We start from the raw sequence: 54,566 nt of genomic DNA on the forward strand, positions 1-54,566 counted from the left end.
GATGACCGAACATGCTGCTCACGGCCTTCTCGCCATCAGGCGCAGAACCGATCATGCGCTCCCCTCAGGACACCGGAATCCGCCCAGTGTCCCACCGGGGCCGCCGATTGCAAAGTAGTCAGCTAACGGGACATGAGTTCCCTCAGAGGACCATGTGGTCGAACTCCCCGTCCTTCGCTCCCTTGATGAACGCGTCGATCTCGGCGCGCGTGTAGAGCAGCGCCGGTCCGTCCGGGAACCGGGAGTTCCGTACGGCGATGGCGCCGTCGGGCAGCTCCGCCAGCTCGACACAGTTGCCGCTCGGGTTGCTGGCCCGGCTCTTGAGCCAGCTGACCTCCCGCAGCAGCGACGCCGACATTCCGTTGTAGGCCTGATACATCCTCGCCCCTCCTGGCCGCTCTCGAGAATGCCCGGTCGCACCTGATGGCGCCGGCCGGACGCCGCTCCCCCACCCGCTTGCACACTCAGATGCACGTGCATCTGAGTGTGCAAGCGTGCTTGCATATGCACGACTTGAGGAGCAAGATAGCGGAAGCGGCGCACCGGGCGCCTCGCGACGAACACGACTTCCCCCAGGGTTCGCCAATGACCAAGTCTCCGCTACGCGAGACCACCGGTATCCCCCTCGCGCACCGAGGGTGGGATGACTGGCTGACGCGTCTCGACAACGCTCCGCACCAGGTCCCCGACCGCCCCTGGGTGGCCGCCCGGAATCTGCCCGCGGAGGCCGAGTCGCCGAAGATCGCGCGGCATGTCACGAAGACGACACTGGCGGAGTGGAGTCTGGCCCGGTTCTACGACGACGCGTCCGTGGTCGTGTCCGAGCTCGTGACCAACGCGATCCGTCACGGCCTGCGCTGCGGAGTCGACGCCGAGGAGGCCCTCCGGCTCGTCCTCGTCCGGTACCGCTGCCACCTGGTGTGCATGGTCACCGACCCGGCGGACCGGGCCCCGAGCATGCGGGAGCCCGACTTCGTCGCCGAGACCGGGCGCGGCCTGCACATCATCGACGCCATCAGCAGGGCCTGGGGCTGGACTCCCCTGCTGGGCGGCGGCAAGGCCGTCTGGGCCGCGTTCTCCATCGCCTGACACCCGTACTCATTCCGGCCGCCCGGCGGCCGCATCGCTCAGTCGTCCTCCCACACGGGCCCGTCCTCCGGTCCGGCGATCCACTCGACGTGGCCGTCGGCGAGCGCCAGCAGCCGTTCGGTCCCGTCCCCGCACCGCAGGCGCACCGCGAAGCAGAGCAGGTCGAACTCCGGCGCCCCCTCCAGCGACAGGTGGAACAGCCGGTGCGTCCGTCCCACGGCCGCGATCGCCTCATCGAACCGAGCACGCCGGTCCTCCGCGACGTGCAGGCGCGTGGCGGCGTGGAACACGACCACCGGCGCACCCGCGGGCACGTCCGCGACGATCCGCGGCAGCACCTCCACGACATCGCCTGCGACCATCCGCGGCGGATCGGCGGCGACCACGCGCAGGGCCGCGTCCTGAAGATCCGCCTGCGCGCGGTTCTCCGGCCAGATCAGGGCGCGCAGCCAGAGCCGCTCGTCCGGGTCGGTGACGTCGACGGGGTGCAGGTCGACGCCGACGCGGTCGGCGATGGCCGGCAGCGGGTCGAGGTCCGGCGCGGGCCCGGCTCCGCGCCACCGGGTCCGGATCGCGACCGGTGAGGTGGGTCTGCCCCACGTACGGCCGCCGAGGTCATGGCGGTACTCGTCGAACCGCAGCAGCAGACCCGCGCTGCACCCCACCTCGATCAGCGTGACGGGCTCGCCGGTCCGGGGCCCTTCGGAGGGGCGACTCGTAGGGGCTGCGCCATCGATTCCCTCGCTCCGCTCGATCATGGGCCCTTCGGAGGGGCGACTCGTAGGGGCTGCGCCTTCGATTCCCTCGCTCCGCTCGATCACGCGGGCGACGGCGGCGAGGCCGAGCCGCAGGGCCGTCGCCCGTTTCACGACGTTCGTCTGGACGAGGCGGCCGCGCATGAGCGCGACGAGTTCCTCGCGCCGGCCGAGGCAGAAGTCGGTGAACGCCGGACCCGGATCGCGCTCCGGCGCACGCCCCGCACCGGTGGTGGGATACCAGGCGGCCAGTTCGTGCGAGGGGTCCCGCAGCAGCAGATAGTGCACCGCCGCGAACAGCAGGTTCGTCGGAAGCTGACCGGGGCGGGCCTCCGCCGCGATCGCCAGCAGCCGCTCGTCCGCCGCGACGACCGCGCCGAGGCGGCCGTAGAGCGGCGAGGTCGCGAACAGGCGTGGTGCGGCCGCGAAGAGCCGGGCCAGATCTTCGTAGGGCATACCGGGATGCTGGCCGCGTTCCCGGATACCGGTCAACATTGATTATCGTCAACTCCATGGCGCCGCCGATGTGATCATCCGCGACAATCGGGGGCATGCGATTCGGCATCCTGGGCCCGCTTCAGGTCCGTGCCTCCGACGGCGCCCCGGTCTCGGTCGGAGGGCCGCGCGTACGCTCCCTGCTGGCCCTGCTCCTCCTCGACGCGGGCCGCGTGGTGACCGCCGAACGCCTGATCGACGGTCTGTACGGCGAAGAGCCCCCGGCCGGCACGGCGAACGCCCTGCAGTCCCAGGTGTCCCGGCTGCGGCGCGGTCTCGGCGCCGCCGACGGGTCCCGTGACCTGGTGGAGTTCCATCCCGCCGGATACCGTCTCGCGGTCGACCCCGACCAGGTGGACGCCCTCCGCTTCGAACGGCTGGCGCGGGACGGCCGGCGCGCCCTGGCGGACGGCGATCCGGGCCGCGCCGCCGCCCTGCTGCGCGCGGGCCTCGACCTGTGGCGCGGACCGGCGCTCGCCGACGTGACCGCCGCGCCGTTCGCCGAGGCACAGGTCGCCCGGCTCGAAGAACTCCGGCTGGAGGCGTTCGAGGACTACGCCGAGGCGCGGCTGATGCTGGGCGACCACCGTGACCTGGTGATCGAGCTCCGGGAGCAGGTCGCCGCCCATCCCCTGCGGGAGCGCCTGCGCGGCCTGCTCATGCGCGCCCTGTACGGCGCCGGCCGGCAGGCCGAGGCCCTCGCGGTGTTCGAGGACGCCCGGCACACGCTCGCCGACCAGCTCGGCGCCGACCCATCGCCGGAGCTCGTCCAGGTCCACCTCGCCGTCCTCCGGGCCGACCCGTCCCTGACGGCTGCCTCGTCCCTGACGGCCGCCCCGTCCCTGACGGCCGGCCGGCCACGAGAACGACCGTCGGCCCCGGCGACCCGCGGCGCGCTGGCCGCCCAGCTCACCAGCTTCGTCGGGCGCCGGGAGGAGCTGGCCCGCGTCGGCGGCCTGCTCGCCGCCGAGCGCCTCGTCACGCTGGTCGGTCCGGGCGGGACCGGTAAGACCCGCCTGGCGGTCGAGGCAGGCGGCCGGGCGCCGGGCGAGGTCCGGTTCGTGGACCTCTCGGCGGTCAAGCGCCGCCCTGAGGACGGCGCGGGCCCGGATGACACGGTGGCTCAGACGGTCATCGACGCGCTGGGCGTACGGGAGGCGGGCCTGATGGCCACTTCCCTCGGCCCGCGGCCCGACCCGGCGGGACGGCTCGTCGAGTCCCTCGCCGACCGTGACCTCCTGCTCATCCTGGACAACTGCGAGCACGTGATCGACGAGGCGGCCGGGCTCGTGCACCGGCTGCTCGGCGCCTGCCCCGGCCTGCGGGTGCTGGCGACCAGCCGGGAGGCCCTCGGCATCACCGGCGAGGCGCTGTGCCCGCTGGCGCCGCTCGCCGCGCCTCCGCCCGGCGCGGATCCGGCCGACGCGCTCGCCTATCCCGCCGTACGGCTGTTCGCCGATCGGGCGGCCGCCGTACGACCCGGTCTCGAGCTGGACGCCCCCACCGTCGCCGTCATGGCGCGCGTCTGCGACGCGCTCGACGGGCTGCCGCTCGCGATCGAGCTGGCCGCCGCCCGGCTGCGTACGCTCACCGTCGAGGAGGTCGCCGCCCGCCTCGGAGCGGCCGAGGGCACCGAGGATTCCGGGGCGGCCCCGTACGACCGGTTCCGGCTGCTGTCGCGGGGCGACCGGACCAAGGCGCCCCGCCACCGCACCCTGCGCGCCGTGGTGCAGTGGAGCTGGGACCTGCTCGACGCGGACGAACGCCTGGTCGCCCGGCGGCTGACCGTGTTCGCGGGCGGCGCCACGCCGACGGCGGCGGCGCGGATCTGCGGGCTCGCCGAGGACGAGGTCGACGACCTGCTCACCGACCTCGCCGACAAGTCCCTCGTCGAGGGCGACGGCGGCCGGTACCGCATGCTCGACACCATCCGTGAGTTCTGCGCCGAGCGGCTGGCCGAGGCCGGCGAGGCCGAACACGTCCGCGCGGCGCACGCCGCGTACTTCCTGGAGCTGGCGGAGACGGCCGAACCCCACCTGCGCCGGGCCGAGCAGCTTGAGTGGCTGGCCCGGTTGAACGCCGAGCGCGGCAACCTGCTGGCCGCGCTCCGCCTCCTGATGCACACCGATCACGCCAGGGCGCTGCGGATGCTGGCGGCGATGGCGGCCTACTGGTGGCTGCGCGGGCTGCGCAGCGAGGGCGGGTCGACGGCCACCGAGCTGCTCGCCCTGATGGGCGACCAGCCGCCGGCCGAGGCGGGCGAGGAGTACGCGCTGTGCGTCATGCTCGCCCTGCACGGCGGCGGCGACGATCCGGCCCTGGACGGCTACCGGCGGCGGATCGACTCGATCATGGCGGACCTGGGCTCTGACCGGCCGGCGCTCCGGCCGATGTCGACTCTCCTGTGGGCGATCAGCGGCGGACCCTCCGCGGCCAACATCGAGTTGCAGGAGGCGCGGATGGGCCGGGATCCGTGGTCCCGCGCCCTACGCCACTTCGGTTACGCGTACCGCCAGATCCTCGCCGGCGACCTCACCGGCGCGGAACACGAGTTCGCGCGGGGCGAAGCGGGATTCCGCGCGTTCGGTGACCGCTGGGGCCTGTCGGCGATGCTGGGGGAACGCGCGCGTCTCGCCGTGTGGCGCGGCGACTGGGAGGCGGCGCAGGCCCTGCTCGACGAGGCGTACGAGCACATCCGGCGGCTCGACTCGGCCGAGGACATGGCGGACTGCCTGCAGTTGCGCGCCGAGATGCTGATCCGCCGCGGTGAGCTCGACGCCGCCCGGGAGAACTACGAGCGCGCCCATGCCCTCTCGCGCCGGTCGGGCGGGGCCGAGACGATCGCGGACACCCTGATCGGCCTGGGCGAGGTCGCCCGGCTCCGCGGCGATCCGGCGGAGGCACGTCGTCACTTCGAGGCCGCGCTGGACAGATGCACGGCGGAGGGGTTCATCGTCCGCTACAGCAGGGCGCTGGCGCTGATCGGCCTCGGCCGGATCGCCGAGGCCGCGGGCGACGCCGTCGAGGCCGAGGCCCGGTTCCGTCAGGCGCTCGCCGCCGGCCTCCCGCAGGGCGACTTCCGGATCCTGTCCCACGGCGCCGAGGCCCTGGCCGGGTCGGCGGCGCTCCGGGGCGACGGCGAGCGGGCCGCCCTCCTCCTCGGCCTCGGAAGCGCGCTGCGCGGCCTCTCCCTGGCGGGGGATCCGGACGTCGCCCGCGTCACCGCCCGGGCGCGCGAGCTCATCGGCGCGGAGGCGTTCGACACCGCCCGCGCACGCGGCGCGGCCATGTCGCGGGAGGAGGCCGTCGCGCTGCTCACCGCCGCGGCCGGCGACGCGTGACCGTCGGCCGGTCCGACCCGCCGCGCTTCTCGGCCAGGGTCACAGCCGCCCTGCGTTCATCCACTGAGCGCCGGCAAGGCTCTGCCCGATGGTGAACGCCCCCGAACTGCGCGCGGGGGCGATCGGAGCATGCGCGGAAAATATCGAAGGCTCGACCACCCGAGGGTGGTCGAGCCTTCGACCTGTGTAGTCCCGACCGGATTTGAACCGGCGTTACCGCCTTGAGAGGGCGGCGTCCTAGGCCACTAGACGACGGGACCTTGTGTTTTCGCCTGCTCGGTCTCCCGTGCGGGCGACGCCCAGCTTAGCGGACGTTCCCCCCTTGTACGAACCGGGTTTTGGCGAGCCCGGGCCCTACATGAGAAGCGGGTCGCTTCCGGTGCCACCCGGAGGGACCCTGTCGGCCTGCCAGGTCCGGACCGGTCCGTCCCCGCCTGCCGACATCCGTAACTCTACCGGGGGATCACTTCGACGCCAAACCAGACGGACGGGCTCAGCCTCCGTTGGCGGGACTGCTCGGCATAGCCCGGCGCGCTCTTCCGGCCTAGCTGCCAGTGCTGGTGCTGCTCGACAGCGAGATTCCACACATATCGGGCGTGCGAGCAGTGGTCCAGCAGCGCCTGCTCTTGAGCGGGCGTGGGCGCAAGCCGGAACCGCATGCCCGCACCCTAACCATCACCATCGACATCCCGAGGAGGGAACGGCGTTTCCTCCTGGTCTGAAGACCGGGGTCTCCACGCCATGCGGCTGATGAACAGGTCCACGTCGCGCATCAGCTCGCTGAAGACCACGGGCGGTACCTCGTCCAGAGTCGCCTCGCGCCACTCGCCGCCCGCACGGCGCTCGAACCGGACCTGGTCGGTGGCGGCCAGGTCCTCATACTGCGCGGGGTCGGCGTACTCCAGGAACAGGCGCCCCCGCCAGCCTCGGCCGGGGAGCACGCGCGTCGCCTCCCCTTCGTACCCGCCGTCCCAGGGGCCGAGCATGGCCGGCTCCCAGCCGCGGCCCTTCATCAGCGCGTACAACTGGCGGAAGCGCAGGATGTGCGCGGCGAACCGGTTGGAATAGCCCCGGGTCTCCCGCTCCGCCGGAGTGAGCAGGTAGATCTCCCGGAACGCCTGCTTGAACGGCTGCCGGATCCGCCGCTCGCTCAGGTGGTCGCGCCAGGCGCGGATCTCCTCGGGAGTGGCGCGGATGGGGTGCCACAGCCGGATGGCGGCGTCCTCGTCCACCACGGCCCATGGCTCCCCGGCGGCGTCGAGGAAGCGCCGGCCGCCCTCGACCGGCAGACCGGCGCGCCACTGCCCGGGAGCGACCTCGACCTCCCAGAGCAGGCGTTCGATGAGGGGGCGGCCGATCGGGTGCCCCGCCTGCTCCGCCCGCCACCGGCCGTACGCCTGCCCGGCCTCGGCGAGCAGCGCGGCCTCCAGGGCCCGGGTGAGCGTCGTGAGGTGGGCGCGGGTCCGTTTGACGAGCTCCCGCAGCTCCTTGAGCCGCTCGGGGTGGTCACGCCGGACCGCGGCGGGCACCCCGCGCAGTTCACGCCCGTCGTGGTGGTGCCAGGTCAGCGCCACGTCCTCGCCGACCGTGATCCGCGCCTCGTACTCGCCGACCGCACCGCGGTGCACGCCGTCCGAGCCGAAGCCGAGGTCGGGCAGCCGGAAGGCGACCTCGGCGCGCTCGCTCAGCGCGGCGTCGACGCGTTTCAGGTTGCGGTCGAGCTGCTTGGGCACCCCGGCGTGGCGGACGACGCCGCGGACGGCGCGCAGCGCGGCCGCCGCCTCGGGCGTCGGGAACTCCTGCGCCGACCGGGCCAGCTCGAACAGCAGCGCCTGCGACGGGAGGGTGCGGGCCGGCGTGGGCGCCACCGCGATCGCCGGCAGGAGCCGGTCGAGCAGCTCCGGCAGCCAGGGCTCGTCGCGCAGGAGGGCGACCCGGCACGCCCGGCCGAGCACCGCGACCTCCTCCGTGGTGAACGCCTTGTCGGCGATGTAGGGAAGCTCCCCCGCCTGGATCGCGGCGGCCCGGGCGGCGGCGGCCTCCAGCGCGGTCCGCGCGAACCCGGCGTACGGCGAGTCCGCCAGCCGCTCCCAGTGGTCCAGAGTCGGGCGGGAGTCGTACCTCTGGTCCCGGATCCGGCCCAGTGCCTGGCCCGTCCCGTCGTCGAGCCTCCCGGCCAGCGCCTGCTCCGCCGCGACGATCCGCGGGGTCGCGGCCGGTCGCTCACCGCCGGCCGGCTCGGCTGCGGGATCTTCCAGGGGGGTGGGGAGGACGGATCTGAGCGTTTCCGGCGACATGGGCTGATCCTGGCACTCGGCAACGACAGAATCGCGCCCGCGCGTACGGGCCAAGCGACCCGGCCCGTACGCGCCACGGGAGGCCGTTCGCAAGGCCGGACGGCCGGAGAAGTCGCGAATAACCGTCCTGACCGAAATGGCGACAGGTCGACGGCCGGTCCTCCCGAAGTCCGGCCTTCCGGAAGGGTCAGGAACGGCTGACCGAACGGCGATTCGTCATTGACCACCGGAAACTTCGCCGGTCAGGCGAGCGTCTCCCCTATGTCCCCGCGAAACGGCGGGGGAACCACCATGGGGAGGTGGATCGCATGACCGAACAGGCATCGGCGTCATGGCCGGTCCTACGACAGGGGAGCACGGGTCCGGACGTGACGGCGCTGCAGTATCTGCTGCGCGGCGCCCGCGACCAGTGGCGCACGCTCGCGGCCGACGGGGTGTTCGGACCGGCCACGGACAGCGTCGTACGGGGCTTCCAGAGCATCGCGGGGCTGACCGTCGACGGGGTCGTCGGCGCGGCGACCTGGCAGCGGCTGACCGACGGAACGACGATCGGCTCGACCGTCCGCGAGGGCGACCGGAACGAGTACGTCAAGGCGGCCCAGACGGAACTGCTCAAGCACGGCGACCTGAAGTCCGCCGCCCAGGTCGACGGGGTCTTCGGGCCCGACACCGACACCGCCACCCGACGCTTCCAGGAGCGGGTGTCGCCGCCGGTCGACGGGGTCGTCGGCCCGGCCACCTGGAGACAGCTCATCTCCCGCGCCGGAAGGTGATCCTTCGCGGCCCGTCAGGCGGCTGACCGGAATTCGCGGCAGACGGCCGACCGGCCGCGGAACGGCCGCACGACCAGGGGGTCGTGCGGCCGTTCCCGGCCGCGGCGCCGGGCCGCCCGTTCTCTCAGGGGGTCGAGGCGGCTCGGGCCGCGGAGTCGGTCACGTACACGCAGGTCGCGCCGTAGGACTCCATCAGCTTCGCCTGCCGGGCGAGTTCGGCCGGTTCGGCCATGTGCGACATCATCAGGAAGCCCGCCACGTCCATGCCCATCTCGCGCGCGGCCGCGATGTGCTGCGCGGAGATGTCGGCCTCGGTGCAGTGGGTGGCGACGCGCACCGAGCGGATGCCGAGGGAGTGCGCCTGCTGTACTAGCCGGTACTAGCCCGACGCCGCCGGAGCGTTCTACGGCGGGGTCGGCACCAGCACCGGCGACGCCGTTCGCTGGGGCGTCGAGCTCGGCGCCGTCCTGCGGAACATGGGCGCCTTCCTCGGCCACGGCCTCGTCGTGCCCGGCCACGGCACCCGCCTCAACCCGGTCCTGCCGTTCCTCGGCGCGCTGCTCGTCGGCGGCCACGGACGGCGCTTCGTGGACGAACAGGCTCAGGGCTACTCCAAGCTCGGCCGGATCATCGCCGCCCAGCCCGGCGGCCGGGCCGTGCTCACATCTGGGACGAGCGGATGCACGAGGCGGCGATGCGCTCGGAGCTGATGCGCGAGTCCGCCGCCGCCGGGGCGTTCCGCCCCTTCGCCACCGAACAGGAGCTGGCCGAGGCGTACCGGCTGCCGCAGCGGGAACTGGCCACGACTCTGGCCGCCTTCCGGGCCCGCGACGTGACGGATGACCCGGCCGGCGTCGACCACGGCCCGCTGCGCTTCCCCCTGTACGCCGGACAGGTGGCCAGTGGGGTGCTCACCACCCAGGGCGGTCTGCTGGTCGACACCACCGGCCGCGTCCAGCACCGGTCCGGCCGGGCCGTCCCCGGCCTGTACGCCGGCGGCGGCTCGGCCTGCGGAATCTCCGGCGCCTCATCGGAGGGCTACATGTCCGGAAACGGCCTCCTGGCCGCTCTGGGGTTCGGCTGGCTCATCGGAGACCACCTGGCGGCCGGAGCGACCTGAGGGGCGGTCATGAGGACGGCTCGCGCAGGGCGCCGCCGATGACCGTGGTCACGACCTTCTCGACGGTCTCAGGCTCCGGCGGGACGCCCTTCCGGTCGGCGAACAGCAGGTGGCCGGCCCCGATCAGGGTGGGCGCGAGCGCGTCCACCTCGGCGTCGGCCGCGACGCGGCCCAGCTCCCGCTCAGCGGCGAGATACGCGGCGATCATGGTGGCGGCGTCCGTCAGGATCGGCACGCCGACCGGCCAGGTCTCGCGCAGCCGGGCGCGCAGCTCGTCGCGGAACGTGATGAGGGCGACGATGGCCACGGCGACCGACTCGAACAGCCCCGTCAGCGCGCCGGTGAGGTTGCCGACGACGGCGCCGGTCCCGGCCGAGTCGCGCAGGGCGGCCGCCTGACCGGCCATCCGGTCGGCGCGGTCCAGCACGAGTTCGGCGAGGAACGCGTCGAAGTCGGCGAAGTGGCGGTGCAGGACGCCCTTGGCGCAGCCAGCCTCGATGGTGACGGCCCGGCTGGTCAGCGCGCTCGGCCCGTCCCGCAACAGGATTCGCTCGGCGGCGTCGAACAGCTGCTCCCGAACGTCGCGGAGGGCCACACCTGTCGGCATCGCGCATCCCGCCTTTCCCGGACGACTTGACGAGTGGGCAAGCGCCCACTCATAGTGGGCACATGCCCACTCTACCTTCCGACCGCGCTCCCGGTCCCGCGCGCCAGCCCCATCACGCCCGAGAGATCGCGGAGTCCTTCGGCGTGGACGCCGAACGTTACGACCGGACCAGGCCCCGCTATCCCGCCGCCCTGGTGGAGCGGATCGTGGCCGCCGCTCCCGGGCGCGACGTCCTCGACGTCGGCTGCGGCACCGGCACGGCGGCCCGGCAGTTCCAGGCGGCCGGCTGCACGGTCCTGGGCGTCGAGCCCGACGCGCGGATGGCCGAGTTCGCGCGGCGCGGCGGGGTCGAGGCCGAGGTCGCGACGATCGAGACCTGGGACCCCGCCGGGCGGCGTTTCGACGCGGTCGTCGCCGCGACCGCCTGGCACTGGATCGACCCGGTCGCGGGGGCGGCCAAGGCGGCGCAGGCGCTGCGTCCCGGTGGAGTGCTGGCGGCGTTCTGGCACGCGTTCCAGCCCCCGGCCGAGGTGCTGGAGGCCTTCGCCACGGTCTACCGGCGGGTGGCGCCCGACTCCCCCTTCAGAGTGCCGACGACCGGATCGGCCATGGACGCCTACCAGATGATGATCGACAAGGCCGCCGACGGGATCCGCGAGGTCGGCGGGTTCGGCGACCCGGAGCAGTGGCGTTTCGACTGGGAGCACTACTACACACGGGACGAGTGGCTGGACCAGATCCCCACCCAGGGGTCCATGACCCGGCTCCCGCCGGAGAAGGTGGCGGAGGTGCTGGAGAGCGTCGGAGCCGCCATCGACGCGCTCGGCGGCGGCTTCACGATGCCGTACTCCACGATGGCGGTCGTCGCGACGCGAACCGACGACGCCGCCTGACCCGGCCGCGGCGCTTCGACACCGCGCCGACCGCCTACGCGGCGGGGTGCGGGCGGTTGTCCGTGATCCAGGCGTCGATCTGCTCCCACCAGTCGAACAGCCACCGTTCCCGGTCGTCCTCGGGGATCTCCTCGCGTGGAACCCGCCACCACCGCGCGCGCAGCGGCCGGTCCAACGGGATCCGGCCCCAGACGTCCCCGACGGTCAGGAGGTCGTCGGCACCCGTGTGGGCGACGAAGACGACGTCGGCGTCCGGCGCGGCGTCGATCGCCGCGAGCGAGCCGGCCGGGCGCGGTGGCAGGACGTTGGCCATCTTCCGGGCGCGTACGGCCGCGTCCGGACGGCCCTGCCGCCGCAGCCGGCGGATCGCGCGCACCCGGCGGCGCGGCGTGAAGTTGCCGCCCTCGGGGAAGATGAGCAGCGCGTCGGCGGGGCCGATCCCGGCCGCCAGGCGGCCGACGTCGTCGACCACCCGCTCGCGCGGCGCGGAGCCGTCCGGCACGAACACGTTCGGCAGCCGGTTGAGCAGCACGTCGACCGAGGGATCGAGTTGCAGGGCGGCCTTCATGACGATCCGCGGCCGCCGCCCGTACACGTTGAGCAGGTAGTGCACGATGAGGAAGGAGTCCCCCGGCCCGCCGTGCCGGCTGAGCACGATCACGGGCCGCCCGGAGACCGCGTCGATCGGTTCCTGGACCTCGACCACGAGTCCGAGCATGCGGGCCGCGACGTCGTACATGCGGGTGAGGAACCAGCCGCACAGCGCGTAGTGCCGCGCGCGGACCGTCTCGGGCGACCCGCCGGCCACCCACAGGCCCAGGCACGCCGTGAGCACGACGCACTCGAGGACGAGCCAGCAGACCGCGATGACCGCGATCCGCAGGAACCGGTGACGGCGGCGCGCGGCCACCGCCCCGACGAGCAGCAGCAACGGAACCGCCGCCACCGCCACCGCCGCCACCGCGAACAGCAGCGGGATGAAGAGCAGACGCCTGACGAACCGCGAGGGGAGCACGGGAGGTCAGCTATCCGACAGATCCGACAGGTACTCGCGGCTCGCCGCGTACGCCCGCTCGATGTGCGCCTCGACCCGTGAAGAGTCGCGGTAGCGCAACTGGGACAGGCCCGCGGCCTGGCCGGTCGACCCGGTGGGCAGGACGTGAACGGTGACGTCATCGGGCAGTTCGGCCATCTCCTCGGCGAACCGGTGCCGCCGGGCGATCTCGAAGGCGACCAGCCCGACCTGCCAGGGCCTGGTCGGCGCGGTGAGGGGGGTCTCGATCCGGCCGACCTGCAGGACGTACACCGTCCGGGCCCCCTCCCGCAGGGCACGGCCGATGGGGATGCTGTGCACCAGGCCGCCGTCGTAGTAGTGCTCGTCGCCGATGCGGACAGGCGGCAGGACGCCGGGGACCGCGCACGAGGCCAGCACGGCCGGAACGAGCGGACCGCTGGTGAACCACCGCGCCTCGGCGCGTTCGATGTTGGCCGCCACGCAGTGGAACGGCACGGCCAGGTCCTCGATCCGGTCGGCGGGGATCAGCGCGTCCAGCGCGGTCGCCAGGAGATCGGTCGAGTGCAGATGCGTACCGGAACGGATCAGGGTCGAGACGCGGCTGAAGAACGAACCGGCGAACACCGAGCCCGCCCCATCGCCCTGCCAGGCCTTGGTCAGCAGGTCTGCGGCGTTCGCCGGGTCGGAGGCGACGAACGCCCCGTTGAAGGCGCCGACCGAGGTCCCCACGACCAGGTCCGGCCGGATCCCCGCCTCGGCGAGCGCCCGCAGCATGCCGACCTCGTGGGCGCCCAGCAGCCCACCACCACCCAGTACGAACGCGGTCTTGGCATCATTCACGGCGTCTCCTGTCGAAAGACCTCAGCGAGCCCCTCTTACCCCCGGATCACTGCCATCAACGACATAAGGCGTGTCCGGCCGATCGGCGCTGAGACGACGCCTCGCCCGCGTCGGATCGGTCGCCGGTCGGTCGCCGGTCGGTCGCCGGTCGGTCGCCGGTCGGTCGCCGGTCGGTCGCCGCGAAGACCTCTCCCCACCGCACCACGCCCCCGACAGCGCCGTGGCCCGCCCGTCATGGGACGGGCGGGCCACGGCGACCCTCGCTGGGCTCCGGCCTAGTGCTGGACGTGGAATCGGTGCCCACGGTGGTTCCGGTGGCGCCACCAGCCCCAGCCGTGCCAGTGGTGCCGGTGACGCCTCGGCGTCCAGCCCGAGTGGTGCGCCGAGTACGCGGTCGGCCGCTGGTTCGTCTGGCCGGCGGAGTGCTGATCGGCCTGCGCGGCGCCACCGAGCAGCATGAATCCCGCGGCCGCCGCCGCGACCACTCCCGTCGCGGTGAGCTTTCTGATCACTGATCCCCCCTGAGTCGCGATCCTCGATGGCCCGATCACCGGGACCATCGAGGCCATCGGTACCGCGATACTCGCGAGCGACAACGGAAACGCGCCGACACGTGACCGAATCACGACTCCAGGTGTCCGATGCGCGCGGCTTCGGCGGACGGTTCGATCGCGATATCCGGGGAAGCCTGCCTGCCCATGGGCATACTCAGCAGGCTGGAGAACGCCGAGGTCCTCGATCGCGCCGTGGCCCCGGGTCAGAAGGCCGTACGACGGCTGCGGCCGAGAGCGTTCCGCGACATCCTGCACGGCACGTGGACGGGCCACCCCGTGCACCCGATGCTCGTCCAGGCGTCCGTCGGCGCCTGGCTGTCCGCCGGCGTGCTCGACCTGCGGCCGGGGTACGACCGCGCCGCCCGCCGGCTCGCGGGGTTCGGGCTGCTGGCCTCGGCGCCCGCCGTGCTCGCCGGCCTCACCGACTGGGCCGAGCAGCACGAGCAGCAGATGCGGGTCGGAGTCGTCCACGCGGTGACCAACATCGTGGCCATCGGCCTGTACGGCGCGTCCCTGGCGACGCGCGCCGACGGCAGGAGCAGGGCCCTGCGCTACGCCGGTCTGACCGCCGCGAGCCTCGGTGCGCTGCTCGGCGGGCACATCTCCTTCCGCCAGGCCGGCGGCGTGAACCACGCGGAGGAGGTGCCGCATCTGGTCGAACCCGGCTGGCACGCCCTCGGCCCGATCGCCGACCTCCCCGACGGGCGGCCCGCCCGCAGAATGCTCGGCGAGGTGCCGCTCCTGATCGTCCGGCGCGGCGACGACGCCGACGTCCTCGCCGACCGGTGCAGCCACCTGTCGGGGCCGCTCTCGGACGGCGAGGTCGCCGACGGGTGCGTCACCTGCCCCTGGCACGGCAGCGTCTTCCGGCTGTCGGACGGGGCCGTCGCGCACGGACCCGCCACCGCGCCGCAGCCGGTGTTCGAGACCGACGTACGCGACGGCGTGCTGCGGGTCCGCCTGCCGAACGCCGGCTGAGGCGCTACGCGGCCGAGGCGGGTCAGCCCAGCTCGTTGAAGCGGACCATGTTGCCCGCGGGGTCGCGGAACGCACAGTCGCGAAGCCCCCACGGCTGCTCGGTCGGCTCCTGGACGACCTCGGCGCCGCCGGCCTGCAGCCGCTTGAAGGTGTCGTCGAGGTCGGCGGTGCCCAGGACGATGCGGCCGTAGGTGCCCTTGGCCATCATCTCGGTGATGGTGCGGCGCTCGTCCTCGGTGATACCGGGCTCGGCGGCCGCCGGGTGCAGCACGATGGACGTGCCGGGCTGGTCGGCGGGGCCGACCGTGATCCAGCGCATCTTGCCGTTTCCCACGTCGTTGCGAACCTCGAAGCCGAGGGTGTCGCGGTAGAAGGCCAGGGATGCCTCGGGGTCGTCGTGCGGCAGGAAGGTCCAGAGAATGGTGATGTCCATGCCCATGACGCTAGGCGTGGCGCACCGGCCGACGCTTCTTGATTCCTGATCGGTTGGTCGGCCTGCCATCGCGCGCCGTATTCGACGTATTGATCCGTACGACCGCGTGATCGCCAAGTTGCGGCCTATCACCTTATTTGACGTCGTTCGCCCAAAGTTCGACTGTTCGCCGCTCCAAGTCAAACCTTGATCTCTAGCTTCCTCTTGCCGAAGATCAAGCGGGAGGCGACCGCCATGGACATCAACCCGGCCGTCCGGGGTAGCGGGATCAAGAAGACCTTCGGTGACGTGGTCGCACTCGACGGTGTCGACCTGGATGTGGCGAGCGGGCAGGTCCACGGGCTGGTCGGCCCGAACGGCGCGGGCAAGACGACGCTCCTCGGCCTGCTGCTGGGCCTGGCGATTCCGGACAGCGGTCGCCTCGAGATCCTCGGCACGCCGGTCGGCCGGACGCTCGCCGTCCCCGACGGCGTCGCGGGCTTCGTGGACGGGCCCGGGCTCTACCCGTCGCTCACCGCGCGGCAGAACCTCTCGGCCCTGGCCGCACTACGCGGGTACGACGCCGGTCGCGCCGGCGGCGTCGATGAGGCACTGGAGCAGGTCGGACTCACCGACGTCGCCGACGACCGGATCCGGGGATTCTCGCTCGGCATGCGCCAGCGGCTCGGGCTGGCCGCCGCGCTGCTCACCAGACCGCGGCTGCTCGTGCTCGATGAGCCGGCCAACGGTCTGGACCCCGCCGGCAAGCACCACGTGCACCGCGTCATCACCGGGCTCGCCGCGGGCGGGACCGCCGTGGTCCTCTCCAGCCACCGAATGGACGACCTCGCCGCGCTGTGCTCCGAGGTCACCGTCCTCGCCACCGGGCGGGTCGTCTTCTCCGGGCCGGTGAGCAAGCTCGCCGCCGAGAGCGGCGAACTCGACTACCGGCTGGTCACCTCCGACGCGGCGGCCGCGCACCGGGTGGCGCTGGAGACGCCGGGGCTCGGCGTACCGCCCGGCCGCGGCGGCGTCCAGCCGCCGGACGCCGACGTACTGGTGGTCCGCGGACCGGTGCCGGCCATCGAGGAACTGGTGGTGCGGCTCGTACGGGCCGACGTGGCGGTACGCGAGCTGGCTCCCGTGGTGTCGCCGCTCGAGGCCGCGTTCCTGACCCTGACCGGGGCCGACCAGACCGACGACGAGGAGGAGGCCCCGTGACCGAGCGGAGCGAGGGAACCGGCAAGCACAGCACCCTGGTCACCCCGCCGACGAAGGAGGCCCCGTGACCGAGCGGAGCGAGGGAACCGGCAAGCACAGCACCTTGGTCACTCCGCCGACGAAGGAGGCCCCGTGACCGCGACCGTCATGTCACGACCGGTCGAGGCCCGGCCGGCGCCGGTGCTGCGGGGCTACCGGTTCGAGCTGGTGAAGCTGCTCTCCCAGTGGCGGATCCGCGTCCTGCTGCTCGCCTGCTGGATCGCCCCCGCGGGCTTCGTGGCCGCGGTCAGTCTGCAGAGCACGCTGCCCGCCGACACGGTCTTCGGCCGCTGGATGCACGCGACCGGCTGGGCGGGGTCGCTCGTCGTGCTGGACTTCTCGCGGAGCTGGGCGCTCCCGCTGCTGACCGCGCTGGTCGCGGGCGACGTCTTCGCGGCCGAGGACCGGCTGGGCACCTGGCGTCACCTCCTCGTGGCCGTCCGCTCGCCGAAGCGGATCTTCGTGGCGAAGGGTCTCGCCAGCCTCACCGTGCTCCTGCTGCTGGTGGTGGGGCTGGCCGGGTCGAGCATCGCCGGCGGCCTGGCAGCGGTCGGCAACCGACCGCTCGTCGGCCTGGACGGCCATCTCCTCGCCCCGGGGGACGCGGCCGGTACGGTCCTGCTCGCGTGGGCCTGCGTGCTGGCACCGACGCTGGCGTTCGCGGCGATCGGCCTCCTCGGCTCGGTCGCGCTGGGCCGCTCCACGATGGGGCTGCTGATGCCCGCGCTCCTCGCCTTCGCGCTGCAGCTCGCGCAGTTGCTCCCGCTGCCGGTGGCCGTACGGCTGGCCCTGCCGAGCCACGCCTTCTTCGCTTGGCGCGGGCTCTTCACCAGCCCGGTGCAGATGGGCCCTCTCCTCGTCGGTCTCGCGGTGAGCCTGGCATGGGCGGTCGTCGCCACCGCGCTGGCGTACCGCCTGTTCCTGCGCCGCGACTTCACCGACCTGACGTACGACGGGTCGGGCCGTCGCGTCCTCCTGGCGGGGGCGCTGCCGCTGGCCGGCCTGGTCGCCCTCACCTTCGTCGTGCTCACCGGCGCGACCTCGGCCACGGGCTCCGGGATCGAGCAGGCCAAGGTGCAGAACTCGCTCGCCACCGCGTACGCCCACCTCTACCGAGTGCAGACCCGGGAGTTCCATCGCCCGGACGTCACCGAGGCGCAACTGGGGGCCACCGCGTCCTGCGACAAGGGTGGCGACCGGGTCCTCGACCAGGGTCCGGGCAACGACTGGCGATGTGTCGTGTCCTGGCACCTTCCCGGCGCGACCGCCGTGGGCAGCGCCATCTACCAACTCGACGTCACCGCGGACGGGCGGTACGTCGCCGACGGAGACGGCCCCAAGGAGGTGAACGGCTACTTCCAGGTGCGCACCCCCACCGGGGACGCACCTAACCCTCTGTGGCAGTTCGACGGGAACGTCGACCTGCTCGCAAGCGCTTCGAAGGATTGATTCATGCACGTGACCCGCCAGCGCGTCAAGAAGTCCCGCATCGGGTTCTTCGAAAAACGCACAACCCACCGGATCCGCGTCGTGGCGGCCGGCACCGCGGCTCTCGCCATCGCCGGCGGAGGCGTCTCGTACGCCTCCACCAAGATGTTCGGCACCGATCAGGTCGGCCAGACCACCAAGAAGGGCCTGGTCGTGTCCAGCGACCAGTACATCGACCCGATCGGCGAGCGCCTCGTCATCAACAACGGCAAGATCATGTCATCCTCGGTCAGCCCGGACGGCACCCACGTCGCGGCCGCGGTCACCGACGGTGGGATGGCGCTCGCCATCCTGGACCTGAAGAACTGGAAGGTGCAGCAGCTCGTCGGCAACAACAAGGCCGCCGATCTGAAGATCAGCGGCAACGACGTGGGCCAGGAGGGCCCCACGTACTCGCCCGACGGTTCGCAGCTGTGGCTGGGCCAGACCGACGGCTACACCAGGTTCACCGTGAACCCGGACGGCACGCTCGCCAACCCGACGTCCGTCAAGATCCCGGTGGACGGGCCCAAGCACGCGCTGGTGGCACAGGCGGTGTTCTCGGCCGACGGCAAGACCGTGTACTCCGCCGTCAACGGCCAGAACCGCGTGGTCGCCATCGACGCGGCGACCGGCGCGATCCAGCAGAGCTGGACCGTGGGCAACGCCCCGCGTGGCCTGGCGCTGGTGGGCAGCAGGCTCTACGTCAGCAACGAGGGCGGCCGCCCGGCGAAGCCCGGCGAGACCACGATCAACTCCTACAACACCCAGGTGCCGGCCAACCCGGCGACCGGCGCCACCACCACCGGCACGGTCAGCGTCATCGACCTGGCGAACCCGGCCGCCGCCGCCACGAGCATCGACGTCGGCCTGCACCCGACCGCCCTGTACGCCAAGAACGGGGCGCTGTTCGTCACCAACACCGCCACCAACAACGTGTCCGTCATCGACACGGCCAAGAACAAGGTCGTCCAGACCATCGCCACCCAGCCGTGGCCGGAGGCGTCGGTGGGCTACGAGCCCGACGCGGTGACGCTCACGGGCGACGGCCACCTGCTGGTGACGCTCGGCCGCGCCAACGCCGTCGCCGTCTACCGGTTCCGGAAGCCGCTGGAGCCGGTCAGCTACGTCGGCCTGCTCCCGACGGACTACTTCCCCGCGGAGATCACCACCGTCGGCGACGACGTGCTGGTCTCCAACACCCGCGGTATCGACGCCCGCCGTCCCACCACCGCCGCCGGGCACGCCACCCACGACACCACGTCGAGCCTGCAGCGGTTCAAGCTGCCGAGCGACAAGGTCATCCGGTCGGAGACGAGAAAGGTCTTCGAGCAGAACGGCTGGGGCAGGAACGACGTCAAGGTGGCCAAGGGCCACTCCGCGCACGCCGTGGCCGTCCCGCAGCGGCTCGGCGACCCCTCGACGATCAAGCACGTCTTCATGCTCGTCAAGGAGAACCGGACCTACGACCAGGTCTACGGTGACATCCCGGAGGGCAACGGCGACCCGACGCTGGCCCAGTACGGCGAGAACGTGACGCCGAACCAGCACGCGCTGGCCAAGCAGTTCGGGCTGTACGACAACACCTACGACATCGGCACGAACTCCGCCGAGGGCCACAACTGGCTCATGCAGGCCGACAACCCGGAGTACACCGAGTCCTCGGCCGGTGAGTACGCGCGCAGCTACGACACCGAGGACGACGCCCTCGGCCACCAGCGGACCGGTTTCCTCTGGACCGGCGCGCAGGCTGCGGGCAAGACCGTACGGGACTTCGGTGAGTTCCAGCAGTTCCTGACCAAGCCGTCCGGAGCGACCTGGCAGAACCTGTACTGCGACACCAAGAACATGGCGACGACCGGCCAGGACACGGCCTACCCCCTGGACTCGACGTCGCCGATCCCGTCGCTCAACAACGTGTCGGTGCACGGCTTCCCGAAGTTCGACACCAGCGTCCCGGACATCTACCGGTACGAGATCTGGAAGCGTGACTTCGAGCAGAACGGGCCGGCCAACCTGAACATGTTCTGGCTCTCCAGCGACCACACCGGCGGTCCGCCGAGCGGGCCCGCCCAGGTCGCGGACAACGACCTCGCCGTCGGCCGGATCGTCGACGAGATCACGCACAGCAAGTACTGGAAGGACTCCGCGATCTTCGTGGTCGAGGACGACTCCCAGGCCGGCACCGACCACGTCGACGGCCACCGGGCCCCGATCCAGATCATCAGCCCCTGGGCCCAGCACGGCACCGTCGACAGCCACTACTACTCGCAGATCACGATGATCCGGACCATCGAGCAGATCCTCGGGATCCACCCGATGAACCAGAAGGACAGCGCCGCGACCCCGATGAGCGCGGCGTTCACCAACAAGCCCGACTACACGCCGTTCACCGCGCTGCCCAACCGGACCTCGCTGACCCTGGGGCTGTCGACCCCGCCGAGCTGTGGCCTGGACACCCCGGCGGCGCAGAACCCGAAGGCCGCGGCCGTACCGTCGGCGAAGGTGCCGGCGGCCGAGCAGCCGGTGGCGGCGAAGTGGCAGGCCTGGAAGGCGAAGCAGCCGTTCACCGGGCCCAACGCCAAGGCCGACTCCGCCAACCCCGAGCAGATGAACCACTTCTCCTGGTACGAGGCGCACGGGTGGACCAAGCCCTACCCGGGCGAGACCAAGATCTACGCCCCGGACCAGGTCCCCGGCGCGTACATCCCCTCCTCGGACACCGACTGACCTGAGCACGACTCGAACGACGGCCCGCCGGGGATCCCGGCGGGCCGTCCGCCCATCAGCCCGAACACTTGCCGATCAGCCCTGCCTTCAATCCATGCCGGCCCAGCGGGACCGGCCGCTCGGCGACTACGACGCGGAGGACTTCGCCCTGGAGCGGGCCGGGCAGGCCGACGCGCAGGCCAAGCGCCTCCGGCTCAGGGCAACTGACCCGATCCCATCCATCATGCTCGGTGGCGTCCGGAGTCCGGTGTAAATCGGGGGGTGGTTCCGGCTTCATGGTGAGGTTCCGCGGTGCGGTGGCGGTTCGGTGTGATCGGCTTTGCGGGGGCTGGTGGCGTGTTTGGGTCGGAGGTGGCCGCTGAGATCAGGGGCGTAGTGCTGTTGTGGCGGATTGGAGCAGGTGGACGAGGCCGTCGCGTTGGGTGCTGGGCCAGGAGCTGAAGCGGGTGGTCAGGGTGGTGTTGATGGCCTGCTGGAATTGGCCGGTGACCGCCTCGCCCTGGGGGGTGAGGTGGACGCGGTTGATCCGGCGATCGTTGGGGTCGGGTTGGCGGGTGAGCAGGCCGCGTCGCTGAAGCCGGTCGACCAGGCCGGTGATGTTGGTCTTGTCGCAGTGCAGCAGGGTCGCGAGCTCGCCGAAGGACGGCTGCAGATGTTGGGCGAAGCACAGCAGTCGCGCCTGCTGGGGGGTTAGTCCCAGCCGGCGGCTCGCCGTGCTGAACAGGCCGTCGATCTCCATGAAGACGCCGATCAGCGTCTCGACGAGTTCGTCATCGGGTGCGGCCATGGCAGACAGTCTACTACCTGGACAGTTGACACCCTCTACCAAACTAGTCGATGCTGTGGACTATCCACAGGATCGACCATTTGAGGGGTTATGCGTATCGAGGATCGGGTCGCGGTCGTCACCGGCGGATCGCGCGGTATCGGACGGGCGATCAGCGACCGGCTCGCCGCGGCGGGAATGCGCGTCGTCATCGGCTCCCGCGACCAGGAGACGGCCGCGCAGGCGGTGGACCAGATTAAGGACGCGGGCGGGCAGGCCACCGCGGTCCGCGCTGACATCACCCGCCCCGAGGCGGTCATGGAGTTGTTCGATGCGGCCGAGAGCCAGTACGGCCGGGTGGATGTGTGGGTGAACAACGCGGCCACGGCGACCGCTGGGCCGCTGGCCCGCGCCACCGATGACGACTTCGACCAGTACCTGCACGCCAACGTGCGGTCCACGTTCGTCGCCCTGCGCGAGGCCGCGCAGCGGATCAGCGACCACGGCCGGATCATCTTGATCTCTTCCGCGCTGACCGTGTCGCCGCTGCCCGGCATGGCGCTGCTTGCCGCCAGCAAGGCCGCCGGTGACCAGCTCGCCCGTACGCTGGCCTGGGAGGTGGGCTCCAGGTCCGTCACGGTCAACAGCGTCCTGCCCGGCCTGACCCGTACCGACGTCATCGCCACCGTGCCCCAGCACGTCATTGACGACGCCAAGGCCCGCACACCGCTGGGCCGCCTGGGCGAACCAGCCGACATCGCCGACGTCGTCGCGTTCCTGGCCTCCGACGCCGCCCGCTGGATCACCGGCCAGACCATCAACGCCGCCGGAGGCATGATCTAACGAGTTTGGCGCCGGGCCAGGGCTGGATGGCGCACGATCCTGAAGACCTTGGCCACGATCACCGGACCGCCCGCAAGCTGGTTACGCGGTCGCGGTGATGGTCTGGTGATCGGCAGGGTCGAGTGGGACGGTGTGTTGGGGGCGGAGCTGGCGAGGCAGGTCGAGGAGCGAGTGGCGCAGGTCCTGCAGGAGCCGGGGCCCCGCGCGCGGACACGGTCGGTCGGTGATACTCGTGCGGACACGGGCGTGGGTCCCTTCCTTCGAAACTTCGCAGGTATCGAAGCTGGAACCTACGCCCGTTTCTCATTTACACCGGCTTCAGGACGCCACCCCATGCTCCGGCGTGGAAGACAACGAGCCGGTCCGCCTCCAAGAGAGGCGGGCCGGCTCTTTCAACCGCCTGCCTTCTTCAGTCGGGCAGGCAGGAGCGGAACCGTCGTAGGAGTTCCAGGGCGGTGACGCTTCCTCCGTCGAAGGTCTGCCGTCGCCGCTCGGACGAAAGATCCGGTCCCCAGAAGCGGGCGCCGTGGCAGCGGAAACAGAAGGCGATCTCGAAGAGCGGATCGGTGGCACCGTGTGCCCGGATCCCCCAGCCGGGGAGGAAGCAGCGATAGGGCTCACTGCCCGGCAGCTCCGCCACGAGCGCCAGAGCCTGCCGGACCTCGTCCCCCTCCCAGATGGCGACGGTGTCGCCCGTCAGCTCGTCGGACACCAGGTGTCGCGCGGGGTCCGTGATCCGGACGACCTCGATGAGCTCGGCCTTGTGCCGAGTGAGCGGCAACAGCATCCCCATAGCGTCGCCGAACCCGCCGACACTCGCCGAAGACGGCTATTTCTCTCCGGGTACCTGGCCCTTGGCCTCGTCGTAGCCGACCTTGGTGGGCGCCACAGTCGGCGAGTAGATCACGCGGATCACGCCCGACGGAAACGCCTCCGTCGCCGTCACTCTCAGGTGGTACGGCGCGTCGCCGTCGTCGAACAGCTTGCGCCCCTTACGCGCCGCCACCGGATGCACGAGCAGGCGCAGCTCATCGATCAGCCCCGCGGCGAGCAGTTGCTGCACCACGGAGATCGACCCGGGGACGAGGATGCCTCGTATTCCGGCATCGGCCTTGAGCGAGGTGACGGCATCGATGAGATCACCCTTGATCAGCTCGGAGTTGCGCCAGGAGAACTCCAGTGCCTGGCGCGAGACGACCACCTTGCGCACGTCCCCGAGTTGCTTGGCGAACGGTGCGTCATCCCCACCCGCGGCCTCGCGGTCGGGCCAGGCTCCGGCGAAGCTGTCGTAGGTCTCGCGGCCGATGAGCAGCACGTCAGCGGTGTCATAGTCCTCGCCGACGGCGCGGCCCATGTTCTCGTCGAAGTACGGGAAGTGCCAATCCGGGTCGATCTCGGCCACGCCATCGGCCGATATGAACAGCGTGGAGATGACCTTTGCCATCGGAGTGATCCCTTCGAGTCGGATGGTGTCAATGGGTAGACCGGCGCAGCACCCCGAAGTCATCGGCCGGCATCACCCGCACGGTAAGCCGGTGACCTCTCGCACCACAGACATCCGGCGAGGCACTCGAACCTAGACTAACTGAACCAGAATCCGCTCCAGGCTTTCATCGCCATCTGCGCGCTGACCGCTCACGACACTGTCCGACCACTACCGGGTCTTGGCGACTAATCGTTCCCCATCTGTTCCCACGAACGGACACTCCCTTTGAGTCGCAGAAGCGCGACGAGAGCAGCGCGGGAGTCGCCGGCATGAGACTTCCATCTCGTGATCTCTTCAGGCCCCGCACGTCTACTGTCGGTCCGTTGACATGACAGCCGTCATCGCGAGAGGGTCACGCCGATGAAGATCGCCGACCTGACAGCTTTCGAGCGGGATGTTTGGAATGCGTTTCCACGTGGCCGAGACGTCGCGTCGCCTCCCGCCGGCGACGAAAATGCCGAGAAAGGCCGTTCTTGGGGTCCCGACCGGACCGTACGCGCCGAGGTGATCCGAAAGCTCCTCCTCAGCAGCCACCCCGCTGACGGGGAAGTCGCGGCATTGCGTCTGGCGGGCGTACGGATCTCCGGCCAGCTGGATCTGAGGTTCGCGGCGGTCCCCTACGCCCTTCGCTTTTGGGGCTGCTACTTCGAACGTGCTCCGCTCCTGTACGCCATGGCCGTCCGTCAGCTCAACTTCAGCGAGTGCTACCTCCCCGCTCTAGACGCCGCAACCATCCGCGTTGACGGCGTCCTCCGGATCACCGGTTCACGCATCCCCGGGGAAGTACGGCTCGGTGGTGCGCACATCTCTGGCGCTTTCTTCCTCGACAATGCGCACCTCGGCCGAGAGAGTTCCGATGACTTGGAACGCAAACCGATCCTGCAGCTCAACCACGCCACCATCAACGATGACGTCTCGGGGCCACACCTTGTGGCGCACGGAACGGTCAGGTTGGCCGGAGCAACCGTCGCTGGGGCCGTTAACCTGGACGAGGCCGAACTGAGCGAGCCGGGCCGTACCGCCTTGGACGCCGAGAATCTGAAGGTCGGATCAAACCTGAGCGCCTCGCGGCTCCGCACCAGCGGCGCGGTCAATCTGCGGGGGCGAAGATCCCCGGACACCTCGATCTCATCGAGGCTCGCCTGTCCAACCCCGACGGGATGGCATTGTGGGCTAGCGGTTGCGCGATCGGCGAGCTCTGGCTGCACAACGCGGCACCCATCGAGGGCTCAGTGAGGCTGCGTCGCTCACAGTTCGACCTAATCCACGCCACTCCGGACGCATGGCCTGCCAGCGTCAAGCTCGACGGTCTTACTTTTAGCTCGCTTAGTCCACAGCTTCCCGCCGACGAGCGGCTGGAACTGCTGGAGCGCGACGAGGACGGCTACGTGCCGCACTCCTACGAACAACTCTCCGCCGCATACCGACGTGTCGGTGACGACGCCGGCGCCCGCGCCGTGCAACTGGCCAAGCAACGCCGCCACCGCAGAACGCTGTCCTGGTACGCCAAGCTCTGGGGCGCCGTTCAAGACGTGACGGTCGGCTACGGCTATAGACCAACACGCGCCATGGCCTGGCTTCTAGCGCTCCTCCTCACCGGAACGGTCGTCTACGGCCTCCACCAGCCTCAGCCGATTGAACCCGGCAAGGCACCAGACTTCAACGCCCTGATCTACACGCTTGACCTACTCCTACCGATCATCGACTTCGGCCAGGAGAAGGCGTTCAACCCCCACGGGCTCTACCAGTGGCTCGCCTACCTACTGATCGCGGCAGGCTGGATCCTGGCCACGACAGTGGTCGCCGGCATCACCCGGGCCGTCAGCCGTCAGTGACCTCTCGCAACGCAGAGGTCTGGCGAGGCTTTGCAGAGGCTTCGGATGCCGTCGGTCACTGGGCGACGCTCGCGTTCCCCATGCGTTCCCGAAGCCGCCGTCCAGAAAACGATCAAGGCGGGGTCTCTGTGAGACTCCCGCCTTGCTCAGGTACTTGCTGGGGTACCAGGACTCGAACCTAGACTAACTGAACCAGAATCAGTCGTGCTGCCGATTACACCATACCCCACTGGCCTGCGGATCTTTCGATCTCCAGCGCCTCAGGAAGTTTAGCGGACCTTCGCGGTGCTCGCGAACGCGATCCGGCGCGGTGGGCTCCGCGACGGGTCCGGCGGGGGCGAGATGCCCCTTCTGCCGGAGCGCGTACGGCGCGGATAATCTCCGATGTGGATCGAACGGGCGGGTTGACGCGCGACACCGCGACCTGGGTGCTGTACGCCGTGTTGAGCTGTATGAGCTTCCTGCTCAACGGGATGGGGGCGGTGCTGGCGCCGCTGCAGAAGGACCTCGGGGTGGACCGGGCGCAGGTGGCCTTCTACCCCACGCTGTTCGCGGCGGGGCTGCTCCTGATCGGCCTGGTGGGCGGTCCCATCGTCGGCCGTCTCGGCCGGGCGGTGACGCTCCGCGTGTCGATCGGCGGCATGCTCGCGGGCGGGTTGCTGCTGGCCACGCCCGTACGGCCGTTGACCATGGCCGGCGCGCTGCTCCTCGGGATCGGCGGAGCGCTGCTCATTCAGCTGATCCCCGCGCTGCTGGGCGCGCTGCACCCGCATGCCCCGGCCGCCGCGGTCGGCGAGGCCAACGGGCTGGCGAGCGCCGCGTCCGTACTGGCGCCGCTGGCGGTTGCCGGCGCGCTGGCCGCCGGGCTCGGCTGGCGGGCCGGCTATCTGGTGGCTCCGCTGGTGCTGATGGCCATCGTGGCAGCGCTGTCCTGGAACGTACCAATGCCGAACGCGGCCGACACTTCGGAGGACGCGCCGACGGGCTCCGGAGCGGCGCTGATCGGGCCGTGGATCGAGGTCCTGCTCGCGGTCAGCGTGGAGTTCTGCATGGTCTTCTGGGCGGCCTCGGCGGTGGGCGACTGGCACCACGCGTCGGCGGGCCTCGCCCCGGCGGTCGGGGCGCTGTTCCTGGTCGGCATGGCCGCCGGCCGCTCCTTCGCCGTTCCGATCACCCGGCGGGTGCGCGGTCACCGGAGTCTGCTGCTCGGCTGCACGGCCGTCGCCGCGGCCGGGTTCGCGTTGTTCTGGGGTGCCCCGACGCTGCCGCTGGCGGGCGCCGGGCTCGCCGTCGCCGGGCTGGGCGTCGCGCTGCTCTACCCGACCACCGTGAGCCGTACGGTCGCCGCCTGGCCGCACGCTCCGGACAAGGCGGCGGCGCGCGCGGCCATGGCCTCCGGACTGGCGATCGGCGGCGCGCCCTTCCTCCTCGCGCGGCTCTCGGACACGGTCAGCCTGCGCACGGCCTACCTGATCGTCCCCGCGCTGTTGATCGCCCTGGTGGCCCGCACGCTCACGTCCCGCCACTAATGAGCGCCGCCGCAGCGGCAGGGCGCCGCTCAACGCCGAGGATTTCGGTCGTTCTGACGACCGAAATCTGGGGCACAAGCGACGGCAGGGCTCCTAGGCGCCGGGCAGGTACAGGCAGAAGGGGTGGCCGGACGGGTCCAGGCAGACGCGTACGTGCTGCTGGGGTTGGTACTTCGCCAGGACGGCGCCTTCCGCGAGTGCGTGCGCGACGGCGGCGTCGAGGTCGTCGACCTCGATGTCCAGGTGGGCCATCATCCGCTGGTGGTGCGGCCCGGCCGGCCAGGCCGGCGGCACGTAGTCCTGGTCCGTCTGGAAGGACAGGCCGGCCCCGCCGTCGGGCGCGGCCAGCACCACCCACTCGGGCTCGTCCTCCACGGCATCCCAGCCGAGCAGCCGCCGGTAGAAGTCGGCGAGTTTCCGCGCGTCGGGCGAGTCCAGGACGACTCCGGTCAGCTTCAGCCGTGGTCTGTCGCTCATGGCACTCCTCGGATCAGGAACCGGGCAGGGCCAGGCAGAACGGGTGGCCGGCGGGGTCGAGGCAGACGAGGGCGCGCTCCTGCGGTTGGTGCTCCGCGAGGACGGCGCCCTCCGCGAGCGCGTACGCGACCGCGGCGCCCAGGTCGTGCACCCGGATGTCCAGGTGGGCCATCATCTGCTGGTGGTCCGGCTCGGCCGGCCAGGTCGGCGGGACGTACTCCTTGGCGGTCTGGAAGGACACGCTCGGGCCGCCGCCGGGCGGGGCCAGCTTGACCCACTCGGGATCGTCGTGCACGGTCTCCCAGCCCAGCAGCCGCCGGTAGAAGTCGGCGAGCTCACGGGCGTCGGGCGCGTCCAGGACGAAGCCGATCAACGACAACTCGGGCCGGTCGCTCATGGCACTCCTCGATCGGGCCCGGGACCGGGCCCCCGGGCGTGGACGGTCGTGGCGAGACCGTCCATGCCCGGTGAGGAGTCCGGCTATGCCGCCGTGAGCCGGTCGAGTGCCGCCCGTACGCGGGCGAGCGTGCGGTCCCGGCCGATGATCTGAAGCGACTCGAACAGCGGCAGGCCGACCGTACGGCCCGTCACGGCGACGCGGATCGGGGCTTGCGCCTTGCCGAGCTTCAGGCCGTGGCGGGCGCCGATCTCCTCGGCCCGCGCCTTGAGCTCCTCGGCCGTCCACTCCGCGTCCTGGAACGCCTCGAGGGCGCCCCGAAGGATGTCCGCGGCGGGCTCCTTCATCGCCTTGTTCCAGGACGCCTCGTCGATCACCGGCTCGTCGAGGAACGCGAAGTCGACCATCGCCGTGATCTCCGACAGCACCGCGACGCGCGTCTGGGCCAGCGGCGCGAGCCGGGCGAACACCGCCGGGTCGTACTGCTCGGGCGACCATGGGGCGTACGGCTCGCGGAGCCACGGCGCGCACCTCTCGGTGAACTCCTCGACCGGCAGCTCACGGATGTACTCGCCGTTGAACGCGCGGAGCTTCTTGACATCGAAGAAGGCCGGCGACGGGTTGACGTCCTCCAGCCGGAACTCCTCCTCGACGACGCTCCACGGGACGATCTCGCGGTCGCCGGACGGCGCCCAGCCCAGCAGCATGAGGTAGTTGCGCATGGCCTCGGCGAGGAAGCCCTCGGCCTGGTAGTCCTCCAGCGCGACCTTGTCCCGGCGCTTGGAGAGCTTCTGCCGCTTCTCGTTCACGACGACCGGCACGTGCGCCCAGATCGGCGGCTGCGCGCCGAGCGCCTCCCACAGCAGCTGCTGCTTCGGCGTGTTGGACAGGTGCTCCTCGGCCCGGATGACGTGCGTGATGCCCTGGACCTTGTCGTCTACGACGTTGGCGAGCATGAACAGCACCGAGCCGTCGCCTCGGGCGATGACGAAGTCCTCGATCGTGGCGTTCTCGAACGTCGGCTTGCCGCGGATCAGGTCGACGACCGTGGTCGTGCCCTCGTCCGGGGTGCGGAAGCGCAGCGCCCGCCCGGGACCGGGCTCGAGGCCGCGGTCGCGGCAGTGGCCGTCGTAGCCGCGGTACGAGTCGCCGGTCCGCGCGATCACGTCGTCGCGTGTGCAGTCGCAGAAGTACGCCCGGCCGTCCGCGCGCAGCCGCTCGACGGCCTCGCGGTGCTCGTCGGCGTTGGCCGACTGGAAGAACGGCCCTTCGTACTGATCCTCGTCGATGCCGAGCCAGGCGAGGGCGCGGATGATCCCCTCGGTCCACTCCGGGCGGTTGCGGGAGGCGTCGGTGTCCTCGATGCGCAGCACGAGCGCGCCGCCGTGCTGGCGGGCGTACACCCAGTTGTGCAGCGCCGAACGCGCTCCCCCGACGTGGAACATGCCGGTCGGCGACGGCGCGAACCGGACTCTGACGGTGCCGGAGGCGTGCTCCGGGGAAGAAGGGTCAGTCACGGGACACCACTGTATTGCTGAGCGTGCCGATGTTCTCGATCGCCACGGACACCTCGTCGTCGACCCGCAGCGGCCCCACGCCCTCGGGCGTGCCGGTGAGGATGACGTCGCCGGGCAGGAGGGTCATGACCTGGCTGACGTACTCGATCAGCTCCGGGATGCCGTGCAGCAGTTGCTTGGTGCGGGACGACTGCCTGGTCTCGCCGTTCACCGTGGTGGTGATGGCCAGGTCCGACGGGTCGAGGTCCGTCTCGATCCACGGGCCGAGCGGGCAGAACGTGTCGAAGCCCTTCCCTCGCGTCCACTGCCCGTCGCGCTGCTGCAGGTCGCGCGCGGTGACGTCGTTGGCGCAGGTGTAGCCGAGGATGACGTCCGCGGCCCGCGACGCGGGAACGTCGCGGCAGAGCCGGCCGATGACGACGGCGAGCTCGCCTTCGTAGTCGACCCGCTCGGACAGGCTCGGGTAGGAGATCGTCTCGCGGTGGCCGATCACCGCGGTGGACGGCTTCATGAAGATGACCGGCTCGGCGGGCGGTTCGCCGCCCATCTCACGGGCGTGCTCGGCGTAGTTCTTGCCGATCGCGACGACCTTGCTCGGCAGGATCGGCGCCGTCAACCGCACGTCGGCCAGGGGCTGGCGCTCCCCGGTGAGCTGGATCTCACCGAACGGGTGGGCGGCGATGGTGGCGATGGTCTCGTCGTCCTCGACCACGCCGAAGGACAGGCCGCCGTCTTTGGTGAACCTCGCGATACGCACGATACGAGGCTATCGACACCACGGCAGTGCGACCGCCCCCGCCCTCGGTCTGACCAGGCCCGGTCACCGGGAGCGGCGGCTCAGCCGGCGACGAACGCGCAGGGCGCCCCGTTGAGACGGCAGCCGGTCGGCATGGACGGCGAGCCGGAGCCGCCGAAGCGGACCCGCAGCGTCGCCCCGGGCGCGATCGGCGGCGACGTCGTCTTCCCGGTGAGGACCGTCTCCGTTCCCCTCCGCTGCAGCACGGCGTCCCACGTGTTGCGGATGTCGGCGCCCGGATAGGTGAAGGACAGCGTCCAGGACGGCATCGGCCGGTCCCCGTGGTTGGCGATCGTGACGGTGCCCTCGAAGTAGCCCGCGTCGCGTTCGACGGTGCGGTAGGCGACCTGCGCGGCCGGGGCGGCCGTGCTCGGGTTCGGCGAGGGCACGCACGGCAGGTGCCCGCAGGGCGTGGTCGCCGGCCGGCCGGGATCGTCGGCCGACGTGCCGGACACCGTCAGGAGGGCCACGACGGCCACCAGCAGGACGCCGACGACGGCTGCGGCGATCACGACGAGCCTGCGCGGGACCCGGCGGCCCGCCCGCGGAGGACCGGCCGGTCGCCACGGTCCGCCCGGTGGGGCGGGGACGCTCTGCTCCACGGTCGGTGGCGCGCCGTACGGGCGCGGCGGGATGGAGACGCGCTCCTGTACGGTCACCGGCGCGGCGGGCGGGCCCGACGGAGGCTCGGGCGCCGGCACGACCTGGACGTCGGTCGCCGGTACGGGCCGCGCGGGCCGCTGAATCTCCTCGGTCGTCCGCAGGTGCGGAAGAACCTCCTCGCCGTCCCGGTCACCCACCGCCATGACACCTCCCTCTCCTCATGGATTTCGACGAACGGCGGGCCGGGTTGGTTCAGTACGCGCGAGCGCCCGCACGGTCGGGTTCCGCGCGGGCGCTCGCCGGTTCATCGGTTACGAGGACTCGAGCGGCCGTTCGAGGGCCCGGCAGGCGGCGAGCCGCTGCTGCCGGTCCAGCATCGCCGTGATCGACCGGACGGCGTCAGGCCGCCGGCGGCCGGCGTCCGCCAGCCAGTGACCGGCCTCGGCGATCAGCCGTAGCTCGGCGTCGCGGTCGTACCGCAGCGAGTTCGTACGTCGCGTGGGAAGCATGCGACCTCCTAATCGCCGATGATCTTGTCGAAGAACATGAAAGCGCTGACGAAGGCGACTCCTCCCGCCGCCACCGACGCCGCCGGCCGGTGCTCACCGATGAAGGTGAGCACGCCGGCGAGCACGGCGATGACGACGGCGTACAGGGCGATCAGCCCCGTCCGCGGCGAGAAGTGCGAGCCGCGCGGAGCCGCCGATTCGCCGGGCTCCGTCGCCTCGTTCCTCTGGCCACCGCGGCCGAAGACACGTACAGTCATGACTGTCTGAACCTCCATAAAGTTCGGACTTTCCGAAGTCGACGGCCTCCTGTTGCAGCAGGGGGCCGTCGCTTTTTTCGGCGGCGACGACCCTGGCCGTACGGGGAGAGTGTGGCGCTTAATGACCTTCGTCCGCCACCGATTCTCCAACCTCGGGTGACTTTCCCGTGTCCCAAAGGTCTCTTCACGAAGACGCTAACGGAAGGACGATCATCTCACCTGCGGCGATCCGCTGGAAACAGAATTAGATTCCGAACGGTTCCTTCGCTCACAGCGATCGCTCATTGCGATCATGATACGGACCTACAAAGAGGCGGAACCCCGACATACCACCGATCTGACCGCCCTATTCGGGCGTTCATTTGCACGTGCAGAAGCACGTTCCAATTTCCCGGTAGGTGCGCCGTACGGACGACACGCCGGGCCTTCGGAAGCCCCCCGGCGCGGGCCGGCGGGCACTCCGAGAGAGGATCTCCCCATGAGCGTCGTGAAGATCAACGTACTGACCGTGCCGGAGCCGATGCGGGAGGAGCTGGAGCGCCGGTTCGCCGGTCGCGCCGGACTGGTCGAGGAGGCCGACGGATTCGAGGGCTTCGAGCTGCTGCGCCCGGTCGAGGGGACCGACCGGTATCTCGTCTACACGCGCTGGCGCAGCGAAGAGGACTTCCAGCGCTGGACGGAGAGCCGCGCGTTCGCGGAGGGACACGCCCAGGCCGCGGCGGAGCGCGGAGAAGGACACGGGCACGGGCATGGACACGGGCACGGCGGCCCGGCCGCGAGCGGTTCCGAGCTCTGGTCCTTCGAGGTCGTCGAGCGGGCCACGCCGAAGGAGTGACCCGCCCGGCCGCACGTCAGGAGGCGGTGTACCCCGCGCGGAGGAGGCAGTAGGTCACCGACTCCGCGAGCGCCTCCCACGAGGCGGCGATGACGTTGTCCTCGACGCCGACGGTGCCCCACTCGCCCGAGGCGTCGCTGGACTCGATGAGCACGCGGGTACGCGCGTCCGTGCCGTGCGCGCCCTCCAGGATCCGCACCTTGTAGTCGACGAGCTCCAGAGCGGACAGCTCCGGGTAGATCCGCTCAAGGGCCAGCCGCAGGGCGCGGTCGAGGGCGTTGACCGGGCCGTTGCCCTCGCCCGTGGCGACGATCCGCTCGCCCTTGGCGTGCAGCTTGACCGTCGCCTCGCTCACCATGACGCCGTCCGGCCGGCGCTCGACGATCGTGCGCCAGGACTCGACCTCGAAGTAGCGGGTGCGCTCCCCGTCGAGCTCCTCGCGGAGCAGGAGTTCGAACGACGCGTCCGCCGCCTCGAAGGTGTAGCCGGCCGACTCGAGCTCCTTGACCCGCTCCACCACCTCCCGCGCCTTGTCGCCGCTCAGCTCGTACCCCAGCTCCCGGCCCTTGAGCTCCACCGACGCCCGGCCCGCCATGCTGGAGATCAGCATGCGCATGTCGTTACCGACCAGCTCCGGGTCGATGTGCTGGTACAGCATCGGGTCGACCTTGACCGCCGAGGCGTGCAGCCCCGCCTTGTGGGCGAACGCCGACATGCCTACGTACGGCTGCTGGGAGCTGGGCGCGACGTTGGTCACCTCGGAGACCGCGTGCGCGATCCGCGTCATCTCCCGCAGCTCGACGCCGAGGTCGTACCCCCGCTTGAGCTGGAGGTTGCCGACGACCGTGAAGAGGTTCGCGTTGCCGCTGCGCTCGCCGTACCCGTTGGCGCAGCCCTGGACGTGCGTGACGCCGGCGCGTACGGCCGCGAGGGTGTTGGCCACGGCGCAGCCGCTGTCGTCGTGGCAGTGGATGCCCAGCCGCGCCCCGGACCCCGCGACCTCGGCGACGACGTCGGCCAGTTCGTCGGGCAGCATCCCGCCGTTGGTGTCGCACAGGGCGATGACGTCCGCGCCCGCATCGGCGGCGGTACGCACGACCTCCAGGGCGTAGGCGGGGTTGGACCGGTAGCCGTCGAAGAAGTGCTCGGCGTCGAGGAAGACCCTCTGGCCCTCCGCACGCAGGTGGGAGACCGTGTCGCGGATCATCGCGAGGTTCTCCTCCAGCGTCGTGCGGAGGGCCAGCTCGACGTGCCGGTCGTGACTCTTGGCGACAAGGGTCACGACCGGCGCGCCGGACTCGCGCAGCGCGGCCACCAGAGGGTCGTCGGCGGCCTTCGCGCCGGCCCGGCGGGTCGCGCCGAACGCGGCGAGCTGCGCGTGCTTGAGATCGAGTTCGGTCCGGGCGAGCCGGAAGAACTCGGTGTCCTTGGGGTTGGCCCCGGGCCAGCCGCCCTCGATGAATCCGACGCCGAGCTCGTCGAGGCGGCGCGCGATGATCAGCTTGTCCGCCACGGTGAGGTTGAGGCCCTCCTGCTGGGCCCCGTCGCGCAACGTCGTGTCGTAGACGTGGAAGCCGTCATCACGCATGGGTCGTAATCCCCTTGGTAGTCCCGAATGTGCGCCGACGCCGCAAAACAAAATGACCCCTCACGGGACGTGAGAGGTCTGCGCGCCGGCGTGGTGCTCGTCTTAGGTGCCGGCGCGCCAGCCGATAATGATCAGGCTGCTGCGCATGATGACACCGAGTCTGCCACACCCCCGCCGCGACGGACACATCCGTCTCATCCACCGAGACGCACGCCGCCAACCAGCCGAAATCACCATACCTTGCGGGACCAGTCGAACTGACTATCGGCCGATTCCCTGCGCGCACCCATCGCCATCGACTACCTTCCGTGACTTGTCACGCACTTTACGTTCTGGACGACGGGAGAGGATGATGCGACGATGTCCATCGTGCTGGAGAACTCGATCGATTCGGAGACCGCCGGACGGACCGACGTCGAGCGCCGCTACCAGGAGCTCAGCGAGCGCTGGCCGGACTACAAGGTCGAAATCATCGACGGCCGGATCGTGGTGAGAGAAGTGCCCACCACTGATCACGCCGACATCATCTTCGGGCTTCTGATCCAGCTCATGCCCTACGTCACCAAGCGCGGCTGGAAGATCTGGCAGGATGTCGCCCTCTTCTTCGGCCCCCAAGTGGATCGGTACCGGCCGGATCTGCTGGTCGTGCCGCCGGATCCGCCCAAGTGGGGCGACGATCACGTCCACGGCGAAGCCACGTATCTCGTGGTGGAGGTCGTGTCGAAGAGCAGCGTCCACGACGACCACGAGGTGAAGCCGCGCACCTGCGCGCGCGGGGGCGTGCCGCTCTACCTGGTGGTCGACGCCTTCGCGGGGAAGGCCCGACTGCTCAGCCATCCCGGTAAGGACGGCTACGCGCAGGAGCTGGACGTCAAGCTCGGTGAGCCGCTGCCCCTGCCGGAGCCGTGGGAGCTGACGATCGACACCGGTCGGCTGGCGTGAACGAGGGCGCGCCTCGCCGGGCGCGCCCTCGGAACATCCGCGTCAGGCGATCTTGTGGATCCAGCCGTACGGGTCGGGGCGGTCGCCGTACTGGATGCCGACGAGTTCCTCACGGAACCGCATGGTGACCGGGCCGGGCTCGCCGGAGCCGATCAGCCACTCGCCCTTGGCGCTCTTGACCCGGCCGACCGGAGTGATCACCGCGGCGGTGCCGCAGGCGAACACCTCGGTCAGCTCGCCGGAGGCGTTGCCCTCGCGCCACTGGTCGGTGGAGATGCGGCCCTCGGTGGCCGGGACTCCGAGGTCGGGGGCGAGCTTGAGCAGCGAGTCCCGGGTGATGCCGGGCAGGAGCGTGCCGGTCAGCGAGGGCGTCATGACGCGGGCGTCCGCGCCGGAGCCGTAGACGAAGAAGAGGTTCATGCCGCCCATCTCCTCGACCCAGCGGTGCTCGTTGGCGTCGAGCCACACGACCTGGTCGCAGCCCTCCTTGACGGCCTGGGCCTGGGCGACGAACGCGGCGGCGTAGTTGCCGCCGCACTTGGCCGCGCCGGTGCCGCCGGGGGCGGCCCGGGTGTACTCCTCCGAGAGCCAGACCGAGACCGGCTTGATCCCGCCGGTGAAGTACGCGGCCGAGGGCGAGGCGATGACGATGAACAGGTAGGACGACGAGGGGCTGTTCACGCCGAGGCCCCGCTGGGTGGCGATGATGAAGGGCCGCAGGTAGAGGCTGTGCCCCTCCTGGGTCGGCACCCAGTCGCGGTCGGCGTCGACGAGCAGTTCGAGGGAGCGGACGAACGTCTCCTCGGGGATCGGCGGCATCGCCATCCGCTCGCAGGAGGCGTTGAAGCGGGCGGCGTTGGCGTACGGGCGGAAGGCGACGATCGACCCGTCGGCCCGGCGGTAGGCCTTCAGGCCCTCGAAGAGCTCCTGGGCGTAGTGGAACACCGCCGTCGCCGGGTCGAGCGTCAGCGGCGCGTACGCCTCGAGGCGCGCGTCGTGCCAGCCGTGCTCCGCGTCCCACCGGATGGTGATCATGTGGTCCGTGAAGATCTGGCCGAAGCCCGGGTTCTCCAGCAGTCGTTCGCGCTCGTCCGCCGACGTGCGGTGGTCGGAGAGCCGGATGTCGAACTCGATGCTCATCTGAGGTCCTCTCGCGGTACGGCCTCGTCGCCGCTCCGTACCCATTGTCGCCTTATGTCGTGTTCATGTCTCCTTACCGCACGGCAGCCCAAAACGGGCGCGCCGTGGGGCGCGCCCGGAGGGTTTCCTTAGGGGAAGGCGCGCCCTAGCCGGCTACTCGCTCGGCGATGTCGTCGCCCGCTTCGCGGGTGGAGCGCGCGACCCAGGCGCCCTGGCGCTCGATGAGGTCGTCGGCGACGGCCTGCTCGACCTTGCGGGCCTCCTCGGTCAGGCCGAGGTGGTCCAGGAGCAGCGCGACGGAGAGGATCGTGGCGGTCGGGTCGGCCTTGCCCTGACCGGCGATGTCGGGGGCGCTGCCGTGAACGGGCTCGAACATGCTCGGGGCCGCGCCGGTCGGGTTGATGTTGCCGCTGGCGGCCAGCCCGATGCCACCGGCCACCGCCGCGCCCAGGTCGGTGATGATGTCGCCGAACAGGTTGTCGGTGACGATCACGTCGAAGCGCTCCGGCTGGCTGACGAAGAACATCGTGGCGGCGTCGACGTGGGAGTAGTCGACCTCGATGTCGGGGTACTCGGCGGCCACGGCGTCGACCGTGCGCGACCAGAGGTCGCCCGCGTACACCAGAACATTGTTCTTGTGCACGAGGGTGAGCTTTTTGCGCGGGCGGCGGGCCGCCTGCTCGAAGGCGTAGCGCACGACGCGCTCCACCCCGAACGCCGTGTTGAGGCTCTCCTGCGTCGCGACCTCGTGCGGCGTGCCCTTGCGGAGGACGCCGCCGGCGCCGGCGTACGGCCCCTCGGTGCCCTCCCGCACGACCAGCATGTCGATGTCCTCGGGCCGGGTGTCGGCGAGGGGCGTCTCGACGCCCGGGTAGAGCCGGACCGGCCGCAGGTTGACGAAGTGGTCGAGCTCGAAGCGCAGGCGCAGCAGCAGGCCGCGCTCCAGCACGCCGCTCGGCACGCTCGGGTCGCCGACGGCTCCCAGCAGGATCGCGTCGTGCTGCCGGATCTCCTCCAGCACGGAGTCGGGCAGCGTCTCGCCGGTCTTGTGCCAGCGGGCCGCGCCCAGGTCGTACGCCGTCTGCTCGATCTTCAGGCCGAACGCGCCGAGGACCTTGAGCCCCTCGGCGACGACCTCGGGGCCGATGCCGTCGCCCGGAACGACGGCCAGCCGGATGCTGCGGGAAGCCATGCACGTACCTTAGCGGTTCGTCTCACCTCATGAGAACTCGTCTCAAACTATGGGCGATTCGCGCGTCCCGGGACGTCGCCCGCGCCGGCGATGGCCCGGTCGAACACCAGCGCGCGGGCGGTCGCCAGCCCGGTCGCCAGCGCGCCCAGGACGACGGCGTCGTCGCCCAGCGGCGACACCTCGACGCGCGGCGCCCCCAGCGGGGTCATCGTCTCCAGCCGGTCGCGGACCTCATCGAGGAGGACGTCGGCGCCGTGGCCGCCGATCCCGCCGCCGAGGACGATGAGCTCGGGGTCGAGCAGCGCGACCACGCCGGCCAGCGCGTGCGCGACGTGGTCGGCCTCCCGCGCCACCGCGCGTACCGCGACCGGGTCGCCGTCGCGGGCCTCGTCGAAGACGCGCTTGGCGGTGATCTCGCCGGTCAGACCCAGCCGCCGTGCCGTGGCGACCACCGCGGGCGCGGAGGCGACCGACTCCAGCATGCCGTGCCGCCGGGAGTCCGCGGCCTGCGCGAGAGGGTCGGTCTCCCCCATCGGCAGGAACGCGATCTCCCCGGCCGCGCCGCGCGAGCCGCGGTACAGCCGGCCGTCGACGATGATCCCCATCCCGATGCCGGTGCCGATCGACACGTAGACGAAGTGCCGCAGGTCGGCGCCGAGGCCGTAGCCCTGCTCGCCGAGCGCGGCCAGGGCGATGTCGTTCTCGATCGCGAACGGCGCGGGCAGCCGCTCGGCGAGCTTCGCGGTGACGCCCGGTTCGTTCCAGCCGGGGATGTTCGGGGCGAGGTGGAGGCGTTCGTTGCCGGTGTCGTACACGCCCGGCGTGCCGAGCACGATGTTGGTGATCCGCCCACCGGCCGCCGCGGCGAGGTTGTCGACGATCTCCGCGAGCTGGTCGATCAGCTCGCCCGCGTCGCCGGAGCGCGCGGCGACGTCCTCCCGTACGGCGATCTCCCCGCCGAGGTCGACCAGGGCGGCGCGCACCCACTGCCGGCCGACGTCCAGGCCGATCACCCAGCCCGCCTCGGGGCGGATCTCGTACAGCAGCGCGGCCCGCCCCGCGTTGCCGGTCCGGTGCCCCACGTCGCGCACGAGCCCGGCCCGCTCCAGGTCGGCGAGGGCCAGAGAGATCGTGGGCTTGGACAGTCCGGTCGCCTCGGCCAGCTGCGGTCGTGAGACCGGGCCGAGCAGGCGGATCCGTTCGTACACGGCCCGCTCGTTCATGATGCGCAACACGCTCGTGGTGTTGGCCGTCTCCCCGCCGCTGGGCACCGTCATCCTCTCCCCGTAGTCTGCTGCACAGAGTGTCCCATGTCCCCTTGAGCTTGATTTGTTAGGGAGCCTCTCTTACATTCTCTGAGACGTCGCTCACCAGCGAGAAGGCGGAACACGCGCCACGAAAGGGAGTGGGGAGCCCATGTCGTCTCCCGCAGCGCCGGGGTTCGAACGACGCCTCGGACTGTTCCAGGCCACCACCGTCAACATGACTCAGATGTGCGGCATCGGGCCGTTCCTCACCATCCCCGCCATGATCAGCGCGCTGCAGGGCCCGCAGGCCATGTTCGGCTGGCTGATCGGCGCGATCATCGTGGTCGCGGACGGCCTCGTGTGGGCGGAACTCGGCGCGTCGATGCCCGGCGCCGGCGGCACGTACCTCTACCTCCGTGAGGCGTTCCAGTACCGCACGGGCCGGCTGATGCCGTTCCTCTTCGTGTGGTCGGCGGTGCTGTTCATCCCGTTGATCATGTCGACCGGGGCGATCGGCGTGGTGCAGTACGCCGGTTACCTGTGGCCCGCGCTCGTCCACGGCAACGGGCTGTCGGGCCTCGGCCACGTCTTCGCGGTCGGCGTGGTCGTGCTCGTCGTCCTGGCGCTGTACCGACGGATCGGCGACATCGGCCGCCTGACCTCGATCTTCTTCGTCGTCATGCTGGTCACGGTGCTCGGCGTGATCGTCGCGGCGTTCACCCACTTCCACGGCAGCGTGGCCTTCGGCTTCCCGCACGACGCGGGCTCGAAGTTCTTCAGCGGGCTCGGCGCGGGCCTGGTCATCGCGGTCTACGACTACCTCGGCTACAACACCAGCGCCTACCTCGGCGCGGAGGTGCGCGACCCGGGGCGCGTCATCCCGCGCTCGATCGTCTACGCGATCCTCGGCATCATGGGGCTGTACTTCCTGCTCCAGGTCGGCGTGCTCGGCGTCGTGCCGTGGCAGGAGGCCAAGGAGTCCAGCTCGGTCGCGTCGCTGGTGCTGGAACGCTCCTGGGGCAAGGGCGTCGCCCAGGTGTTCACGATCGGGATCATCATCACGGGTTTCGCGTCCGTGTTCGCCGGGCTGCTCGGCGGCTCGCGGGTGCCGTACAACGCGGCGCGCGACAAGGTGTTCCTGCCGTGGTTCGGGCGGCTGCACCCGCGCCTGCACTTTCCGACCGCCGGCCTGTACGCGATGGGCGTCATCACGGCGATCGGCTCGCTCTTCACCCTCACCGATGTGATCAGCATGCTCACCACGGCATTCGTGCTCGTTCAGTCGGTGGCGCAGATCGTCGCGCTCACCGTGCTGCGGCGGCGTCAACCGAACCTGCCCCGCCCCTACAAGATGTGGCTCTACCCGCTGCCGAGCATCGTCGCGCTGGCCGGCTGGATCTACATCTACCAGGCCGCCGGGCTCAAGCCGATCCTGCTGTCGCTGGGCTGGCTCGCCCTGGGCGTCGTCGCCTACCTGATCTGGGCCCGCGCCGAGGGGACCTGGCCGTTCGGGCCGAAGGAGATCCGGGAGTCCTTCGTCGAGGCCGCGGAGCCTCAGGGGCAGGCCGCCGCATGACGACGGGGGGAACGTCGGTCGGCGAGTTCGTGCTCGGGATCGACTTCGGGGGAACGAAGGTGGCGCTCGCGACGGCGAGCGTCACCGGAGAACGGCTGCGCGGCACCCGCCTGCCGACACGCGCGGCCGACGGCGCCAAGGAGGTGGTGCGCCGGGTCCTGGACGCGGCGCACGGCCTCGTCGCCGAGACGCCCGGCCGCCTCGTCGCGGCCGGCGTGTCGACGTTCGGGGTGATCCGCGAGGGCCGGGTCCGCCTGGCGCCGAACGTGCCGGGCTGGGACGACCTGCCGCTGCCCGCCCTGCTCCGGGACGGGCTCGGCGTGCCGGCCGTGCGCGTCGACAACGACGTGAACGCCGCGGCGGCCGCGGAGCTGCGCTGGGGGCGGCTCCAGGGCGCCGACGTGGGCCTCTACGTCAACTTCGGCACCGGGAGCGGCGCGGCGCTCGTGGTCGGCGGCCGGGTGGTGCCCGGCACGCACGGCGCGGCCGGCGAGATCGGTTACCTGCTGCGCGACCCGGCCGAGCCGGGGTACGCCGACGGGCGCGCGCCGCTTGAGGAGTACACCTCCGGCAGCGGCCTGGCGGCACGCGGCTCCGCACTGCTCGGCGAGCAGGTCACGGCCGAGGGGCTGTTCGCCCGGCGCGACGAGCCGGCGGTGGCGGCGCTGCTCGACGACGCCGCCGCGACGATCGGGATGGCGGTCGCCAACCTGACGACCTTCCTGGATCCGCAGCGCGTCGTCGTCGGCGGCGGGATGGCCGAGGCGTTCCTGCCCGCCGTACGGGCGGCGGTCGACCGGGCCGTGCCCTTCCCGCCGCCGGTCGAGGCCGCGCGCTTCGTCGACGACGCCGCGCTGATCGGCGCCGTCGCGCTCGGCCTCCAGGCGACCTGACGGAGCGACGCTCCGCCGCGGACACGGGCGTCCGTCGCGGACACGGGCGCGGGCACAGGTGTCCGTCGCGGACGCGGGCGCGTGCGGGTCCGTCGAGGCACCCGCACGCGAGAAGGGCGAGAGCCCGTCTCGAAGCTCCGTCCGCACGAGGACGGCGGGGCTTTGAGCTCAGACCCTAGCGACCGGCGGCACCGCCGTTGTCGCGGCGGTCCAGCGCGGTCTGCACGGCTCTGGCCGCCTCTTCGGCGGCGTCGTCGGCGGGGGTCCAGGCGGAAGTGGCGTCCATGGGATTCGTCTCCGTGAAGATCGTCATCAAGGCGAACGGATCAGGTGGGACTCATGGCCAGTGGCGAACTCCGCGGCGGGTCGCCGGCCTGCCCGAAGATCAGACCCCGCCGCGGCAGCGAAGGATGAGTACGCAGCGCCGCATGACCTTCTCGACGCTACCCGCTGCGCCCCGCCCTGTCTCGGGTCGCGGCCAGGAATCTCACATCTCAAGACACGTTGCCGGGCGATCCCGTGCCACCTGCGGACTCTTCCGCCCCTCCCCTGACGAAGGATCTCCCTCCTAAAGATCGACCCGGCGGCCCTGCTCCGCGCCGATCTCCTCGGCGATCGCGTCGACGAGCTCGGGTGCCAGCGCGGAGTCGACGGTCAGCGCGATCAGCGCCCGGCCGCCCTTCTGGTGCCGGCCCACCTGCATTCCGGCGATGTTGACGCCCGCGTCGCCGAGCAGGCGGCCCACCACGCCGACCATCCCGGGCCGGTCGGTGTAGGTGAAGAAGCCCATGTGCGCCGCCGGGGCGATCTCCATGGCGTAGCCGTTGACCTCGACGATCCGCTCCACGTGCCGCGGCCCGGTCAGGGTGCCGGACACCGAGACGACCGCGCCGTCGGGCATCGTGCCGCGGACCGCCAGGAGGTTGCGCCAGTCCGGGCTGTCCGCGCTGGTGGTCAGCGTCACCTCGACGCCGCGGGCGCGGGACAGGAGGGGCGCGTTGACGTACGTCACCGCCTCCTCGACGACGTCGGTGAACGCGCCCTTCAGCGCGGCCAGCTCCAGCACCTTCACGTCATGGGCGGTGATCTCCCCGCGTACGTCGATCTCGACGCGCACGGGCAGCCCGCCGGCGAGCGCGGTGAAGATCCGCCCGAGCTTCTCCGCGAGCGGCAGCGCCGGCTTGACGTCCTCCGCGACGACGCCACCGCGTACGTTCACCGCGTCCGGCACGAACTCGCCGGCGAGCGCCAGCCGCACCGACCGCGCCACCTGCGTGCCGGCCTTCTCCTGCGCCTCGTGCGTGCTCGCCCCCAGATGCGGGGTGACCACGACGTTGTCGTGCTGGAAGAGGGGGCTGTCCGTGCACGGCTCGGTGCCGAACACGTCGAGGCCCGCGCCCGCGACACGCCCCTCCTTCAGCGCGAGGTCGAGGGCGTCCTCGTCGATGATGCCCCCGCGCGCGGCGTTGACGATCCGCACGGACGGCTTGACCAACCGCAGTTCCCGGTCGCCGAGCAGGCCCAGCGTCTCGGGGGTCTTCGGCAGGTGCACGGTGATGAAGTCGCTGGCGCGCAGCAGTTCGTCGAGCGGGACGAGCCGCGCGCCGAACTGCGCCGCCTGGGCCGCCTGAACGTACGGGTCGTAGGCGATCACCTGCATGCCGAACGCGGCGAGCCGCTGCGCGACGAGCACGCCGATGCGGCCCAGCCCGAGCACGCCGAGCGTCTTGTCCTGCAGTTCCACCCCGGTGTAGGCGGCGCGCCGCCACTCGCCGCGCTTCAGCGAGGAGTGGGCCTGCGGGACGTTCCGGGCGATGGCCAGCAGCAGCGCGATCGCGTGCTCCGCGGCGGTCACGATGTTGGAGGTCGGCGCGTTCACGACCATGACGCCGGCCCTGGTCGCCGCCTCGACGTCGACGTTGTCGAGCCCGACTCCCGCGCGGGCGACGACGCGGAGCCGGGGCGCGGCGGCGAACACCGGCGCGTCGACCGTCGTCGCGCTGCGGACGATCAGCGCGTCCGCGTCCGCCACCGCGGCGAGCAGCGCGCCGCCGTCGGCGCCGTCGACGTGACGGATCTCGAAGTCCGGCTCCAGCAGCGCCAGACCGGCGGGCGAGAGCTGTTCGGCGATGAGGACCACGGGCCTCGTGCCGTGCTCATCGATTCCCTGGCTTCGCTCGGTCATGGGACCTCCTTCGTCGGCCTCATGACCACGGTGCTGTGCTCGTTCGGTGCCCTCGCTCCGCTCGGTCACGGGACGACCCCCTACGTGTGGCTGCACGGCGTGGGGGCGTGCGTCCGCCGGAGCGCGCACGGCGTGACCTCGCCCTACACGATGGTAATTACAGGCGGTGAACGCGCCAGTGGGATCGGGCCATTACCTCGTCCCGTGGCCAGGATCGGCCCATGGGGTACCCCCCACGCACTAATGTCGGGCGTATGGCTAATGGAAACCCGAAGCTGGCCGACGTGCTCGCTCAGCGCGGTGAACCCGAGGAGATCCTGCGCTCGCTCGTCGACGGCGGGGTCCTCATCGTGACGAACCCCGACGGCTCGGTCCTGGTGGGGCAGCTCGAGGACGAGAGCGTCGCCCTGGCGGCCTTTACCCGCCCGGAGGCGTACAGCGAGAAGTCCGACAGCGAGGAGTTCCAGCACGCCGACGCGGCCCTGCTGCTGGAGATCGCCCGCAGCGGCGAGGTCCAGGCGATGGTGATCGATCCGGAGAGCGACGACGCCGCGCTCATCCCGTTCAGCGACATCCAGGGCTACCTCGTCACCCAGGGCATGGGCGTCGACGAGGACGTCGAGGTGGCGTTCCGCGCCAGTGAGCACGAGCTGGTCGCCCCCCTGAAGACGGGCGTCGCCGAGCGGCTGGCGGACTACCCCGCGGTCGAGCGGGTGTGGATCTCCGACGTCCGGATGCCGAGCGGCGTGGAGGGCATCATGCTGCACGTCGTGCTCTCCGAGGGCGCCGACCCGCAGCTGGCCAACGAGCTGCTGCAGGCGGTCATGGAGAAGCTGCCGAGCAGCGACGTTCCCGTGTTCGCCCACGTCGCCGACGCCGAGAGCGAGGAGTTCCTCTCCGAGATGAACGCCGACGTCGTCCGGCGCTGACCGGCCGCCCGCTCACCGCCGGGTGCCGGGCCGGAGGAGCGCGTTCTCGTACGCGTAGATCACGGCGTGCACGCGGCCACGCAGGCCGAGCTTGTCCAGGACGCGGCCGAGGTGCGTCTTTACCGTCGTCTCGGCGATGGACAGCGTCCGGGCGATCTCCGTGTTGGTCCGGCCGCCGACTACCAGGTCGACGACCTCCGATCCGGAGGTCGTCCATTCGGCGACAGAGCGGCCGGGCCCACGGACCGGGTACGGCGGGCCGGTACCGTCAGGCCACACTGCGCATCGCGGTACGGGCCAGGACGGCGGTGACCGCGCCGGTGTCGGCGATGTACACGTGCGGCACGTCGACGAAGACCCGCATCGTCCCCGCGGGGAGGCCGACCGCCCCGGCCACCTCGAGCTGCACCGCGCGCAGCGGCAGGTAGTTCAGGTAGCTCGTATAGGCGTTCTGCGAGCGGAACGTCGCGGTCATCGAGACGCGCGAGGACCGCACGCGGAACGCCAGGGCGGCCAGGCACGGCACGGCGTCCTGCCGCTCGCCGGGGACCGTCAGGGAGATCCACCCGCTCTTCGTCCACGGACGGGACCGCAGCAGCTCGATCACCCAGTCGACCTGGTCGACGCCGAGCGCGTCGCGCAGCCGCGCGCCGTAGCTGTACTTGAACGGCGGCACGACGTCCGTTCTGGTGAACTTCGCCGTGTAGCGGGCGACGGCCTCGGCGTCGCCGTACGCGCGGACGATCGGATCGTCCCAGCCGAGCGACGCGATCTCGAACAGCCGGGGTGGCGCCTCGATGACCGGGCCGCGGTCGTCGAGGCCGGCCACGCCCGTCGTCCAGACGTGCCGCATGAGGCCGATCCACGCCTCTCCGCACGTGTGCCAGCGTTCCACCTCAGGACTCCACGGAGGGGAAGCCGTACGGGTTGGCCGGGCCCTGGCGCCGGCGGGCCGCGCCGAGACGGACGTGGTAGATGAGGAACAGCAGCGTGGCGGTGACCGCGATCCAGATCGTCACGACGATCGCGGTCGGCCGCGCGCCCGACAGTCCGAGCAGCCCGATCGAGATGTACGCCGCGTCGACGATCGCGAGCCCGATGGCGGTGAGGCCGGAGCTCGACGTCGGCGCGAACGCCTCCGGGTAGGCGGGGTCCACCGGCAGGTTCGGCGCCCAGCCGACCTGGCTGAAGTGGTCGCGGAGCTCCTCGACGTACAGCAGCCGGAAGTTGTTGACCGCGCGCGCCGTGCGCAGGTGCCGGGACGTCGCCTCGATCAGGCGGAGGTACGGCAGGACGCCCATCGCCCCGAAGATCGCCGTGAGGGCGAAGACGTACGGGGGGATGCGGTGCCAGGACGTCAGCGCGGCCGGGTCGAGGACCTTGGCGCTCGCCAGCGCGACGACCGCGGCGAACGGCGCGGCCAGCAGGCTCATCGCGAACCGGAGCATCTTCAGCCGCTCGTCCGAGGCTGCGAGGTAGACCTGGTAGATGCCGCCGAAGTCGGTGGCAAGGAGGGGGATGAAGTCGGTCGGGTCGATGTCGGCCCGGCGTACGTGGAGTTCGGTCTTGGGAGATCCTAAAGATGTCTTACGCATGAGCCCGTCCCGCTCTCGCGCCTCAAGGCACGGCTCCGGGCAACCATGCCACCGGAGTCGAAACCGCCCATTTCGCCGCCCTCAGTATCCTCCTTCCCGCCACCGGTCTGCGCCGGAATCACGTTGAGGCGCGTCCTGAATCGGCATTCGTTGCACTGACTTACAAAGTGCTATTGACCACCCGCGAGGGTCCGGCGGTTGCCGAGTTTCGAACCCCCGAACGACCTCGCCCCGGCGCGTGCGTCCGCACGCGCCGGGGCGAGGATCGGTGGTCGAGCCCAGGTCTCGGGCTCAGCCCGGGGAACTCAGTCCTGGAGCCAGGACATCATCGGGCGGAGCTTGGCGCCGGTCTGCTCGATCGGGGAGTTCTGCTCCTCCTCGCGGCGCTTGAGGAAGTTCGGCCGGCCGGCGTCGAACTCGTCCACGAGCTCCTTGGTGAAGGTGCCGTCCTGGATCTCCTTGAGGATCTTGCGCATCTCCTCGCGGGTCTGGTCGGTGATGATGCGCGGGCCGCGGGTGTAGTCGCCGAACTCCGCGGTGTCGGAGATCGACCAGCGCATCTTGGACAGGCCGCCCTCGTACATGAGGTCGACGATCAGCTTCATCTCGTGCAGGCACTCGAAGTACGCGGCCTCGGGCTGGTACCCCGCCTCGACGAGGGTCTGGAAGCCCGCCTTGATGAGCTCGGACACGCCGCCGCACAGCACGGCCTGCTCGCCGAACAGGTCGGTCTCGGTCTCCTCGGTGAAGGTCGTCTTCAGCGCGCCCGGCCGGGTGCCGCCGATGGCCTTCGCGTAGGAGAGGGTGAGCGGCCAGGCGTTGCCGCTGGCGTCGCGCTCGACGGCGACGAGCACCGGCACGCCGCGGCCCTCGGTGTACTGGCGGCGCACGAGGTGGCCCGGGCCCTTCGGCGCGACCATGGCCACGTCGACGCCCTCCGGCGGCTCGATGAGGCCGTAGCGGATGTTCAGGCCGTGCCCGAAGAAGAGGGCGTCGCCCTCGACGAGCGACGGCGCGATCGCGTCGGCGTACACCTGCCGCTGCAGGTGGTCCGGGATCAGCACCATCGTGAGGTCGGCCTCCTCACAGGCCTCCTCCGGCGTGACGACGCGCAGGCCGTCGTTCTCGGCCTTCTCCCGGCTCTTGGAGTCCTTCGGCAGGCCGACGCGGACGTCCACGCCGGAGTCGCGGAGCGACAGCGCGTGCGCGTGTCCCTGGCTGCCGTACCCGAGCACCGCGACGTGGCGGTCCTGGATGACGCTCAGGTCGGCGTCGTTGTCGTAGAAGATCTCAGCCACTTGCCTTTGCCTCTCTGAAATTCACGCGCTGCGCTCGATGGCGCGCAACGAGCGGTCGGTGATGGAGCGGGCGCCACGGCCGATGGCCACCATGCCCGACTGCACCAGTTCCTTGATACCGAAGGGCTCCAGGACCCTGATCAGGGCCTCCAGTTTGTCCCTGCTTCCCGTGGCCTCGACCGTGACCGCGTCCGTGGCCACGTCGACGACCTTCGCGCGGAAGAGCTGGACGGTCTCCAGGACCTGCGAGCGGGTCTCGGCGTCGGCGCGGACCTTGATCAGCACCAGCTCGCGCTGCACCGAGGCCGAGGAGTCCAGCTCGACGATCTTGATGACGTTGACCAGCTTGTTCAGCTGTTTGGTGACCTGCTCCAGCGGGAGCTCCTCGACGTTGACGACGATCGTCATCCGGGAGATGTCCGGATGCTCGGTCGTGCCGACGGCGAGGGAGTCGATGTTGAATCCTCGCCGGGAGAACAGCGCGGCGACCCGGGCGAGGATGCCGGGCTTGTTCTCGACCAGCACCGAAAGCGTGTGCCTGCTCATGTCAGTCAGTCACCGTTCTCCCAGTCGGGCGCCATGTCCCGGGCGATCTTGATCTCGTCGTTGCCGGTGCCGGCCGCCACCATCGGCCAGACCATCGCGTCCTGGTGGACCACGAAGTCGATGACGACCGGGACGTCGTTGATCTCCATGGCCTTGGCGATCGTGGCGTCCACGTCGGCGGGGTTGTCGCAGCGCAGCCCGACGCAGCCGTACGCCTCCGCGAGCTTGACGAAGTCGGGGATCCGGCGGGACTGCAGGTCGGTGTTGGAGTAGCGGCCGTCGTAGAACAGGGTCTGCCACTGCCGGACCATGCCGAGGTTGCCGTTGTTGATGATCGCCACCTTGATCGGGATGCCCTCGATGGCGCAGGTGGCCAGCTCCTGGTTGGTCATCTGGAAGCAGCCGTCGCCGTCGATGGCCCAGACCGGCGTCTCGGGCCGGCCCTGCTTGGCGCCCATCGCGGCCGGCACCGCGAAGCCCATCGTGCCGAGCCCGCCGGAGTTGATGAACGACCCCGGGTTCTCGTAGCCGATGAACTGCGCGGTCCACATCTGGTGCTGGCCCACTCCGGCGACGTACAGCGCGTCCGGGCCGACGACCTTGCCGATGCGCTCGATGGCGTACTGCGGGGCGAGGCTGCCGTCCTCCGGCTGGTCGTAGCCCAGCGGGTAGGTGTCGCGCCAGGCGTTCAGCTGGCGCCACCAGTCCTCGTAGTCGCCCTTGCGGCCCGCGGCGTGCTCGGCGCGCACGGCGTTGACCAGGTCGGTGAGGACGTCACGGGCGTCCCCGACGATCGGCACGTCGGCGTGGCGGTTCTTGGAGATCTCGGCCGGGTCGATGTCGGCGTGCACGATCTTCGCGCCGGTGGCGAAGCTGTCCAGGTTGCCGGTGACCCGGTCGTCGAACCGCGCGCCCAGCGCGATCAGCAGGTCCGAGCGCTGCAGCGCGCCCACCGCGCCGACGCTGCCGTGCATGCCGGGCATGCCCATGTGCAGCGGGTGGCTGTCGGGCAGCGCGCCCTTGGCCATCAGCGTGGTCACCACCGGCGCGCCGGTCAGCTCGGCGAGGGCGCGCAGCTCCGCGGCGGCCCGCGCCTTCAGGACGCCGCCGCCGACGTACAGCACGGGGCGCCTCGCCTCGATCAGCAGGCGGGCGGCCTCCCTCACCTGCTTGGCGTGCGGTCGCGTCACCGGCCGGTACCCGGGCAGCTGCATCGGCTGCGGCCAGACGAAGTCGACCGCGTTCTGCAGCGCGTCCTTGGAGATGTCGACGAGGACGGGACCCGGCCGGCCGGTCGAGGCGATGTGGAACGCCTCGGCGATCGTCCGGCCGATCTCGGCGGGGTCGGTGACGAGGAAGTTGTGCTTGGTGATCGGCATCGTGATGCCGGAGATGTCCGCCTCCTGGAAGGCGTCAGTGCCGATCGCGCCGCTCGCGACCTGGCCGGTGATCGCGACGATCGGCACCGAGTCCATGTACGCGTCGGCGATCGGCGTCACGAGGTTCGTCGCCCCGGGGCCGCTGGTCGCCATGCACACGCCCACCTTGCCGGTCGCCTGCGCGTACCCCTGAGCGGCGTGCCCGGCGCCCTGCTCGTGCCGTACAAGGATGTGGCGGATCTTCTGCGAGTCGAAGAGGGGGTCGTACGCGGGGAGGATGGCCCCGCCGGGGATCCCGAAGACGGTGTCGACGCCGACCTCCTCCAGGGCTCTGATGAGCGCCTGGGATCCGGTCATCCGTTCGGTCATCTGCTTCATCCTTGGTGGTCTTGAGCGCTGGGCTCTGCCCCTGGCGTGCCCGTACGGACGGTGCCGTCCGGGACGCGGTGCGCGGGGCCGGGGTTATGGCCAACAAAAAACCCCTCGCGCCGGATGGCGGTCGAGGGGAGCGCGCAAGCGATCTACTCGGTCAGCTTGCGCGCCGACCAAGTACGAGAATCAGGTTGCGGTTCATGGTGTCAACCATGGTGGGTTTCCCGGCCCGCGTCAAATCCCTGGACGGTATGTCTCAGTATACGAGATGAATGCGGTGGTTCGCCCACCGTGACCGCGCCCACCGTGACCGCGCCCATCGTGCGCCCGTCCGGCCCCGGCCGTCGGCGCGCCGGCGACGCGTCCGACGGCCGGGGCCGCGTTTCACGCCAGGGCCGACGCCCACTCGTCGACGGTGACCACGTCCGCCTGCCGGGGGAAGACCTTCTCGGTGAGGACCCGGTGGACCTCGGGGTCCGGGTCGACGCAGGCGTCCGCCAGGACCGTGAGCCGGTAGTCGAGGTCGGCGGCCTGGCGAAGGGTGGACAGGACGACGCCGCTGGTGGCGATCCCGGTGAGGATCAGGTGGTCGATCCCGCGGGCCCGCAGGACGAGCTCGAGGTCGCTGCCGGCGAAGGCGCTGACCCGCTTCTTGGTGATCACGACCTCCTCCGGTCGCGGTTCGACGTCGGGGTGGATGGCCGCGCCGGGGTCCTCCGCGGTGAAGGCTCCCGGCGGCAGGGCCCCGAACGCCTTGTTGCGGTCGGTCGTCTCCGGGTGGCCGGAGCGGAAGCCGATGACGACGTGCATGACGGGGACGCCGGCGGTACGGGCCGCGTCGAGCGCCCGGGTGAGGCGCGGCAGGTAGTCGGCGTCGTGCACACGGCTCACGATGCCGTGCTGGACGTCCATCACGAGCAGGGCGGCGTTCTTCATGGTGTCTTTTCCGTTTCCAGTTTTGAGATCAGGCCCGGCCGGCGCCGGACCGAGGTGAGATGTCGTCCTTGTCGGTACCGGCCCTGCGCAGCGAGCGGTCGAGCACGGTGATCAGGAGGAACACGCCCCCGACGGCGAGCATGAACCAGGCCAGATGATGCAGCCCGCCCGTGTCGGCCCGATGGGAGAAGAAGGCGCCGGAGGCGGCGGAGGAGACCATCGCGCCGAGGTACATGAAGGTGCGCAGCAGCCCCGCGGACGAGCCGGTCCGCGCCGGGTCGGCCTGGTAGTACACCGAGTTCTGCAGGGCGAGGCTGTTCAGCCCTTGCGGGACGCCGCAGACGATCGCGACGGCGACGAGCAGCCACACCGCGCTGCCCCGGTGGAGCGGCAGGAGCAGGGCACAGGCGGCGACCTGGCCGGCCGCGCCCACGAGGAGCTTGCCGCGGATCTCCTTGTGGCGTCCGGTCAGGGAGGAGACGACGATGCCGGTCAGGAACATCGGCAACAGCGCGAGCCCGGCCTGCGAGGCGGACAGCCCGCGCCCGTCCTCCAGCCACTGCGTGTAGCCGTACAGGAAGGAGTACGACACGACGTAGGCGAGGAGCGCGCGGACGTAGGTCAGCAGCAGGGGCACGTTGCCGCCCAGCACCCCGAGGTCGATGAACGGCTCGGCCGCGCGCGACTCCCGGAACGCGAACCCGGCCGCCGCCACGACGGCGAGCGCCGGGAGGTACCAGTGACCGGCTTTCGGGCTCATCAGGAACAGCAGCAGCGCGACGAGCGTCGCGGCGAACAGGACCATGCCCGACAGGTCCAGCCTCGCCACCGGCCGCCGTTGCGCGGTCCGCTCGGGCAGGGGCGTCCTCGGCAGCCGCCACATGCCCATGATCAGACCGGCCGCCGCGAGCGGGATGTTGACGGCGAGGGTCGCCCGCCAGCCGCCCACCGCGATCAGCAGGCCGCCCAGGGTGGGGCCGATGACGGCGATGGTCTGGGTGCTGACCGCGATCACGGTCAGCACGCCGGCGGGGCTTCCCCGGCCGGTGCGTTCGGCCTCGCTGCGGATGAGGTACATCGCGGCGGGGTAGCCCGCACAGGTCCCGAACCCGAGCAGCACCCGCGCGACCACGAGCACGCCCAGGCTCGGGGCGAGGAGGCCGACCAGTCCGGCGACCCCGACCAGGGTGGTGCCGGCGAGGAACAGCCGGCGCGGCCCGTACAGGTCGATCAGCCGCCCGACCACGGGCTGCCCGATCGAGGTGGCGAGGTAGAGCGCGGACACCAGCCAGGCCGTCTGCGACGGCGGCGCCCCGAACGCGGCGCCGATCGGCACCAGCGCGACCGAGACGATCGAGGAGTTGACCGGGTTGAGGATCGACCCGAGGATCATCGGGGCGAGCAGCCTGCGGTCGAAGGCGTCGCGCGGGCCGCTCCCCCCGCCGGTGCTCCCCGAGCGGTCGACTTCCGTATCTCTCGGGGGTCCTCCTTCGTCGGAGGGGCGACCCGTGAGGGCTGCGCCTTCGATTCCCTCGCTTCGCTCGGTCGGGGGTCCTCCTTCGTCGGAGGGGCGACCCGCGAGGGCTGCGCCTTCGATTCCCTCGCTTCGCTCGGTCGGGGGTCCTCCTTCGTCGGAGGGGCGACCCGTGAGGGCTGCGCCTTCGATTCCCTCGCTTCGCTCGGTCATTGGCGCGTGAGCCGGTCGAGGAGGGTCAGCGCCTCGAGCACGGTCTGCCGTTCGTCCTCGGTGTAGTGGTCCTGGAGCGCGCGGGCCAGCCACTCCTCGCCGGCGCGCCGCTTGTCCTCCAGGTACACCTGGCCGGTCTCGCTCACCGAGAGCAACTGCCGGCGGCCGTCGCCCGGGTCCGGCCGGCGCTGGACCAGGCCGCGCTCCACCAGCACCGCCAACGTGGCGGCCATCGACTGCGGCCGGACGCGCTCGGCGGCGGCCAGGTCGCTCGTCGACGCCGGCCCTGCCTTGCTGAGCCTGCTCAGCGCGGACGTCTGGGACGGAGTGAGCCCCTCCGTGTCATAGGTCTCCCGGAACCGCCGGCGCAGGCGGCCGACCACCACGCGGACCTCGCGCGCCGCGCGGACGGCCGACTCGGAGACGACCGAATCGATCTCTGTCATGCCGACCACGCTAGAACCTTCAGTCCAAACTGTCCAGTTTGAACTGAACAGTGCGAACTGCCGGGTCATCGCACGTCCGAGATTAGTTGACGCATCACCTATTCGTCCGTACCTTAGTTGAAAGTTGAACGCCCCCGGCCGGGTCGACTTCGAAACAGGAGAGAACCAGAAACAGGTGAGGACCATGGGACAGCTCGACGGAAAGACCGTCGTCGTCACGGGCGGCACCAGCGGCATCGGACTGGCCGCGGCCCGCCGGTTCGCGCAGGAGGGCGCCCGCGTCATCATCACCGGGCGCCGCAAGGAGGCCCTGGACGAGGCCGCCGCCGCCATCGGCGGGTCGGTGACCGCGGTCCAGGCCGACAGCGCCGACCTGGCGGACCTGGACCGCCTCTACGCGACCGTCGCCGACCAGGGACTGCGCATCGACGTCCTGTTCGCCAACGCCGGCGGCGGTGAGTTCGCGACGCTCGAACAGGTCACCGAGGAGCACTTCGACGCGACGTTCGACACGAACGTCAAGGGGGTGCTGTTCACCGTCCAGAAGGCGCTGCCGCTGCTGAACGACGGCGCGTCGGTGATCCTGACCGGCTCCATCGCGGCGACGGCGGGCAGCGAGGCGTTCGGCGTCTACGGCGCTTCCAAGGCGGCGGTGCGGTCCTTCGCCCGCACCTGGGCCAACGAGCTCAAGGGCCGCGGCATCCGCGTCAACACCATCGCCCCGGGCCCGATCCAGACCCCCGGCATCGACGGGCTCGCCCCCGACGACGAGCAGGCCGCGCAGCTACGGGGTCAGCTGGCGAGCACCGTGCCCCTGGGCCGCATGGGCCGGCCGGAAGAGGTCGCCTCCGCGGCCGTCTTTCTCGCCTCGTCCGAGAGCAGCTTCGTCACCGGCACCGAGCTCTACGTCGACGGCGGCGCCGCCCAGGTCTGACCGCAACGGCCGGGCCGGCCGACATCCGGCCCGCCCGGCCCGGTCACCGGTGCCGCGCCGCGGCCCGTACGACGCTCGCGGGCGCGGTGATGGTCGCTCACCGCGAAAGCAGTGCGTGACATGTCAACTTCCACGTACCGTGGGCCCATGAGTGCAGAAGCCCGCTGGCTGACGATGACCGAGGAACGAGCGTGGCGCGGCCTGTTGCGGATGCACGATCTGCTGGTCAACCGGGCCGGCCGGTCGATGCAGGAGGGATTCGGGCTGTCCGCCACCGACTACACGGTTCTGGCCGAGCTGACCCGGGCGTCCGACGGCCGGCTGCGCATCCAGGAACTCGCTCAGCTCCTGGGGTGGGAGAAGAGCAGGGTGTCGCACCACCTCGCCCGCATGGTGAAGCGCGGCCTGGTCGCCCGCGAGGAATGCGCGGACGACCGGCGCGGGGCGTTCGTGGTCGTCACCCCTGAGGGCCGATCGGCGATCACCGCCGCCGCACCACGTCACGTGGAGGACGTCCGGCGCTACTTCCTGGACCATCTCACGCCCGGCCAGATCACCCTGCTCGCGGAGATCGCCGATCTGGTCATCGAGAAGAACGACGATCACTGACGACCCGTCGCCGGGGTCATGCGGGTCCGATGTCGAGTACGGCCTTGCCTCGGACGCGGCGGGCGAGGAGCGCCTGGGCCGCCTCCGGAGCGCGGTCCCACGAGCCGCGCCAGCCGATCTGCGGGTCGAGCGTCCCACGGGCGAGGAGATCGACCAGGTAGGCGAGGTCGGGGCCGAACGCCTCCCGGCCGACGTTGAAGGGCTCCAGCCGCTTCCGCCCGCCGGCCAGGCGCTCCTGTTCGAAGTCGATGGTCGTCGGCTCGCGCGAGGCCATGCCGATGCTCTGCGCGCATCCGCCGGGCGCCACCAGGCCGAAGGCCTCGGCGAGCAGCGCGCCGCCCACGTTGTCCAGCACACCGAAGACCGGCGCGGCAACGTCCCGCAGGTCGGTCACGACCTCGTCGGCGCCGAGCTCGAGCAGACCCTCGGCGCGACCCGGTCCGCCCACGACCGCGATGACGTACGCGCCGGCGCGGGCGGCGAGCTGGACGGCGAATCGGCCGACCCCGCCCGACGCCCCGGTGACGATCACCCGACGGCCGATCACCGAGCCGAGCCCCCGCAGCGCGCGCAGCGCGGTGACGCCCGCAGCCGGG

General features: G+C 71.1%; 56 protein-coding genes, 2 tRNA genes and 1 pseudogene (1 of these 59 running past the window's edge). 22 read left to right on the forward strand and 37 right to left on the reverse strand.

All coding sequences use genetic code 11. From position 1 onward, the window contains the following. Positions 1–142: 142 nt before the first annotated feature. The gene (locus tag AB0K82_RS15110; protein ID WP_345357493.1) at positions 143–379 is read right to left on the reverse strand and encodes a DUF397 domain-containing protein; all 237 of its coding nucleotides are present in this window, start codon (positions 377–379) and stop codon (positions 143–145) included. A gap of 206 nt (positions 380–585) precedes the next feature. On the opposite strand from AB0K82_RS15110, the gene AB0K82_RS15115 reads away from it, so the two are divergent. Next, entirely contained in the window at positions 586–1,089 is a 504-nt protein-coding gene (locus tag AB0K82_RS15115; RefSeq protein WP_364397038.1) for an ATP-binding protein, read from the forward strand. Between the two features lie 38 nt (positions 1,090–1,127). Here AB0K82_RS15115 and AB0K82_RS15120 read toward each other — a convergent pair whose 3' ends face one another. Then, complete coding sequence (locus AB0K82_RS15120; protein WP_364397041.1) at positions 1,128–2,300, reverse strand: DUF2332 domain-containing protein; 1,173 nt, start codon at positions 2,298–2,300, stop codon at positions 1,128–1,130. A 95-nt stretch (positions 2,301–2,395) separates the two neighbouring features. On the opposite strand from AB0K82_RS15120, the gene AB0K82_RS15125 reads away from it, so the two are divergent. Further along, the gene (locus tag AB0K82_RS15125; protein WP_364397043.1) at positions 2,396–5,680 is read left to right on the forward strand and encodes a BTAD domain-containing putative transcriptional regulator; all 3,285 of its coding nucleotides are present in this window, start codon (positions 2,396–2,398) and stop codon (positions 5,678–5,680) included. Positions 5,681–5,867: 187 nt separating this feature from the next. Here AB0K82_RS15125 and AB0K82_RS15130 read toward each other — a convergent pair. From AB0K82_RS15130 to AB0K82_RS15140, 3 genes are all read right to left on the reverse strand, one after another. Then, positions 5,868–5,940, reverse strand: a tRNA-Glu gene (locus AB0K82_RS15130). A gap of 192 nt (positions 5,941–6,132) precedes the next feature. Further along, positions 6,133–6,339 (reverse strand): helix-turn-helix domain-containing protein, encoded by a 207-nt coding sequence (locus tag AB0K82_RS15135; RefSeq protein ID WP_364397046.1) that lies wholly within the window; start codon positions 6,337–6,339, stop codon positions 6,133–6,135. 9 nt (positions 6,340–6,348) lie between these two features. Further along, positions 6,349–7,977, reverse strand: coding sequence for a DUF4132 domain-containing protein (locus AB0K82_RS15140; RefSeq protein WP_364397048.1), 1,629 nt, complete (start codon positions 7,975–7,977; stop codon positions 6,349–6,351). Positions 7,978–8,285: 308 nt separating this feature from the next. On the opposite strand from AB0K82_RS15140, the gene AB0K82_RS15145 reads away from it, so the two are divergent. Then, complete coding sequence (locus AB0K82_RS15145) at positions 8,286–8,750, forward strand: peptidoglycan-binding protein (protein WP_364397050.1); 465 nt, start codon at positions 8,286–8,288, stop codon at positions 8,748–8,750. A 124-nt stretch (positions 8,751–8,874) separates the two neighbouring features. Here the strand turns inward: AB0K82_RS15145 and AB0K82_RS15150 are convergent, their stop codons facing one another. Next, positions 8,875–9,087, reverse strand: coding sequence for a hypothetical protein (locus tag AB0K82_RS15150; RefSeq protein WP_364397053.1), 213 nt, complete (start codon positions 9,085–9,087; stop codon positions 8,875–8,877). A 139-nt stretch (positions 9,088–9,226) separates the two neighbouring features. On the opposite strand from AB0K82_RS15150, the gene AB0K82_RS15155 reads away from it, so the two are divergent. Together AB0K82_RS15155 and AB0K82_RS15160 are read left to right on the forward strand one after the other, a co-directional pair. After that, positions 9,227–9,460 (forward strand): hypothetical protein, encoded by a 234-nt coding sequence (locus AB0K82_RS15155; RefSeq protein ID WP_364397055.1) that lies wholly within the window; start codon positions 9,227–9,229, stop codon positions 9,458–9,460. Beyond that, on the forward strand, positions 9,430–9,870 hold the full coding sequence (locus AB0K82_RS15160) for an FAD-binding protein (RefSeq protein ID WP_364397057.1): 441 nt from the start codon (positions 9,430–9,432) through the stop codon (positions 9,868–9,870). The genes AB0K82_RS15155 and AB0K82_RS15160 overlap by 31 nt, the downstream gene beginning before the upstream one ends. A gap of 7 nt (positions 9,871–9,877) precedes the next feature. Here the strand turns inward: AB0K82_RS15160 and AB0K82_RS15165 are convergent, their stop codons facing one another. Beyond that, positions 9,878–10,477, reverse strand: a complete 600-nt coding sequence (locus AB0K82_RS15165; RefSeq protein ID WP_364397060.1) for a TetR/AcrR family transcriptional regulator — start codon at positions 10,475–10,477, stop codon at positions 9,878–9,880. A 62-nt stretch (positions 10,478–10,539) separates the two neighbouring features. Between AB0K82_RS15165 and AB0K82_RS15170 the strand changes: the two genes are divergently transcribed. After that, positions 10,540–11,370 (forward strand): class I SAM-dependent methyltransferase, encoded by an 831-nt coding sequence (locus AB0K82_RS15170; protein ID WP_364397062.1) that lies wholly within the window; start codon positions 10,540–10,542, stop codon positions 11,368–11,370. Positions 11,371–11,404: 34 nt separating this feature from the next. Here the strand turns inward: AB0K82_RS15170 and AB0K82_RS15175 are convergent, their stop codons facing one another. From AB0K82_RS15175 to AB0K82_RS15185, 3 genes are all read right to left on the reverse strand, one after another. Continuing rightward, the gene (locus AB0K82_RS15175; RefSeq protein WP_364397065.1) at positions 11,405–12,385 is read right to left on the reverse strand and encodes a 1-acyl-sn-glycerol-3-phosphate acyltransferase; all 981 of its coding nucleotides are present in this window, start codon (positions 12,383–12,385) and stop codon (positions 11,405–11,407) included. A 6-nt stretch (positions 12,386–12,391) separates the two neighbouring features. Next, complete coding sequence (locus AB0K82_RS15180; protein WP_364397067.1) at positions 12,392–13,225, reverse strand: patatin-like phospholipase family protein; 834 nt, start codon at positions 13,223–13,225, stop codon at positions 12,392–12,394. A 275-nt stretch (positions 13,226–13,500) separates the two neighbouring features. Further along, positions 13,501–13,737, reverse strand: a complete 237-nt coding sequence (locus AB0K82_RS15185) for a hypothetical protein (protein WP_364397070.1) — start codon at positions 13,735–13,737, stop codon at positions 13,501–13,503. Between the two features lie 186 nt (positions 13,738–13,923). Between AB0K82_RS15185 and AB0K82_RS15190 the strand changes: the two genes are divergently transcribed. Then, positions 13,924–14,757: a Rieske 2Fe-2S domain-containing protein gene (locus AB0K82_RS15190; protein WP_364397073.1), complete on the forward strand. Its 834-nt coding sequence runs from the start codon at positions 13,924–13,926 to the stop codon at positions 14,755–14,757. Positions 14,758–14,779: 22 nt separating this feature from the next. Here the strand turns inward: AB0K82_RS15190 and AB0K82_RS15195 are convergent, their stop codons facing one another. Continuing rightward, positions 14,780–15,190: a VOC family protein gene (locus AB0K82_RS15195; protein WP_364397076.1), complete on the reverse strand. Its 411-nt coding sequence runs from the start codon at positions 15,188–15,190 to the stop codon at positions 14,780–14,782. 204 nt (positions 15,191–15,394) lie between these two features. Between AB0K82_RS15195 and AB0K82_RS15200 the strand changes: the two genes are divergently transcribed. The 4 genes from AB0K82_RS15200 to AB0K82_RS15215 all read left to right on the forward strand — a co-directional run bounded on the left by AB0K82_RS15200 (position 15,395) and on the right by AB0K82_RS15215 (position 20,879). Then, complete coding sequence (locus AB0K82_RS15200; RefSeq protein WP_364397078.1) at positions 15,395–16,390, forward strand: ABC transporter ATP-binding protein; 996 nt, start codon at positions 15,395–15,397, stop codon at positions 16,388–16,390. 132 nt (positions 16,391–16,522) lie between these two features. Continuing rightward, the gene (locus tag AB0K82_RS15205; RefSeq protein ID WP_364397081.1) at positions 16,523–17,878 is read left to right on the forward strand and encodes an ABC transporter permease; all 1,356 of its coding nucleotides are present in this window, start codon (positions 16,523–16,525) and stop codon (positions 17,876–17,878) included. A 3-nt stretch (positions 17,879–17,881) separates the two neighbouring features. Then, a complete protein-coding gene (locus tag AB0K82_RS15210; RefSeq protein WP_364397084.1) occupies positions 17,882–20,626 on the forward strand; it encodes an alkaline phosphatase family protein in 2,745 nt (914 codons plus the stop codon). Positions 20,627–20,720: 94 nt separating this feature from the next. Beyond that, a complete protein-coding gene (locus AB0K82_RS15215) occupies positions 20,721–20,879 on the forward strand; it encodes a hypothetical protein (protein ID WP_364397087.1) in 159 nt (52 codons plus the stop codon). 111 nt (positions 20,880–20,990) lie between these two features. On the opposite strand, the gene AB0K82_RS15220 is transcribed toward AB0K82_RS15215, so the two are convergent. Continuing rightward, positions 20,991–21,413: a MarR family transcriptional regulator gene (locus AB0K82_RS15220; protein WP_364397089.1), complete on the reverse strand. Its 423-nt coding sequence runs from the start codon at positions 21,411–21,413 to the stop codon at positions 20,991–20,993. Between the two features lie 90 nt (positions 21,414–21,503). Between AB0K82_RS15220 and AB0K82_RS15225 the strand changes: the two genes are divergently transcribed. Then, positions 21,504–22,235 (forward strand): SDR family oxidoreductase, encoded by a 732-nt coding sequence (locus tag AB0K82_RS15225; protein WP_364397092.1) that lies wholly within the window; start codon positions 21,504–21,506, stop codon positions 22,233–22,235. A gap of 409 nt (positions 22,236–22,644) precedes the next feature. On the opposite strand, the gene AB0K82_RS15230 is transcribed toward AB0K82_RS15225, so the two are convergent. Further along, on the reverse strand, positions 22,645–23,022 hold the full coding sequence (locus AB0K82_RS15230) for a hypothetical protein (RefSeq protein WP_364397095.1): 378 nt from the start codon (positions 23,020–23,022) through the stop codon (positions 22,645–22,647). Positions 23,023–23,064: 42 nt separating this feature from the next. Continuing rightward, on the reverse strand, positions 23,065–23,679 hold the full coding sequence (locus AB0K82_RS15235; protein ID WP_364397098.1) for a dihydrofolate reductase family protein: 615 nt from the start codon (positions 23,677–23,679) through the stop codon (positions 23,065–23,067). Between the two features lie 402 nt (positions 23,680–24,081). Here AB0K82_RS15235 and AB0K82_RS15240 point away from each other — a divergent pair, with 402 nt between their 5' ends. Both AB0K82_RS15240 and AB0K82_RS15245 read left to right on the forward strand, forming a co-directional pair. Then, on the forward strand, positions 24,082–24,957 hold the full coding sequence (locus AB0K82_RS15240) for a hypothetical protein (RefSeq protein ID WP_364397100.1): 876 nt from the start codon (positions 24,082–24,084) through the stop codon (positions 24,955–24,957). After that, positions 24,954–25,556: a membrane-associated oxidoreductase gene (locus AB0K82_RS15245; RefSeq protein ID WP_364397103.1), complete on the forward strand. Its 603-nt coding sequence runs from the start codon at positions 24,954–24,956 to the stop codon at positions 25,554–25,556. Before AB0K82_RS15240 ends, AB0K82_RS15245 begins: the two co-directional genes overlap by 4 nt. Before the next feature lie 157 nt (positions 25,557–25,713). Here AB0K82_RS15245 and AB0K82_RS15250 read toward each other — a convergent pair. After that, positions 25,714–25,785, reverse strand: a tRNA-Gln gene (locus AB0K82_RS15250). A gap of 157 nt (positions 25,786–25,942) precedes the next feature. On the opposite strand from AB0K82_RS15250, the gene AB0K82_RS15255 reads away from it, so the two are divergent. Beyond that, positions 25,943–27,085 (forward strand): MFS transporter, encoded by a 1,143-nt coding sequence (locus AB0K82_RS15255; protein ID WP_364397106.1) that lies wholly within the window; start codon positions 25,943–25,945, stop codon positions 27,083–27,085. A 93-nt stretch (positions 27,086–27,178) separates the two neighbouring features. Here the strand turns inward: AB0K82_RS15255 and AB0K82_RS15260 are convergent, their stop codons facing one another. The 7 genes from AB0K82_RS15260 to AB0K82_RS15290 form a co-directional block, all read right to left on the reverse strand. Further along, a complete protein-coding gene (locus AB0K82_RS15260) occupies positions 27,179–27,562 on the reverse strand; it encodes a VOC family protein (protein WP_364397108.1) in 384 nt (127 codons plus the stop codon). Between the two features lie 13 nt (positions 27,563–27,575). Beyond that, complete coding sequence (locus AB0K82_RS15265) at positions 27,576–27,959, reverse strand: VOC family protein (protein ID WP_364397111.1); 384 nt, start codon at positions 27,957–27,959, stop codon at positions 27,576–27,578. An 83-nt stretch (positions 27,960–28,042) separates the two neighbouring features. Then, complete coding sequence (gene gltX, locus AB0K82_RS15270) at positions 28,043–29,476, reverse strand: glutamate--tRNA ligase (protein ID WP_364397114.1); 1,434 nt, start codon at positions 29,474–29,476, stop codon at positions 28,043–28,045. After that, complete coding sequence (locus AB0K82_RS15275; RefSeq protein WP_364397117.1) at positions 29,469–30,233, reverse strand: fumarylacetoacetate hydrolase family protein; 765 nt, start codon at positions 30,231–30,233, stop codon at positions 29,469–29,471. Before AB0K82_RS15275 ends, gltX begins: the two co-directional genes overlap by 8 nt. A gap of 80 nt (positions 30,234–30,313) precedes the next feature. Beyond that, a complete protein-coding gene (locus AB0K82_RS15280) occupies positions 30,314–31,078 on the reverse strand; it encodes a cellulose binding domain-containing protein (protein ID WP_364397120.1) in 765 nt (254 codons plus the stop codon). 108 nt (positions 31,079–31,186) lie between these two features. Next, positions 31,187–31,384 (reverse strand): hypothetical protein, encoded by a 198-nt coding sequence (locus AB0K82_RS15285; RefSeq protein ID WP_364397123.1) that lies wholly within the window; start codon positions 31,382–31,384, stop codon positions 31,187–31,189. 8 nt (positions 31,385–31,392) lie between these two features. After that, positions 31,393–31,641 (reverse strand): hypothetical protein, encoded by a 249-nt coding sequence (locus tag AB0K82_RS15290; RefSeq protein WP_364397126.1) that lies wholly within the window; start codon positions 31,639–31,641, stop codon positions 31,393–31,395. A gap of 478 nt (positions 31,642–32,119) precedes the next feature. Between AB0K82_RS15290 and AB0K82_RS15295 the strand changes: the two genes are divergently transcribed. Then, entirely contained in the window at positions 32,120–32,476 is a 357-nt protein-coding gene (locus AB0K82_RS15295; RefSeq protein ID WP_364397129.1) for an antibiotic biosynthesis monooxygenase, read from the forward strand. Positions 32,477–32,492: 16 nt separating this feature from the next. Here AB0K82_RS15295 and cimA read toward each other — a convergent pair whose 3' ends face one another. After that, positions 32,493–34,064, reverse strand: a complete 1,572-nt coding sequence (gene cimA, locus AB0K82_RS15300) for a citramalate synthase (RefSeq protein ID WP_364397132.1) — start codon at positions 34,062–34,064, stop codon at positions 32,493–32,495. Positions 34,065–34,424: 360 nt separating this feature from the next. Here cimA and AB0K82_RS15305 point away from each other — a divergent pair, with 360 nt between their 5' ends. Further along, a complete protein-coding gene (locus AB0K82_RS15305; protein WP_364397135.1) occupies positions 34,425–35,006 on the forward strand; it encodes a Uma2 family endonuclease in 582 nt (193 codons plus the stop codon). 42 nt (positions 35,007–35,048) lie between these two features. Here AB0K82_RS15305 and AB0K82_RS15310 read toward each other — a convergent pair whose 3' ends face one another. The 3 genes from AB0K82_RS15310 to AB0K82_RS15320 form a co-directional block, all read right to left on the reverse strand. Then, entirely contained in the window at positions 35,049–36,146 is a 1,098-nt protein-coding gene (locus AB0K82_RS15310) for a branched-chain amino acid aminotransferase (protein ID WP_364397138.1), read from the reverse strand. Between the two features lie 145 nt (positions 36,147–36,291). Next, positions 36,292–37,338 (reverse strand): 3-isopropylmalate dehydrogenase, encoded by a 1,047-nt coding sequence (locus AB0K82_RS15315; RefSeq protein WP_364397141.1) that lies wholly within the window; start codon positions 37,336–37,338, stop codon positions 36,292–36,294. Positions 37,339–37,385: 47 nt separating this feature from the next. Next, a complete protein-coding gene (locus tag AB0K82_RS15320) occupies positions 37,386–38,615 on the reverse strand; it encodes an ROK family transcriptional regulator (RefSeq protein ID WP_364397144.1) in 1,230 nt (409 codons plus the stop codon). A 139-nt stretch (positions 38,616–38,754) separates the two neighbouring features. Between AB0K82_RS15320 and AB0K82_RS15325 the strand changes: the two genes are divergently transcribed. Further along, on the forward strand, positions 38,755–40,161 hold the full coding sequence (locus tag AB0K82_RS15325) for an APC family permease (RefSeq protein WP_364397147.1): 1,407 nt from the start codon (positions 38,755–38,757) through the stop codon (positions 40,159–40,161). Continuing rightward, positions 40,158–41,054 carry an ROK family protein gene (locus AB0K82_RS15330; protein ID WP_364397149.1) on the forward strand — a complete coding sequence of 299 codons (897 nt, stop codon included), beginning with the start codon at positions 40,158–40,160 and terminating at the stop codon, positions 41,052–41,054. The genes AB0K82_RS15325 and AB0K82_RS15330 overlap by 4 nt, the downstream gene beginning before the upstream one ends. Positions 41,055–41,622: 568 nt before the next feature. Here the strand turns inward: AB0K82_RS15330 and serA are convergent. After that, positions 41,623–43,239 carry a phosphoglycerate dehydrogenase gene (serA, locus tag AB0K82_RS15335; protein ID WP_364397152.1) on the reverse strand — a complete coding sequence of 539 codons (1,617 nt, stop codon included), beginning with the start codon at positions 43,237–43,239 and terminating at the stop codon, positions 41,623–41,625. Positions 43,240–43,493: 254 nt separating this feature from the next. Between serA and AB0K82_RS15340 the strand changes: the two genes are divergently transcribed. Beyond that, complete coding sequence (locus AB0K82_RS15340) at positions 43,494–44,168, forward strand: hypothetical protein (RefSeq protein ID WP_364397154.1); 675 nt, start codon at positions 43,494–43,496, stop codon at positions 44,166–44,168. A 12-nt stretch (positions 44,169–44,180) separates the two neighbouring features. On the opposite strand, the gene AB0K82_RS15345 is transcribed toward AB0K82_RS15340, so the two are convergent. From AB0K82_RS15345 to AB0K82_RS15385, 9 genes and pseudogenes are all read right to left on the reverse strand, one after another. After that, entirely contained in the window at positions 44,181–44,447 is a 267-nt protein-coding gene (locus AB0K82_RS15345) for a LuxR C-terminal-related transcriptional regulator (protein WP_364397157.1), read from the reverse strand. Then, entirely contained in the window at positions 44,437–45,063 is a 627-nt protein-coding gene (locus AB0K82_RS15350; RefSeq protein ID WP_364397159.1) for a thymidylate synthase, read from the reverse strand. Before AB0K82_RS15350 ends, AB0K82_RS15345 begins: the two co-directional genes overlap by 11 nt. Position 45,064: 1 nt before the next feature. After that, positions 45,065–45,763, reverse strand: coding sequence for a hypothetical protein (locus AB0K82_RS15355; RefSeq protein WP_364397162.1), 699 nt, complete (start codon positions 45,761–45,763; stop codon positions 45,065–45,067). Positions 45,764–46,068: 305 nt separating this feature from the next. Beyond that, positions 46,069–47,052: a ketol-acid reductoisomerase gene (ilvC, locus tag AB0K82_RS15360; protein ID WP_364397425.1), complete on the reverse strand. Its 984-nt coding sequence runs from the start codon at positions 47,050–47,052 to the stop codon at positions 46,069–46,071. 30 nt (positions 47,053–47,082) lie between these two features. After that, complete coding sequence (gene ilvN, locus AB0K82_RS15365; RefSeq protein WP_345357370.1) at positions 47,083–47,607, reverse strand: acetolactate synthase small subunit; 525 nt, start codon at positions 47,605–47,607, stop codon at positions 47,083–47,085. A gap of 5 nt (positions 47,608–47,612) precedes the next feature. Continuing rightward, positions 47,613–49,373: pseudogene (locus AB0K82_RS15370) on the reverse strand (acetolactate synthase large subunit); the annotation flags it as partial. 369 nt (positions 49,374–49,742) lie between these two features. Continuing rightward, complete coding sequence (locus AB0K82_RS15375; RefSeq protein WP_364397165.1) at positions 49,743–50,294, reverse strand: isochorismatase family cysteine hydrolase; 552 nt, start codon at positions 50,292–50,294, stop codon at positions 49,743–49,745. A 28-nt stretch (positions 50,295–50,322) separates the two neighbouring features. Next, positions 50,323–51,687 carry an MFS transporter gene (locus AB0K82_RS15380; protein WP_364397168.1) on the reverse strand — a complete coding sequence of 455 codons (1,365 nt, stop codon included), beginning with the start codon at positions 51,685–51,687 and terminating at the stop codon, positions 50,323–50,325. A 290-nt stretch (positions 51,688–51,977) separates the two neighbouring features. Continuing rightward, entirely contained in the window at positions 51,978–52,427 is a 450-nt protein-coding gene (locus tag AB0K82_RS15385; RefSeq protein WP_364397171.1) for a MarR family transcriptional regulator, read from the reverse strand. A gap of 184 nt (positions 52,428–52,611) precedes the next feature. On the opposite strand from AB0K82_RS15385, the gene AB0K82_RS15390 reads away from it, so the two are divergent. Continuing rightward, entirely contained in the window at positions 52,612–53,361 is a 750-nt protein-coding gene (locus tag AB0K82_RS15390) for a glucose 1-dehydrogenase (protein ID WP_364397174.1), read from the forward strand. 147 nt (positions 53,362–53,508) lie between these two features. Next, on the forward strand, positions 53,509–53,970 hold the full coding sequence (locus tag AB0K82_RS15395) for a MarR family transcriptional regulator (RefSeq protein ID WP_364397176.1): 462 nt from the start codon (positions 53,509–53,511) through the stop codon (positions 53,968–53,970). A 16-nt stretch (positions 53,971–53,986) separates the two neighbouring features. Here AB0K82_RS15395 and AB0K82_RS15400 read toward each other — a convergent pair whose 3' ends face one another. Beyond that, positions 53,987–54,566, reverse strand: partial view of a zinc-binding dehydrogenase gene (locus AB0K82_RS15400; protein WP_364397178.1) — the 3' portion only. It continues 347 nt past the right edge of the window; only the last 580 of its 927 coding nucleotides appear in the window; its start codon lies off the right edge, out of view; it ends in the stop codon at positions 53,987–53,989.

The sequence above is a fragment of the Actinoallomurus sp. NPDC052274 genome (assembly GCF_040679475.1).
Lineage (GTDB): Bacteria > Actinomycetota > Actinomycetes > Streptosporangiales > Streptosporangiaceae > Actinoallomurus > Actinoallomurus liliacearum.

Bases quoted from the DNA above. Each gene is read 5' to 3' on its own strand.
- AB0K82_RS15225 (WP_364397092.1), top strand. From the start codon at position 21,504: ATGCGTATCGAGGATCGGGTCGCGGTCGTCACCGGCGGATCGCGCGGT.
- AB0K82_RS15385 (WP_364397171.1), bottom strand. From the start codon at position 52,427: ATGACAGAGATCGATTCGGTCGTCTCCGAGTCGGCCGTCCGCGCGGCG.
- AB0K82_RS15220 (WP_364397089.1), bottom strand. From the start codon at position 21,413: ATGGCCGCACCCGATGACGAACTCGTCGAGACGCTGATCGGCGTCTTC.
- AB0K82_RS15170 (WP_364397062.1), top strand. From the start codon at position 10,540: ATGCCCACTCTACCTTCCGACCGCGCTCCCGGTCCCGCGCGCCAGCCC.
- AB0K82_RS15110 (WP_345357493.1), bottom strand. From the start codon at position 379: ATGTATCAGGCCTACAACGGAATGTCGGCGTCGCTGCTGCGGGAGGTC.
- AB0K82_RS15160 (WP_364397057.1), top strand. From the start codon at position 9,430: ATGCACGAGGCGGCGATGCGCTCGGAGCTGATGCGCGAGTCCGCCGCC.
- AB0K82_RS15305 (WP_364397135.1), top strand. From the start codon at position 34,425: ATGTCCATCGTGCTGGAGAACTCGATCGATTCGGAGACCGCCGGACGG.
- AB0K82_RS15190 (WP_364397073.1), top strand. From the start codon at position 13,924: ATGGGCATACTCAGCAGGCTGGAGAACGCCGAGGTCCTCGATCGCGCC.
- AB0K82_RS15395 (WP_364397176.1), top strand. From the start codon at position 53,509: ATGAGTGCAGAAGCCCGCTGGCTGACGATGACCGAGGAACGAGCGTGG.
- AB0K82_RS15195 (WP_364397076.1), bottom strand. From the start codon at position 15,190: ATGGACATCACCATTCTCTGGACCTTCCTGCCGCACGACGACCCCGAG.
- AB0K82_RS15215 (WP_364397087.1), top strand. From the start codon at position 20,721: ATGCCGGCCCAGCGGGACCGGCCGCTCGGCGACTACGACGCGGAGGAC.
- AB0K82_RS15155 (WP_364397055.1), top strand. From the start codon at position 9,227: ATGGGCGCCTTCCTCGGCCACGGCCTCGTCGTGCCCGGCCACGGCACC.
- AB0K82_RS15140 (WP_364397048.1), bottom strand. From the start codon at position 7,977: ATGTCGCCGGAAACGCTCAGATCCGTCCTCCCCACCCCCCTGGAAGAT.
- AB0K82_RS15230 (WP_364397095.1), bottom strand. From the start codon at position 23,022: ATGCTGTTGCCGCTCACTCGGCACAAGGCCGAGCTCATCGAGGTCGTC.
- AB0K82_RS15375 (WP_364397165.1), bottom strand. From the start codon at position 50,294: ATGAAGAACGCCGCCCTGCTCGTGATGGACGTCCAGCACGGCATCGTG.
- AB0K82_RS15115 (WP_364397038.1), top strand. From the start codon at position 586: ATGACCAAGTCTCCGCTACGCGAGACCACCGGTATCCCCCTCGCGCAC.
- AB0K82_RS15280 (WP_364397120.1), bottom strand. From the start codon at position 31,078: ATGGCGGTGGGTGACCGGGACGGCGAGGAGGTTCTTCCGCACCTGCGG.
- AB0K82_RS15135 (WP_364397046.1), bottom strand. From the start codon at position 6,339: ATGCGGTTCCGGCTTGCGCCCACGCCCGCTCAAGAGCAGGCGCTGCTG.
- AB0K82_RS15210 (WP_364397084.1), top strand. From the start codon at position 17,882: ATGCACGTGACCCGCCAGCGCGTCAAGAAGTCCCGCATCGGGTTCTTC.
- AB0K82_RS15265 (WP_364397111.1), bottom strand. From the start codon at position 27,959: ATGAGCGACCGGCCCGAGTTGTCGTTGATCGGCTTCGTCCTGGACGCG.
- AB0K82_RS15340 (WP_364397154.1), top strand. From the start codon at position 43,494: ATGGCTAATGGAAACCCGAAGCTGGCCGACGTGCTCGCTCAGCGCGGT.
- AB0K82_RS15285 (WP_364397123.1), bottom strand. From the start codon at position 31,384: ATGCTTCCCACGCGACGTACGAACTCGCTGCGGTACGACCGCGACGCC.
- AB0K82_RS15320 (WP_364397144.1), bottom strand. From the start codon at position 38,615: ATGACGGTGCCCAGCGGCGGGGAGACGGCCAACACCACGAGCGTGTTG.
- ilvN (WP_345357370.1), bottom strand. From the start codon at position 47,607: ATGAGCAGGCACACGCTTTCGGTGCTGGTCGAGAACAAGCCCGGCATC.
- cimA (WP_364397132.1), bottom strand. From the start codon at position 34,064: ATGCGTGATGACGGCTTCCACGTCTACGACACGACGTTGCGCGACGGG.
- AB0K82_RS15240 (WP_364397100.1), top strand. From the start codon at position 24,082: ATGAAGATCGCCGACCTGACAGCTTTCGAGCGGGATGTTTGGAATGCG.
- serA (WP_364397152.1), bottom strand. From the start codon at position 43,239: ATGACCGAGCGAAGCCAGGGAATCGATGAGCACGGCACGAGGCCCGTG.
- AB0K82_RS15295 (WP_364397129.1), top strand. From the start codon at position 32,120: ATGAGCGTCGTGAAGATCAACGTACTGACCGTGCCGGAGCCGATGCGG.
- AB0K82_RS15260 (WP_364397108.1), bottom strand. From the start codon at position 27,562: ATGAGCGACAGACCACGGCTGAAGCTGACCGGAGTCGTCCTGGACTCG.
- AB0K82_RS15325 (WP_364397147.1), top strand. From the start codon at position 38,755: ATGTCGTCTCCCGCAGCGCCGGGGTTCGAACGACGCCTCGGACTGTTC.
- AB0K82_RS15330 (WP_364397149.1), top strand. From the start codon at position 40,158: ATGACGACGGGGGGAACGTCGGTCGGCGAGTTCGTGCTCGGGATCGAC.
- AB0K82_RS15390 (WP_364397174.1), top strand. From the start codon at position 52,612: ATGGGACAGCTCGACGGAAAGACCGTCGTCGTCACGGGCGGCACCAGC.
- AB0K82_RS15380 (WP_364397168.1), bottom strand. From the start codon at position 51,687: ATGATCCTCGGGTCGATCCTCAACCCGGTCAACTCCTCGATCGTCTCG.
- AB0K82_RS15120 (WP_364397041.1), bottom strand. From the start codon at position 2,300: ATGCCCTACGAAGATCTGGCCCGGCTCTTCGCGGCCGCACCACGCCTG.
- AB0K82_RS15315 (WP_364397141.1), bottom strand. From the start codon at position 37,338: ATGGCTTCCCGCAGCATCCGGCTGGCCGTCGTTCCGGGCGACGGCATC.
- AB0K82_RS15235 (WP_364397098.1), bottom strand. From the start codon at position 23,679: ATGGCAAAGGTCATCTCCACGCTGTTCATATCGGCCGATGGCGTGGCC.
- AB0K82_RS15310 (WP_364397138.1), bottom strand. From the start codon at position 36,146: ATGAGCATCGAGTTCGACATCCGGCTCTCCGACCACCGCACGTCGGCG.
- AB0K82_RS15355 (WP_364397162.1), bottom strand. From the start codon at position 45,763: ATGCGTAAGACATCTTTAGGATCTCCCAAGACCGAACTCCACGTACGC.
- AB0K82_RS15145 (WP_364397050.1), top strand. From the start codon at position 8,286: ATGACCGAACAGGCATCGGCGTCATGGCCGGTCCTACGACAGGGGAGC.
- AB0K82_RS15290 (WP_364397126.1), bottom strand. From the start codon at position 31,641: ATGACTGTACGTGTCTTCGGCCGCGGTGGCCAGAGGAACGAGGCGACG.
- AB0K82_RS15125 (WP_364397043.1), top strand. From the start codon at position 2,396: ATGCGATTCGGCATCCTGGGCCCGCTTCAGGTCCGTGCCTCCGACGGC.
- AB0K82_RS15165 (WP_364397060.1), bottom strand. From the start codon at position 10,477: ATGCCGACAGGTGTGGCCCTCCGCGACGTTCGGGAGCAGCTGTTCGAC.